Source organism: Bradyrhizobium sp. URHD0069, assembly GCF_000701345.1.
Lineage (GTDB): Bacteria > Pseudomonadota > Alphaproteobacteria > Rhizobiales > Xanthobacteraceae > Bradyrhizobium.
Genome location: NZ_JNIJ01000005.1, coordinates 113,585 through 171,255 on the forward strand (window position 1 = coordinate 113,585; position 57,671 = coordinate 171,255).

49 protein-coding genes, 1 other RNA gene and 3 pseudogenes (2 of these 53 running past the window's edge) are annotated in these 57,671 nt (G+C 62.6%); 30 read left to right on the forward strand and 23 right to left on the reverse strand.

Features of this window, described 5'->3' with window-relative positions; genetic code table 11:
* On the forward strand, positions 1–1,169 hold the 3' portion of the coding sequence (locus tag N554_RS0100570) for a methyl-accepting chemotaxis protein (RefSeq protein WP_029581680.1). Its footprint begins 520 nt before the window's first position; only the last 1,169 of its 1,689 coding nucleotides appear in the window; the start codon falls outside the window, past its left edge; its stop codon occupies positions 1,167–1,169.
* Positions 1,170–1,205: 36 nt separating this feature from the next.
* On the opposite strand, the gene N554_RS0100575 is transcribed toward N554_RS0100570, so the two are convergent.
* The 3 genes from N554_RS0100575 to cysD all read right to left on the reverse strand — a co-directional run bounded on the left by N554_RS0100575 (position 1,206) and on the right by cysD (position 6,289).
* On the reverse strand, positions 1,206–3,371 hold the full coding sequence (locus tag N554_RS0100575) for a malate synthase G (RefSeq protein ID WP_029581681.1): 2,166 nt from the start codon (positions 3,369–3,371) through the stop codon (positions 1,206–1,208).
* Positions 3,372–3,552: 181 nt separating this feature from the next.
* Positions 3,553–5,469 carry an adenylyl-sulfate kinase gene (gene cysC / locus N554_RS0100580; protein ID WP_029581682.1) on the reverse strand — a complete coding sequence of 639 codons (1,917 nt, stop codon included), beginning with the start codon at positions 5,467–5,469 and terminating at the stop codon, positions 3,553–3,555.
* 25 nt (positions 5,470–5,494) lie between these two features.
* Positions 5,495–6,289: a sulfate adenylyltransferase subunit CysD gene (cysD, locus tag N554_RS0100585; RefSeq protein WP_029581683.1), complete on the reverse strand. Its 795-nt coding sequence runs from the start codon at positions 6,287–6,289 to the stop codon at positions 5,495–5,497.
* Between the two features lie 253 nt (positions 6,290–6,542).
* Here cysD and cysG point away from each other — a divergent pair, with 253 nt between their 5' ends.
* The 12 genes from cysG (at position 6,543) to N554_RS0100645 (ending at position 18,091) form a co-directional block, all read left to right on the forward strand.
* Complete coding sequence (gene cysG / locus N554_RS0100590; RefSeq protein WP_029581684.1) at positions 6,543–7,979, forward strand: siroheme synthase CysG; 1,437 nt, start codon at positions 6,543–6,545, stop codon at positions 7,977–7,979.
* Positions 7,976–8,293, forward strand: coding sequence for a DUF2849 domain-containing protein (locus tag N554_RS0100595; RefSeq protein WP_029581685.1), 318 nt, complete (start codon positions 7,976–7,978; stop codon positions 8,291–8,293). Before cysG ends, N554_RS0100595 begins: the two co-directional genes overlap by 4 nt.
* 12 nt (positions 8,294–8,305) lie before the next feature.
* Complete coding sequence (locus N554_RS0100600; RefSeq protein WP_029581686.1) at positions 8,306–9,970, forward strand: nitrite/sulfite reductase; 1,665 nt, start codon at positions 8,306–8,308, stop codon at positions 9,968–9,970.
* Positions 9,948–10,463: a DUF934 domain-containing protein gene (locus N554_RS0100605; RefSeq protein ID WP_029581687.1), complete on the forward strand. Its 516-nt coding sequence runs from the start codon at positions 9,948–9,950 to the stop codon at positions 10,461–10,463. Before N554_RS0100600 ends, N554_RS0100605 begins: the two co-directional genes overlap by 23 nt.
* Entirely contained in the window at positions 10,460–11,200 is a 741-nt protein-coding gene (locus N554_RS0100610) for a phosphoadenylyl-sulfate reductase (RefSeq protein ID WP_029581688.1), read from the forward strand. Before N554_RS0100605 ends, N554_RS0100610 begins: the two co-directional genes overlap by 4 nt.
* Before the next feature lie 126 nt (positions 11,201–11,326).
* Complete coding sequence (locus N554_RS0100615; RefSeq protein WP_197033384.1) at positions 11,327–12,328, forward strand: sulfate ABC transporter substrate-binding protein; 1,002 nt, start codon at positions 11,327–11,329, stop codon at positions 12,326–12,328.
* Between the two features lie 60 nt (positions 12,329–12,388).
* Positions 12,389–13,195, forward strand: coding sequence for a sulfate ABC transporter permease subunit CysT (cysT, locus tag N554_RS0100620; protein ID WP_081851055.1), 807 nt, complete (start codon positions 12,389–12,391; stop codon positions 13,193–13,195).
* 177 nt (positions 13,196–13,372) lie between these two features.
* Positions 13,373–14,242 (forward strand): sulfate ABC transporter permease subunit CysW, encoded by an 870-nt coding sequence (gene cysW, locus N554_RS0100625; RefSeq protein WP_029581691.1) that lies wholly within the window; start codon positions 13,373–13,375, stop codon positions 14,240–14,242.
* An 8-nt stretch (positions 14,243–14,250) separates the two neighbouring features.
* Complete coding sequence (locus tag N554_RS0100630) at positions 14,251–15,297, forward strand: sulfate/molybdate ABC transporter ATP-binding protein (RefSeq protein WP_029581692.1); 1,047 nt, start codon at positions 14,251–14,253, stop codon at positions 15,295–15,297.
* A 224-nt stretch (positions 15,298–15,521) separates the two neighbouring features.
* Entirely contained in the window at positions 15,522–16,025 is a 504-nt protein-coding gene (locus N554_RS0100635; RefSeq protein WP_029581693.1) for a CAP domain-containing protein, read from the forward strand.
* Between the two features lie 91 nt (positions 16,026–16,116).
* Entirely contained in the window at positions 16,117–17,301 is a 1,185-nt protein-coding gene (locus N554_RS0100640) for a DUF3734 domain-containing protein (protein ID WP_029581694.1), read from the forward strand.
* A gap of 1 nt (position 17,302) precedes the next feature.
* Complete coding sequence (locus N554_RS0100645) at positions 17,303–18,091, forward strand: 3-hydroxybutyrate dehydrogenase (RefSeq protein WP_029581695.1); 789 nt, start codon at positions 17,303–17,305, stop codon at positions 18,089–18,091.
* 85 nt (positions 18,092–18,176) lie between these two features.
* Here N554_RS0100645 and N554_RS0100650 read toward each other — a convergent pair whose 3' ends face one another.
* The gene (locus N554_RS0100650; protein ID WP_029581696.1) at positions 18,177–19,565 is read right to left on the reverse strand and encodes a lipopolysaccharide biosynthesis protein; all 1,389 of its coding nucleotides are present in this window, start codon (positions 19,563–19,565) and stop codon (positions 18,177–18,179) included.
* A 179-nt stretch (positions 19,566–19,744) separates the two neighbouring features.
* A complete protein-coding gene (locus N554_RS0100655; protein WP_029581697.1) occupies positions 19,745–20,584 on the reverse strand; it encodes a protein-disulfide reductase DsbD domain-containing protein in 840 nt (279 codons plus the stop codon).
* Between the two features lie 136 nt (positions 20,585–20,720).
* On the opposite strand from N554_RS0100655, the gene N554_RS0100660 reads away from it, so the two are divergent.
* Positions 20,721–21,368 (forward strand): YqgE/AlgH family protein, encoded by a 648-nt coding sequence (locus N554_RS0100660; protein WP_029581698.1) that lies wholly within the window; start codon positions 20,721–20,723, stop codon positions 21,366–21,368.
* A 55-nt stretch (positions 21,369–21,423) separates the two neighbouring features.
* Here N554_RS0100660 and N554_RS0100665 read toward each other — a convergent pair whose 3' ends face one another.
* Positions 21,424–22,311 (reverse strand): TauD/TfdA dioxygenase family protein, encoded by an 888-nt coding sequence (locus N554_RS0100665; RefSeq protein WP_029581699.1) that lies wholly within the window; start codon positions 22,309–22,311, stop codon positions 21,424–21,426.
* Positions 22,312–22,397: 86 nt separating this feature from the next.
* Between N554_RS0100665 and N554_RS37755 the strand changes: the two are divergent.
* Together N554_RS37755 and N554_RS0100675 are read left to right on the forward strand one after the other, a co-directional pair.
* Positions 22,398–22,558: pseudogene (locus N554_RS37755) on the forward strand (SDR family oxidoreductase); the annotation flags it as partial.
* A gap of 122 nt (positions 22,559–22,680) precedes the next feature.
* A complete protein-coding gene (locus N554_RS0100675; protein ID WP_029581701.1) occupies positions 22,681–23,049 on the forward strand; it encodes a CsbD family protein in 369 nt (122 codons plus the stop codon).
* Between the two features lie 120 nt (positions 23,050–23,169).
* Here N554_RS0100675 and N554_RS0100680 read toward each other — a convergent pair whose 3' ends face one another.
* A complete protein-coding gene (locus N554_RS0100680; RefSeq protein WP_029581702.1) occupies positions 23,170–24,822 on the reverse strand; it encodes an SGNH/GDSL hydrolase family protein in 1,653 nt (550 codons plus the stop codon).
* Between the two features lie 158 nt (positions 24,823–24,980).
* A pseudogene (locus tag N554_RS35210) lies at positions 24,981–26,407 on the reverse strand (lytic murein transglycosylase).
* A 206-nt stretch (positions 26,408–26,613) separates the two neighbouring features.
* Here N554_RS35210 and N554_RS0100690 point away from each other — a divergent pair.
* Complete coding sequence (locus N554_RS0100690) at positions 26,614–27,498, forward strand: UTP--glucose-1-phosphate uridylyltransferase (protein ID WP_029581703.1); 885 nt, start codon at positions 26,614–26,616, stop codon at positions 27,496–27,498.
* Complete coding sequence (locus N554_RS0100695; RefSeq protein ID WP_029581704.1) at positions 27,495–27,779, forward strand: DUF7662 domain-containing protein; 285 nt, start codon at positions 27,495–27,497, stop codon at positions 27,777–27,779. The genes N554_RS0100690 and N554_RS0100695 overlap by 4 nt, the downstream gene beginning before the upstream one ends.
* Positions 27,780–27,920: 141 nt before the next feature.
* Here the strand turns inward: N554_RS0100695 and N554_RS0100700 are convergent, their stop codons facing one another.
* Positions 27,921–30,797: an EAL domain-containing protein gene (locus tag N554_RS0100700; RefSeq protein ID WP_029581705.1), complete on the reverse strand. Its 2,877-nt coding sequence runs from the start codon at positions 30,795–30,797 to the stop codon at positions 27,921–27,923.
* A 120-nt stretch (positions 30,798–30,917) separates the two neighbouring features.
* Positions 30,918–31,916 (reverse strand): NAD(P)H-quinone oxidoreductase, encoded by a 999-nt coding sequence (locus tag N554_RS0100705; protein ID WP_029581706.1) that lies wholly within the window; start codon positions 31,914–31,916, stop codon positions 30,918–30,920.
* 102 nt (positions 31,917–32,018) lie between these two features.
* Here N554_RS0100705 and N554_RS0100710 point away from each other — a divergent pair, with 102 nt between their 5' ends.
* Positions 32,019–32,210 carry a DUF1192 domain-containing protein gene (locus tag N554_RS0100710; protein WP_029581707.1) on the forward strand — a complete coding sequence of 64 codons (192 nt, stop codon included), beginning with the start codon at positions 32,019–32,021 and terminating at the stop codon, positions 32,208–32,210.
* Between the two features lie 533 nt (positions 32,211–32,743).
* Positions 32,744–33,253, forward strand: a complete 510-nt coding sequence (locus N554_RS0100715) for a protease adaptor protein RcdA (RefSeq protein ID WP_029581708.1) — start codon at positions 32,744–32,746, stop codon at positions 33,251–33,253.
* 203 nt (positions 33,254–33,456) lie between these two features.
* Here the strand turns inward: N554_RS0100715 and rpmE are convergent, their stop codons facing one another.
* On the reverse strand, positions 33,457–33,684 hold the full coding sequence (gene rpmE / locus N554_RS0100720; protein ID WP_029581709.1) for a 50S ribosomal protein L31: 228 nt from the start codon (positions 33,682–33,684) through the stop codon (positions 33,457–33,459).
* A 199-nt stretch (positions 33,685–33,883) separates the two neighbouring features.
* Between rpmE and N554_RS0100725 the strand changes: the two genes are divergently transcribed.
* Positions 33,884–35,743: an ABC transporter ATP-binding protein/permease gene (locus tag N554_RS0100725; RefSeq protein WP_029581710.1), complete on the forward strand. Its 1,860-nt coding sequence runs from the start codon at positions 33,884–33,886 to the stop codon at positions 35,741–35,743.
* 170 nt (positions 35,744–35,913) lie between these two features.
* On the opposite strand, the gene N554_RS0100730 is transcribed toward N554_RS0100725, so the two are convergent.
* From N554_RS0100730 to N554_RS0100740, 3 genes are all read right to left on the reverse strand, one after another.
* Positions 35,914–36,363, reverse strand: a complete 450-nt coding sequence (locus N554_RS0100730; RefSeq protein ID WP_029581711.1) for a GNAT family N-acetyltransferase — start codon at positions 36,361–36,363, stop codon at positions 35,914–35,916.
* A 133-nt stretch (positions 36,364–36,496) separates the two neighbouring features.
* The gene (locus tag N554_RS0100735) at positions 36,497–37,525 is read right to left on the reverse strand and encodes a peptidoglycan -binding protein (protein WP_029581712.1); all 1,029 of its coding nucleotides are present in this window, start codon (positions 37,523–37,525) and stop codon (positions 36,497–36,499) included.
* A 52-nt stretch (positions 37,526–37,577) separates the two neighbouring features.
* Positions 37,578–38,576 carry a flagellar motor protein MotA gene (locus N554_RS0100740; protein WP_029581713.1) on the reverse strand — a complete coding sequence of 333 codons (999 nt, stop codon included), beginning with the start codon at positions 38,574–38,576 and terminating at the stop codon, positions 37,578–37,580.
* A 189-nt stretch (positions 38,577–38,765) separates the two neighbouring features.
* Between N554_RS0100740 and N554_RS42830 the strand changes: the two are divergent.
* The 4 genes and pseudogenes from N554_RS42830 to N554_RS0100765 form a co-directional block, all read left to right on the forward strand.
* Positions 38,766–39,062: pseudogene (locus tag N554_RS42830) on the forward strand (DUF1295 domain-containing protein); the annotation flags it as partial.
* A complete protein-coding gene (locus tag N554_RS42835) occupies positions 39,059–39,301 on the forward strand; it encodes an SAM-dependent methyltransferase (RefSeq protein ID WP_051677222.1) in 243 nt (80 codons plus the stop codon). The pseudogene N554_RS42830 and the gene N554_RS42835, both read left to right, overlap by 4 nt.
* A 594-nt stretch (positions 39,302–39,895) precedes the next feature.
* Positions 39,896–41,104, forward strand: a complete 1,209-nt coding sequence (locus tag N554_RS0100760) for an efflux RND transporter periplasmic adaptor subunit (protein WP_029581716.1) — start codon at positions 39,896–39,898, stop codon at positions 41,102–41,104.
* A 6-nt stretch (positions 41,105–41,110) separates the two neighbouring features.
* On the forward strand, positions 41,111–44,266 hold the full coding sequence (locus N554_RS0100765; RefSeq protein WP_029581717.1) for a multidrug efflux RND transporter permease subunit: 3,156 nt from the start codon (positions 41,111–41,113) through the stop codon (positions 44,264–44,266).
* A gap of 171 nt (positions 44,267–44,437) precedes the next feature.
* Here the strand turns inward: N554_RS0100765 and N554_RS0100770 are convergent, their stop codons facing one another.
* The 8 genes from N554_RS0100770 to tkt all read right to left on the reverse strand — a co-directional run bounded on the left by N554_RS0100770 (position 44,438) and on the right by tkt (position 53,999).
* Positions 44,438–45,232 (reverse strand): inositol monophosphatase family protein, encoded by a 795-nt coding sequence (locus N554_RS0100770; RefSeq protein WP_029581718.1) that lies wholly within the window; start codon positions 45,230–45,232, stop codon positions 44,438–44,440.
* A gap of 136 nt (positions 45,233–45,368) precedes the next feature.
* Positions 45,369–46,451: a tetratricopeptide repeat protein gene (locus N554_RS0100775; protein ID WP_029581719.1), complete on the reverse strand. Its 1,083-nt coding sequence runs from the start codon at positions 46,449–46,451 to the stop codon at positions 45,369–45,371.
* 7 nt (positions 46,452–46,458) lie between these two features.
* A complete protein-coding gene (locus tag N554_RS0100780) occupies positions 46,459–47,139 on the reverse strand; it encodes a thiamine phosphate synthase (protein ID WP_029581720.1) in 681 nt (226 codons plus the stop codon).
* 1 nt (position 47,140) lies between these two features.
* Positions 47,141–48,196, reverse strand: coding sequence for a class I fructose-bisphosphate aldolase (locus N554_RS0100785; protein WP_029581721.1), 1,056 nt, complete (start codon positions 48,194–48,196; stop codon positions 47,141–47,143).
* Positions 48,197–48,408: 212 nt separating this feature from the next.
* A complete protein-coding gene (gene fba, locus N554_RS0100790) occupies positions 48,409–49,476 on the reverse strand; it encodes a class II fructose-bisphosphate aldolase (protein ID WP_029581722.1) in 1,068 nt (355 codons plus the stop codon).
* A gap of 55 nt (positions 49,477–49,531) precedes the next feature.
* Positions 49,532–50,728 (reverse strand): phosphoglycerate kinase, encoded by a 1,197-nt coding sequence (gene pgk, locus N554_RS0100795; RefSeq protein WP_029581723.1) that lies wholly within the window; start codon positions 50,726–50,728, stop codon positions 49,532–49,534.
* Positions 50,729–50,858: 130 nt separating this feature from the next.
* Positions 50,859–51,866, reverse strand: coding sequence for a type I glyceraldehyde-3-phosphate dehydrogenase (gene gap, locus N554_RS0100800; protein WP_029581724.1), 1,008 nt, complete (start codon positions 51,864–51,866; stop codon positions 50,859–50,861).
* Positions 51,867–52,013: 147 nt separating this feature from the next.
* Complete coding sequence (tkt, locus tag N554_RS0100810) at positions 52,014–53,999, reverse strand: transketolase (RefSeq protein WP_029581725.1); 1,986 nt, start codon at positions 53,997–53,999, stop codon at positions 52,014–52,016.
* A gap of 284 nt (positions 54,000–54,283) precedes the next feature.
* Between tkt and N554_RS0100815 the strand changes: the two genes are divergently transcribed.
* The 5 genes from N554_RS0100815 (at position 54,284) to N554_RS0100830 (ending at position 56,804) form a co-directional block, all read left to right on the forward strand.
* Positions 54,284–54,604 (forward strand): DUF4164 domain-containing protein, encoded by a 321-nt coding sequence (locus N554_RS0100815; RefSeq protein WP_029581726.1) that lies wholly within the window; start codon positions 54,284–54,286, stop codon positions 54,602–54,604.
* Positions 54,601–54,984, forward strand: coding sequence for a cell division protein ZapA (locus tag N554_RS0100820; RefSeq protein ID WP_029581727.1), 384 nt, complete (start codon positions 54,601–54,603; stop codon positions 54,982–54,984). The genes N554_RS0100815 and N554_RS0100820 overlap by 4 nt, the downstream gene beginning before the upstream one ends.
* A gap of 54 nt (positions 54,985–55,038) precedes the next feature.
* A non-coding RNA gene (gene ssrS / locus N554_RS37760) (6S RNA) lies at positions 55,039–55,199 on the forward strand.
* Between the two features lie 190 nt (positions 55,200–55,389).
* A complete protein-coding gene (locus N554_RS0100825; RefSeq protein ID WP_029581728.1) occupies positions 55,390–55,977 on the forward strand; it encodes a 5-formyltetrahydrofolate cyclo-ligase in 588 nt (195 codons plus the stop codon).
* A 2-nt stretch (positions 55,978–55,979) separates the two neighbouring features.
* Positions 55,980–56,804: a TIGR00282 family metallophosphoesterase gene (locus N554_RS0100830; protein WP_029581729.1), complete on the forward strand. Its 825-nt coding sequence runs from the start codon at positions 55,980–55,982 to the stop codon at positions 56,802–56,804.
* 43 nt (positions 56,805–56,847) lie between these two features.
* Here the strand turns inward: N554_RS0100830 and N554_RS0100835 are convergent, their stop codons facing one another.
* On the reverse strand, positions 56,848–57,671 hold the final stretch of the coding sequence (locus N554_RS0100835; RefSeq protein ID WP_029581730.1) for a methyl-accepting chemotaxis protein. Its footprint extends 937 nt past the window's final position; only the last 824 of its 1,761 coding nucleotides appear in the window; the start codon falls outside the window, past its right edge — the gene reads right to left on this strand; its stop codon occupies positions 56,848–56,850.

Genomic DNA, 57,671 nt, shown 5'->3' on the forward strand with positions numbered 1-57,671 from the left:
ATGCAGCAATTGAAGCCGGCGCTACCCAACGCGTAAGTACCTTCACGATCGTCCTGTGGGGCATCTCAGGCCTGGTTTTCCTGATCATTGGCGGCGGACTCTTCGGCGTCGGTTTGGGCGTGATTCAGCCGATGACCCGGATGACGGGCGTGATGGCGCGGCTAGCCGGTGGGAGAATGGACATCGAGATACCGTCCTTGAATCGGGCGGACGAAGTCGGCGCCATTGCCAGGGCCGTGCAGGTTTTCAGGGAAAATGCCTTGCGCGTTCAGGCGATGGAATCCGAGCAGGCAGGCCTGAAGCAAAAGGCTGAGGAGGATCGCAAGGCTGCGATGGGCTGCGTCGCCGATGGCTTCGAGCAAGCGATCGGAAAGATCGTTGAGGCTGTGTCGTCAGCATCCTCCGAAATCGAGCTCGCCGCGGCTAGCCTGACCAGGACGGCGGAAACAAATCATAGACTCACGGCCGCCGCCACATCCGCATCGGATCGCTCATCGGCGAGTGCGCACTCGGCCGCCGCCGCATCGGAGGAAATGGCTTGTTCGGTCACCGAAATCGGACGACAGGTGCAGCAATCGGAAAACATTAGCCACGCTGCCGTGCGTCAGGCGCAACAGACCAATGAGCGGATAGCCGAGCTATCGCAATCCGCCGGTCGCATCGGTGAAGTCGTGAAGCTGATTGCTGCTGTGGCCGAGCAAACCAACCTCCTTGCGCTGAATGCGACAATCGAGGCGGCGCGCGCCGGTGAGGCAGGCCGGGGCTTTGCGGTCGTCGCATCGGAGGTCAAGGAGCTTGCTGCCCAAACGGCCAAGGCCACCGAGGAGATTGGAGCGCAGATCACGCAGATGCAATCTGCCACGCAGCACTCAGTGTCCGCCATCAAATCAATCGGCGCGACGATCGGGCAGATCTCCGAGATTTCCACCGCCATCGCCGCGGCTGTCGAAGAGCAGAGTGCCGCGACACAGGAAATTGCCCGCAACGTCCAACAAGCCGCGCAGGGCACAACCGAGGTTGGCGGCTGCCTTGCAGACGTTAGTCTCGGGTCGGCAAACACCCAGGCGGCGGCGGAACAGGTCCACGGTTTCGCCCTCTCGCTGTCGCAGGAAGGCAGTTCGCTCAAACTCGAGGTGGAGAAGTTCCTGGCAACGGTGCGTGCGGCCTGACGCCGGTCGCGTCGACCTGGAAACTGATTGGGCCGATCAGATGTGGTTCGCCTTGGCTTCCCGGCGCCGCGCCGTCAGGATGAATTCGGTGTAGCCGTCCGGCTGCTCGCGTCCTTCGAAAATCAGGTCGCACGCCGCCTTGAACGCGACGCCGTCGAAACCGGGCGCCATCGGCCGGTACAGCGGATCGCCTTTGTTCTGGCCGTCCACCACCACCGCCATTCTCTTCAGTGATTCCATCACCTGCTCTCTGGTGACGACGCCCTGATGCAGCCAGTTCGCCAGATGCTGGCTTGAGATACGCAGGGTGGCGCGGTCTTCCATCAGGCCGACGTCATGGATGTCAGGCACCTTGGAGCAGCCGACCCCCTGATCGATCCAGCGCACGACATAACCGAGGATGCCCTGGCAATTGTTGTCGATTTCCTGCTTCACGTCGTCGGGTGCCCAGTTCGACTGCGATACCGGTATGGTGAGGATGTCCGAAAGTTTGGCGCGCGGGCCGCCCTTGGCCAGTTCCTGCTGGCGCGCCTGTACGTTGACCTGGTGATAATGCAGCGCGTGCAGCGTCGCGGCGGTCGGCGAAGGCACCCAGGCGGTGGTGGCGCCGGCCTGTGGGTGAGCGATCTTCTGCGCCAGCATGTCCGCCATCTTGTCGGGCGCGGCCCACATGCCCTTGCCGATCTGGGCGTGACCGGGCAGGCCGCAGATGAGGCCGACATCCACGTTCCAGTCTTCATAGGCCTTGATCCAGGGCTGGGACTTCATGTCGTTCTTGCGGATCATGGGACCCGCTTCCATCGAGGTATGAATCTCGTCGCCGGTACGGTCGAGGAAGCCGGTGTTGATGAACATGATGCGCTTCAAGGCGTTCTGGATGCAGGCCTTGAGGTTGACCGTGGTACGGCGTTCCTCGTCCATGATGCCGACCTTCATGGTGTTCTCGGGCAGCGAAAATATTTTCTCGACCCGGTCGAATAGTTCGCAGGTCAGCGCCACTTCGTCGGGGCCATGCATCTTCGGCTTCACGATGTAAACCGAGCCGGTGCGGCTGTTGCGTGTTTTCGAAAACCCTTTGAGATCGTGGATCGCGAGCAGGCCGGCGACGGCGGCATCGAGGATGCCTTCCGGAATTTCAGCGCCGGCGGAGTCGAGCACCGCATCGGTGAACATGTGATGGCCGACATTGCGCATCAGCAAGAGACTGCGGCCATGCAGCTTTAGCTCTTTTCCGTCCGGCGCCTTGTAGACGCGATCGGGGTTGAGCGCGCGCGTGAGCGTCTTGCCGCCTTTTTCAAAATCGGCGGAAAGCGTTCCGTTCATCAGACCCAGCGTGTTGCGGTAGATCAGCACCTTGTCTTCGGCATCGACCGCGGCGACGCTGTCTTCCATGTCGAGGATGGTGCTGACCGCCGATTCCAGAATCATATCGGCAACGCCGGCCGGATCGTCCTTGCCGATCATGTGGCCGCGATCGATCTTGATCTCGATGTGCATGCCGTTGTTGATCAGCAAGATCGCGGAAGGTGCAGCCGGATCGCCCTGGTAGCCGGCGAACTGATCGGTGGATTTCAGCGCGGTGGCGTTGCCGCTCTTCAGGTTGACGGCAAGCTGGCCGGCGATGACGCTATAGGCGGTCACGTCGGTGTGACTTCCGGTCGCCAGCGGCACCGCGGAATCGAGAAAGGCTTTTGCCTTGGCGATGACCTTGGCGCCTCTCGCCTTGTTGAAGCCCTTGCCGCTCTCGCCGGCCGCGTGCGGTATCGCATCGGTGCCGTAGAACGCATCGTAAAGGCTGCCCCAGCGCGCGTTGGCGGCGTTCAGCGCGTAGCGCGCATTGGTGAGCGGCACGACCAGCTGCGGTCCGCAAATCTTGCCGATTTCCTCATCGACGTTCGCCGTCTCCACCTTTTGGGTGGGCGGCTCCGGCAGCAAATAGCCGATCTCCCTGAGAAACGCCGTGTACGCATTCACGTCGAACGGCTTGCCCTTGTTGGCGCGATGCCAGCCGTCGATTTTCGCCTGCAAGGCGTCGCGCACCGCGAGCAGCTCCCGGTTTTTCGGAGCAAGGTCGCGGACAATGGCAGACAGCCCCGTCCAGAACGCGTCGGGGGAAATTCCGGTTTTGGGCGTCGCTTCCTTGGCGATGAAATCGAACAAAACAGGGGCGATCTTCAGTCCGTGGGCATCGATACGGTTCATGATGGGATTTCTCGCGACAAACGGCGGCTAGCGCGCTGTTTTCAGGGGGACAAACGGTAAAAGCGCCCTACGAAGGGTCACTATTTCAGGGCCCTTTTAGCGCCAAAGCCGGGGCTGTGAGAAGGCCTTTGGCGGGTCTGGATTGCCCGTAACCAGGGCTGCCGAAAACCTTTGACAGGGTTCAGATATTGGCGGCGAGGTCGACGATCTGGTCGAACAGAATCCCCGTCCGCACCAGCATCCGCTCGATCTCGTCGGTCGCGTCAGTGACCGAGCGCGTCGAGGTATCGATCGTCAACTCACTGTTCGTGGGCGGCTGGTAATCATTGCCGATCCCGGTGAAAGCCTGCAGCGCGCCGGCGCGCGCCTTGGCGTAATGGCCCTTGGGATCGCGGCTCTCGCAGACCTCGGCAGGCGTCGCGACATAGATTTCGCGGAACGTGGTGTCGGCGATGCGGCGTGCGGCGGCCCGATCTTCCGCCGACGGCGAGACCGCGGCGACGATTGCAATGTGCCCGTTGCGCGCGAGATGAACGGCGACTTCGGCCAGCCGGCGAATGTTCTCGGTGCGATCCTGCGCGACGAAACCGAGATCGCTGTTAAGGCCGGCGCGCAGCGTATCGCCGTCCAACAGAATCGGCGAACCGCCATTGCTGAACAGCCGGCGTTCCAGCGCGCGCGCCAGCGTCGATTTTCCGGAGCCCGGCAGTCCCGTCAGCCAGAGCACCGCGCCATTGTGGAGATAACGTGCGGAGTGCTCGTCCGGGCGCAGTGCGGATTCCACCGGTACGATGTCGACGGGAATAGCGCGTTGTCCGGCATCGACCGACAGCACCAAACCGCCGCCGGCAATGCGGCCCGCGACTTCGATCACCAGGCGTCCGGTGCGCGGATTGTCGGTGTAGGGATCGGCGGCGAGTGGATGCGCCAGCGAGATGTCGATCTCGCCCACGTGATTGCGCGCGATGGACTTGTTCTCCACGCTCGAGAGCTCGCCGGGATCGACCGCCTTTTCAATTGCGACCACGGTGGCACGGGTTTCCCGCGTGCCGAGCCGGACCAGGATAGAGGCCTCGGTCGCCAACGGCTTATCGTGCAGCCAGAAAATGCGCGCGCGAATTCGGCGCGTGTCGCGCGGGCTGGTTCCGACATGGGCGATGACATCGCCGCGTTCGATGAACAGTTCGCGGTCAAGCGTAATCCCGACCGATCGCCCGGCGCCCTGACGTTCCCCGACCGGCGTCACCGGCCAACCCTCGACGCTGCGGATCTTCGCGATCTTGCCCGCGGGCATGATGACGATCTCGTCTCCGGCGGCAAGACTGCCGGACTCGATCCGTCCCGCTACAATGCGGTGGTCGTCAAATTTGTAGATCGCCTGCACCGGCAGCCGCAGCGCAAGCGCTTCCGGCGGCCGCGCGGGTTCAAGCGCGTCGAGCGCCTCGACCACGGTGGGACCGCCATACCATCGGATGTTCGCCGTGTGCTCGGCAACGCCGTCGCCGTCGCGCGCCGAAATCGGGATCACCGCCGAGGGCGTGACGCCAAGGCCGATCAGATGCGCGGAAATCTCCTCACTGATCGCGCTAAATCGCGCCGCGCTGAAATCGACCCGGTCCATCTTGTTGACGACAACGGCAACCTGTCTGACGCCAAGAAGATGCAGCAGATAACCGTGGCGCCGCGTCTGGTCGCGCACGCCTTCCAGCGCATCGATGATCAGAAGCGCCCCGTCGGCCTGTGAGGCGCCGGTGATCATGTTGCGCAAAAATTCAGCATGGCCGGGCGCGTCGATCAACACCACGTCGCGCGATCCGGTGCGGAAGCGAATCTGCGTCGTGTCGATGGTGATGCCCTGGTCCCGCTCGGTCTGCAGCGCGTCCAGGAGAAACGACCATTCGAACGGCATGCCGCGTCGGGCGCTGACCGCTTTGAGCATTTCGAGCTTGCCCTCGGGCAAACTGCCGGTTTCATGCAGCAGACGCCCGACCAGTGTGGACTTGCCGTGATCGACATGGCCGACGATGACGATGCGAACCTGCGGGCGTGTGGTGCCGTTGGGCGTCGCTGATACCGCGGTGGGGACGAACATGTTCATCTGATCACTCAACCTCGATCTCGGGTCAGAGATAGCCGGCGACGCGCAGCCGCTCGAAGGCGTCTTCGGTCTCGTGATCCAGCGCGCGGCCGGAGCGTTCCGGCACTTTGGTGCCGTCGAGCTCGATCAGGATTTCCTCGATGCTGGAGGCGGTCGAAGCGACGGGATTGGTGATGTCCTGATCGCCCAGCGAGCGATAGCGCTTGCCGTCCTTCGCCAGGTAAAGCGGAATGATCGGAATGTTTTCGCGCTTGGTGTAGGCCCAGATATCGGCTTCGGTCCAATGCAGGATCGGGTGAATGCGCAAATGCGCGCCCGGTGGCGGCGAGGCGTTGAACTGGTCCCAGAATTCCGGCGGCTGATCGCGCACGTCCCATCCGCCCTCCAGGCCGCGCGGCGAGAACACCCGCTCCTTGGCGCGGGTGGCTTCTTCGTCGCGGCGGATGCCGGCGATCAGTCCGTCGAAGCCAAATTTCGCGAGCGCGAGCTTCAGCCCTTCGGTCTTGCGCGCCGCCGATCGCGCCGCCGGCGGCAAGGTCGGATCGATGGTCTCGAGCGGCGGGCAGGGCTCTACCTTCAGATCGAGCTCCCATTCCCCGCCGTAGCGATCGCGAAATGCGTACATCTCCGGAAATTTCTTGCCGGTATCGACGTGCAATGCGGGGAACGGCACGCGGCCGAAAAAGGCCTTGCGCGCCAGCCAGATCATCACGTTGGAATCTTTGCCGAGCGACCATAGCAGCGCGAGCTTCTTCAACCGCGCAAACGCTTCCCTGAAAATGTAGATGCTCTGCGCTTCGAGCGCGTCGAGGTGATCCATTGTGGGTTGATGGGCCCGCGCCTCGGCCGAAAATTGTGGGGCTGCGGGTCTCTCAGCGGGGTCCGCCCAAGCCAAGCGGTCTTTCGCGGAATCGTTCTCGAAAAGATGCATCTCTAGCTCTTGGCCTTTGAAGGCGAAAATTCTATGGTTGCGCCGCAGTAGAGAAGAAATAATTTTCTCTTTGCGGGCATTGAACGAGACATATATAGAAAATCATTCCAGTCAACCCGGTAAATGGGGAAGCGAGTATCGCATGCGATTTCTGCCGGTATTTCTCGATCTGCAAGCCGGTCCCGTGCTGCTCGTTGGCGCCGGAGAATTGGCGCGCGCGAAACTCCGCCTGCTGGCAGCCGCGGGGGCACGCATCCGCTGGTTCGCCACCGACGGCAATCATGATGTGAGCGGCATTGCCGCGGCCGACGCGGCACGCATCGAGGTGGCTGAAGGCGATCCTTTGTCCGCGGATCTCCGCGGGGTGATTGCGGTGCTGTGCGCCGGCGCTGGCGAGATCGGCACGGCGATGTCGGCGCGGGCGAAGGCGGTCGGCCTGCCCGTGAATGTGATGGACGACCTCGCGCATTCGACTTTCATTTTTCCTGCCATTGTCGATCGCGGTGACGTGGTGGTTGCCGTCGGCACCGGCGGAGCCTCGCCCGTGGTGGCGCGCCGTGTCCGCGAGCGCATCGAAGCTGCGCTGCCCGCTGGAATCGGCGATCTCGCGACCTTTATCGGCCGCTGGCGCAAGGCGATCCACCATCGCATTCCGGAGTTCGCGCTGCGCCGCCGTTTCTGGGAACGCGTGGTCGATGGCCCGATCGGTGCGCTGGTTCTCGAGGGGCGCAAGGACGAGGCGGAAGCGGCGCTGAAGGATATCTCTGATCCCTCGGCTTTCGCCGGCGCGCAGCCGTCAGGTCGGGCCGAGGGCAGGGTGACGCTGGTCGGCGCCGGTCCGGGCGACCCGGACTTGCTGACGATCAAGGCGCTGCGGGCGCTGCAGGATGCCGACGTTGTTTTTTACGATGAACTGGTCTCCTTAGAAATTCTCGATCGTGCGCGCCGCGATGCGTCGCGCGTGCCGGTCGGCCGCCGCGTCGGAAAGCCCGGCATCGGCCAGGACGCGATCAACAGATTGATGATCGAGGCGGCGAGATCAGGCCAGCGCGCGGTGCGCCTCAAGGGCGGCGATCCCTTTGTGTTCGGCCGCGGCGGCGAGGAAGTTGAAGCTTTGCGAAAAGCCGGCGTCGCCTATTCGATCGTGCCGGGAATTACCGCGGGCGTTGCCGCCGCCGCACAGTTCGAAGTGCCGCTCACCCTGCGGCACGAGGCGCTGCGCGTCACCTTCCTCACCGCCCACAAGGCCAAAGATGCCGAAACCGTCGACTGGTCGACGCTGACGGACGACAAGATGACGGTGGTCGTGTATATGGGCATGACTGCGGCGCCGTCGGTGCGCGACGGCCTGTTGGCGGCGGGACGCTCGCCGCAAACGCCGGTCGGCGTGTTCGCGCGGGTGACGCGGCCGGATGCGCAAGCTTCTGTCGGAACGCTCGATGATTTGCCGGCGCTGATCGAAAAGATCGATAACGGTCCCGCCATTCTCATTATCGGCGACGTGGTCGCGCATTCTGCGCCATGGCGTCAATCGAACCTCGCCCAACTTGTCTCCTATTTTCAGGTAGCTGCCGAATGACCTCTCCCCTCGAACAGAAAAAAATCAAGATTACCGGCCCGTCGGTGGTGACCGGCAACCGTACCTGGGACGGTGTCGTGATCTACCGCACCTCTGCCCGGGGCTGGTCGGCCGCTTTGTCGGATGCCGCGATCGTCCGCACCTCCGATGAGGCGCGGTCGTTGCTCGCCGAATCGGTCGCCGACGATGTCGGCGCCATCGGCGCCTACATCGCGCCGGTCGAAATCAAGGACACCGGCGAGATCAAGCCCGGCAATCTTCGTGAACATATCCGAGCGGCAGGCGTCACCATCGATCTTCCGGTTTCGGCGTAAGGCAAGTCCATCATGTACGCATATGACGAACTCGACCGCACGCTCATCAACGAGCGGGTTTCAGAATTTCGCGATCAGGTGAAGCGCCGGCTGTCCGGCGAACTCACCGAGGACGAATTCAAGATGCTGCGGCTGCAGAATGGCGTCTATCTGCAACTGCACGCCTATATGCTCCGCGTCGCGATCCCCTACGGGACGCTATCGTCGAAGCAATTGCGGCGGCTGGCGCATGTCGCGCGCCGCTATGATCGCGGCTACGGACATTTTACCACGCGGCAAAATATCCAGTTCAACTGGATCAAGCTCGCCGAATTGCCGGATGCGCTGGCCGATCTCGCCGAGGTCGGCATTCATGCCATGCAGACGTCCGGCAATAACACACGCAACGTCACGTCGGACCAATGGGCCGGTGTGGCGCCCGGCGAGATCGAGGATCCGCGTATCTGGTCCGAGCTGTTGCGGCAATACACGACGCTGCACCCGGAATTCTCCTTCCTGCCGCGCAAGTTCAAATTCGCCATTACCGCGTCCGCGCACGATCGCGCGGCGATCAAGATTCACGACATCGGGTTACGGCTTCACAGGAATGCAGACGGCGAAACCGGATTCGAGGTGCTGGTCGGCGGCGGGCTCGGCCGCACGCCCTTCATCGGCAAGACGATAAAACCGTTCGTGCACGGCCACGATCTGCTGAGCTATGTCGAGGCCATCCTGCGCGTCTACAACCAATACGGCCGCCGTGACAACATCTACAAGGCGCGCATCAAGATCCTGGTGCATGAGCTCGGCATAGAGAAATTCGCAAAGGAAGTCGAAGAAGAATGGCTGCAGATGCGTGGCAGCGCGCTGGCGATCGATGATTCCGTCATCGAGGACATCCGTTCGCGCTTCGCCTATCCGGCTTACGAAAAGCTGCCGCACATGCCGGACGAATTGAAGAAGGCGGCGCACGATCCGCATTTCGAGGCCTGGCGCAAGAATTCGGTCGCGCTTCACAAGGTGTCGGGCTATGCGATCGTGACCCTGTCGCTGAAGCCGGTCGGCGGGCCGCCCGGCGATGCCACCGCCAACCAGATGGACGGGCTGGCCGATCTTGCCGACAAATATTCCTTCGGCGAAATCCGCGTCGGGCATGAGCAGAATCTCGCGCTGCCCCACGTCGCCAGGCGCGACCTGCCGGCGCTGTGGCGGTCGCTCGACAAGCTCGGCCTCGCGACGCCGAACGTCAACCTGGTCTCCGACATCATCGCCTGCCCGGGGCTGGACTATTGCTCGCTTGCCAACGCGCGCTCGATCCCGATCGCGCAGGAGTTGACGCGGCGCTTTGCCAACCACGACACCGCCAATCTGATCGGGCGGCTGCACATCAATATTTCCGGCTGCATCAACGCCTGCGGCCATCATCACGTCGGCCACATCGGCATTCTCGGCGTCGAAAAGAACGGCGAGGAGTTTTATCAGATCACGATCGGCGGCCGCGCCGACGAAAACGCCGCGGTCGGCACGTTGATCGGACCCGCCGTGCCTTACGGTGAAGTCGCCGACGTGGTCGAGGATATCGTCGAAGCCTACCTCGCGCTGCGCGCCCGTCCCGATGAGCTTTTCGTCGATACGGTCAAGCGGCTTGGCGTCGAACCATTCAGGGAGCGCGTTTATGCCACTCGTCAAGAACGGTAAAATCACCGCGGATGCGTTCGTCTGCGTCGCGGACGATGCGCCAATTCCGGCCGACGGCGCGATCCTGATTTCCGCCGCGCGATTTCTCGATGATCCGGAGGCTCTGTCGCGCCGCGGTGGACCAACCGGCGTCATCTGGCCGAACAACCGCGACGTCGATGATCTCGTGCCCTATCTCGATCGCCTCGCCGTGGTGGCTCTGGTGTTTCCGACCTTCCGCGACGGCCGCGCCTACAGCCAGGCGCGGCTGTTGCGCGAACGCTATGCTTATCGTGGCGAAATGCGCGCCACCGGCCAGGTGCTGCGCGACCAGTTCGTCTTCATGCTTCGCGCCGGGTTCGATGCATTCGAGGTGAAAAAGGCAAGTGACGCGGAGGCGTTTGCCTCTACGTCGAAGCGTTACTCGGTGTTTTATCAGCCAACCGGCGATGGCCGCATCACCGCGCTTCACCGGCGGATGCAACTGCGCCATTCCGAAAGTGCCAGCCAATGAACGGTGTTGCACACCAGGTGTCGCCGGAGCGCACGGCGCGCCCGCCCGATCCGCCTTCGGCCGAGCAACTCGATCATGCGCTTCGCAACCAGTCGCCGGCCGAGGTGATCGCAACCGCCTTGCGGACCGTCGGCCGTGAGCGTCTGGCTCTGGTCTCATCGTTCGGCACCGAATCGGCGGCCCTGCTCAAGGTAATGGCCGATGTCGATCCGGCCATCCCGGTGATCTTTCTCGACACCGGATGGCTGTTCGAGGAGACGCTTGCCTATCGTGACACCCTGATCGCGACGCTCGGCCTGCGCGACGTTCGTTCGATCAAGCCGCTGGAAGAGACGCTGTCGCGCGAGGATCCCGATCGGGAATTGTGGTTCTCCGATCCCGACGCCTGCTGCCGCATTCGCAAGGTCGAACCGCTCAAGCGCGCCTTGGCGCCGTTCAGCGCATGGATCAACGGGCGCAAGCGTTTTCAGGGCGGTCTCCGTGCCGAGATTGCTGTCGTTGAGGATGACGGCCTCAGGCTGAAATTCAATCCATTCGCAAACGCGTCGCGCGAAGAGATCGAGGCGATCTACACGCTGGCCAATTTGCCGCCGCATCCGCTCGCGGCATCGGGCTATCTCTCGGTCGGCTGCATGCCGTGCACCAGCCGAACCTCGGCGGCCGAAGATGCACGCGCGGGCCGCTGGCGCGGTAGAGCCAAGACGGAATGCGGCATCCATACGGCCAAGACTTCGTAGGATCAAGACTTCGTAGGATAACGACGCTGCAGCGCCGCGAACAATGGAACGGAGTTCCGTTGACTTGAGGCCGCTTGTTCCCGAGTTATAGCCGTCTGCGTTTGATGACGATCGCCATCAAGCCGAATGGAGATTGAGATGGTTCGCCGTATTCTGCCGATCCTCGCCGGACTGCTCTGGGCGAGTTCTGCGTTTGCCGCCGACGTGACGCTGCTCAACGTATCCTACGATCCGACGCGCGAGCTGTATGCGGATTTCAACAAGGCCTTCGCCGCCGCCTATCAAAAGGAAACCGGCAAGAGCGTCGAGATCAAGCAGTCGCACGGCGGCTCCGGCTCGCAGGCGCGCGCGGTTATCGACGGCCTGCAGGCCGATGTCGTCACGCTCGCGCTCGCCTACGATATCGACGCCATCGCCGGCAAGGGTTTGATCCCCCCCGACTGGCAGAAGCGCCTGCCGCTGAATGCCTCGCCCTACACCTCCACCATCGTGTTTCTGGTGCGCAAGGGTAATCCCAAGGGCATCAAGGATTGGGACGATTTGATTAAATCGGGCGTCAGCGTCATCACGCCTAATCCGAAAACATCCGGAGGCGCGCGCTGGAATTATCTCGCCGCGTGGGGCTATGCGCTGAAGAAGTACGGCTCCGCCGACAAGGCGAAGCAATTCGTCGGCGACCTCTACAGGAACGTGCCGGTGCTGGACACGGGTGCGCGCGGCTCGACCGTCACCTTCGTGGAGCGTGCCGTGGGCGACGTGCTGCTGGCCTGGGAAAACGAGGCATTCCTTGCCCAGCGCCAATTCGGCAAGGACAAATTCGAGATCGTGTCGCCGCCGCTCTCCATTCTCGCCGAACCCCCGCTGTCCGTGGTCGATAAGGTTGCCGACAAGAAAGGCACTCGCGCGGTTGCCGAGGCCTATCTCAAATACTGGTATACCAAGGAAGGTCAGGAAATTGCCGCACGCAATTCCTATCGTCCGCGCGATCCTGAGATCGCCAGGGAATACCAGGCGTCATTCGCGAAGGTCGAACTGTTCACGATTGACGACGTTTTCGGCGGCTGGACCAAGGCGCAGAAGGAACACTTCGCCGAAGGCGGCGTTTTCGACCAGATCTATAAGAACTGATCTGGCCGAGGGGCGGTAGCAGGGGGCATTGTGAGCGCAGCGGGGGGACGACGCAGCACGTTGCCGGGGTTTGGTCTCACCATGGGACTAACCCTGACATGGCTCTCCATTATCATCCTGATCCCGCTCGCGGGTCTGTTCCTGAGGACCTTCGAACTAAGCCTCGATCAGTTCTGGGGCATCGTCACCAGCCGCCGCACCCTTAATGCGCTGAAGATTTCCTTCGGCCTGGCCTTTGCCGCTGCCGTCGTCAATCTGGTGATGGGACTGATCGTTGTCTGGGCGCTGGTGCGATACCGCTTTCCGGGACGTCGCATCTTTGATGCCATCGTCGACGTTCCATTCGCGTTGCCGACCGCCGTCGCCGGGGTCGCGCTGACCTCGCTGTTCGCGCAAACGGGCTGGCTCGGTGCGCCGCTCGCCGAACTCGGCATCAAGGTGGCGTTCACGCCGATCGGAATTTTTATTGCGATGATTTTCATCGGTATTCCGTTCGTGGTCCGAACCGTTCAGCCGGTGCTGATCGATCTCGACGCCGAGATCGAGGAAGCCGCCGCCAGTCTCGGGGCCAACCGCTGGCATACCGTCTCCAAGGTGATCCTGCCGAGCTTGATCCCGGCGCTGCTGACGGGATTTGCGTTGGCCTTCGCGCGCGCCGTCGGCGAGTACGGTTCAGTGATCTTCATTGCCGGCAATTTGCCGAATGTCTCTGAGATCGCGCCGCTGCTGATCGTGATCCGGCTCTCGGAATTCCGCTATGCGGATGCCACCGCCATCGCCGTCGTGATGCTGGTGGCGGCATTCCTGATCATTTTTGCGGTCAATCGAATCCAGCGCTGGGCGCAAACCCGCATTCCCGCGCACTAGAGATCGACCCATGAACTTGGAAATGCCGCGGCAACGAGCCTGCTTCACATCTCCCATTGGGAGAGGTCGGATCGCTTTAGCGATCCGGGTGAGGGGTTACGGACTAGCCATAGACCGTACCCCCTCACCCCATGGAAGTGGGTGCGCACTGCCGCAGCTGACAAGTTCGGGACGCAGATGAGCGAGCTTCAATCCTACCTGAGTTCAGCACGGGACGATCTGCGTACCGAGCCCAGACCTGTCCGTATCGTCATCATCGCGATTGCGGTGATCTTCCTGGTCGTCTTTGTCGTGCTGCCGCTTGTCGTGGTGTTTGCGCAGGCCTTTTCCAAAGGAATCGGCGCCTATCTCTCCGCGCTGTCCGACCCGGAAGCGTGGTCTGCAATAAGGTTGACGCTGTTGGTCGCAGCGATTTCCGTCAGTCTCAATCTGGTATTCGGTGTGATTGCGGCCTGGGCGATCGCCAAATTCGAGTTTCGCGGCAAGACTTTCCTGATCTCCCTGATCGATCTGCCGTTCTCGGTCAGCCCGGTGATCTCGGGCCTTGTCTTCGTGCTGCTGTTCGGCGGGCAGGGCTATTGGGGGCCTTGGCTGCAGGCCCATAACATCCAGGTGCTGTTCGCGGTGCCGGGCATTGCGCTCGCCACCATCTTCGTGACGTTTCCGTTCGTCGCGCGCGCTCTGATCCCGCTGATGCAGGAACAGGGCACGCTGGAGGAGGAGGCCGCGATCTCGCTCGGCGCGTCAGGCTTGCAGACGTTTTTCCGCGTCACCTTGCCGAATATCAAATGGGGTGTGCTATACGGCGTGCTGTTGTGTAACGCGCGCGCGATGGGCGAATTCGGCGCGGTCTCTGTGGTCTCGGGGCATATCCGCGGCGAGACCAACACCATGCCGCTGTTGGTTGAAATCCTCTATAATGAATACCAGTTCGTTTCGTCGTTCGCGATTGCCTCCTTGTTGGCGATGCTGGCGCTGATCACGCTGGTGGCGAAAACCATTCTCGAACAACATCTGGACGAAGGACAACAGCCGCGTGGCGATTGAAGTCAAACATGATTGAAGTCAAGAACATTGTGAAGAAATTCGGCGCGTTTGCCGCGCTCGACGGCGTCGATCTGAAAGTCGCCGACGGCGAGCTGCTGGCGCTGCTCGGGCCGTCGGGCTCGGGCAAGACCACGCTGCTGCGCATCATCGCGGGGTTGGACTGGCCGGATACCGGCGAGGTTTCGTTCGACGGCGAAAATGCACTGGCCCACGCCGCCAGCGAGCGCCACGTCGGATTCGTGTTTCAGCACTATGCGCTGTTCCGCCACATGACCGTGTTCGAAAACGTCGCGTTCGGCCTGCGGGTGCAGCCGCGCGCGGTTCGCAAGGACGAGGCCGGCATCCGTGCGCGCGTCAAGGAATTGCTGGATCTGGTGCAGCTCGACTGGCTTTCCAATCGTTATCCGAGCCAGTTGTCCGGCGGCCAGCGCCAGCGCATTGCGCTCGCACGCGCGCTGGCGATCGAGCCGCGCATTCTGTTGCTCGATGAACCCTTCGGTGCGCTTGACGCCAAGGTGCGCAAGGAGCTGCGGCAATGGCTGCGCTCGCTGCATCACGAGATCCACGTGACGTCGATCTTCGTCACCCACGATCAGGAAGAGGCGCTCGAGGTCGCCAACCGGGTGGTGGTGATGGACAAGGGCCGCATCGAGCAGATCGGCACGCCCGGCGAGGTCTATGACAACCCGGCCACCGCGTTCGTGCATGGCTTCATCGGCGAATCGATCGTGCTGCCGGTCGAGGTTTACGACGGCTGCGTGCGGCTCGGCGGCAAGCAGCTGAATATTTTGGCGGACGGCGTTTCCCCGGGGCTCTCGAAATTGTTCGTCCGCCGCCACGATATGCAGGTCGGCCCGGCCGGCAGCGGTTCGCTGGACGGCGCGGTGCGGCATGTGAGGACATTCGGGCCGATCCAGCGTGCCGAAGTCGCCTTGTCGGCGGGCGACGGCGAGACGGTGATCGAGATCGACGCGCCGCGGGATCGCGAGCTTCAGACCGGCGATATCGTCGGATTGCAGCCCCGCCGCTACCGGATTTTCGCCGCGCAGGAGTAGCTTCCCTGCCGTGGAAGCCGTACCAATATGGCTGTGATACCCGCGAACAGAGGGTATCTAGTAGTCGCCGCCGTCCGAAATCTTCCACCTCACGGAAAACTGCGTCACCCGCCTCCGGGGGCGACGACCTCGCAGTTCGGGGCGCCTGGAAAGTCACTGCCGTTCACCATTCAGCCACGGTTGGTATGCAACAACCCGAGCTCAATTTGGGGGAACTTCGAATCATGCGCGCCGCGGTCGCGATTGTCGGGCTTTTGGTACTGGGCGGCTGCGCGGCCGATGTTGCCACCATCGACCAGCCAACCATGTATCTCAGCATGGCCAATGCCGGAGCCAGGCTCGACTCCCAGGCCGCGGCTTCGATGATCTCGCTCTACCGGCAGAACAACGGTCTTGGCGGCGTAGCGGTCGATTCCGAACTCACCAAGCTTGCGGAATCGCAGTCGCAGGCGATGGCGAGCCAGAACAAGCTCGACCACGACGTCAAGGCGCCGCTGCCGAAACGCCTGAACGCGGCGGGATATCCCGCAACGCTGGCGGTCGAGAATGTCTCGGCCGGATATCACACGCTGGCGGAAGCGTTTTCGGGCTGGCGTGACTCGCCCCCGCACCGGGCCAATATGCTGAAAAATGGTGTCACAAAATTGGGCATCGCGGCGACTTATGCTCCAAACACCAAGTACAAGGTGTTCTGGACGCTCATTCTTGCTTCATCGGAACCACGATAACTGCCGCGTGATCTTGTTCCCTGCTTCAATGATTGACGCCATCGCGAACTGTCGCCACGCTGCACTCGTTCATTGGTATTGATCGACGGTCATGGCGGATATTTCCCATCCTTTGCCCGCAAGGACGCCTGCCAAGGCGCAGCGCGTGCTCGTTCTGCAGGGCGGCGGCGCGCTTGGCTCCTATCAGGCCGGCGCCTATCAGGCGCTGTGTGACCACGATTTCGAGCCGGAATGGATTGCCGGCATCTCGATCGGCGCCATCAATGCCGCGATTATCGCCGGCAATCCGCGCGAAAAGCGCGTGAATCGTCTCAACGAATTCTGGGAGATGGTCTCTTCCCCGGTGCCCTGGAATCCCATCACAAAGAGCGACCGCGGGCGTTCCCTTTTCAACGAGACCAGTGCCGCGTTGATCGCCACGTTCGGCGTCCCCGGCTTTTTCACGCCGCGTTTTCCCCCGGCGCCGCTTTGGCCGCCGGGCAGCCCGCAGTCGCAAAGCTACTACGACACCACGCCGCTCCGCGCGACGCTGGAGCGTCTGGTCGACTTCGACCGGATCAACGACTTGACGACACGGCTCAGCGTCGGTGCGGTGAGCGTGACCACCGGCAAGTTCAAGTATTTCGATAATTTCGAGTTCAAGAAGCTGGGCAAGAAATTTGGACCCGAACATATCATGGCGTCCGGCGCGCTGCCGCCGGGCTTCCCATCCATCATGATTGAAGGCGAACATTTCTGGGATGGCGGCATCGCTTCCAACACGCCGCTCGATTATGTCCTGGATGCCGAACTCAGGAACGATCTCCTGATTTTCCAGGTCGATCTGTTCAGCGCGCGCGGCCTTCTGCCGGTTTCGTTGCTTGAAGCCGCCGAGCGCGAGAAAGACATTCGCTTTTCCAGCCGCACCCGCATGAACACCGACAAGAACCGGAAGATCCACAACACCCGCAAGGCGCTGCGCGAGCTGATGGGCAAGCTGCCCGATGATCTCAGGAACGACCCGTCGGTCGCGATTCTGTGTGAAGCCGCCAAGGAAAACACCGTCACGGTGGTGCACCTGATCTACCGCAGCAAGAACTACGAATCATCTTCCAAGGATTACGATTTTTCACGCATCGGCATGATCGAGCACTGGGGCGCGGGCGAGCGCGACGTTCGTCTGTCGATGCGCCACAAGGAATGGCTGGAGCGGCCGCAATCCGGCGAAACCATGGTGACTTACGATCTTACGGGGGACGACGCCAAAATCCTCGACGGCAAACAGGAGAATAAATGAAATGGGTACATTGACAGGCAAGACTGCTGTGGTGACCGGTTCGACCAGCGGCATCGGACTGGCGTATGCGCGCGCCTTCGCAGGCGCCGGCGCCAATATCGTTCTCAACGGCATGGGCGCGCCCGCCGACATCGAGAAGGAGCGGGCCGGCATCGAGTCCAACTTCAAGGTCAAGGCGGTTCATTCGCCCGCCGACATGACCAAGCCTGCCGAAATCGCCGCCATGGTGGCACTGGGGGAAAAGACGTTCGGCTCGGTCGATATTCTCGTCAATAATGCCGGCATTCAGTTCGTATCGCCGATCGAGGAGTTTCCGATCGACAAATGGGACGCCATCATCGCGATCAATCTGTCGTCGGCGTTTCATAGCATCCGCGCTGCAGTGCCCGGCATGAAGAAGCGCGGCTGGGGCCGCATCATCAACACGGCCTCGGCGCATTCACTGGTGGCCTCGCCGTTCAAATCGGCCTACGTGTCGGCCAAGCACGGCATCGCCGGCCTCACCAAGACAGCGGCGCTGGAGCTTGCGACCTTCAAGATCACCTGCAACTGCATCAGCCCCGGTTATGTCTGGACGCCGCTGGTCGAGAAGCAGATTCCCGACACCATGAAGGCGCGCAATTTGACCAAGGAGCAGGTCATCAAGGACGTGCTCCTGGAAGCGCAGCCGACCAAGGAGTTCGTCACCTCCGAGCAGGTCGCCGCGCTGGCGCTGTTTCTCTGCGGCGACGACGCGGCACAGATCACCGGCGCCAATCTCTCGATCGACGGCGGTTGGACCGCGGAGTAGGGCTAAGCCCTCATGGTGAGGAGGCGCGCTTGCGCCGTCTCGAACCATGGCCGGATGAATCTCATCCTTCGAGACGCGGCGCTCCTCAAGATGAGGGGGAGCTCGCGCGCTTGCCGAACGCCAGCACGTGCAAACCAAGCCGCTTCCGCACGATCCAGAACAGCAGCACGGTTTCGAACACGAGCGAGATCGAGGTCGCGGCGGCGGCACCGTGGCCGCCGAAGCGCGGGATCAGCACGACGCAGAGCACCACGTTCATGACAAAGGCCAACGCATAGGCCAGCGCGCAGATATGCTGGTGGCCGAGCATGTTGAGGAGCCGCTCGACCGGGCCGATCGCGGAGCGCACCACGAGGCCAATGGCCGCGACAAACATGATGTCGTAGCCGACGACGAATTGCGGCCCGAACAGCCACAAGAGCGGCTTGCCCAACGCCAGCAGCAGGATGGTTGCGGCGAGCGACGGCCAGAACGTCCATTTGATCGCATGCGCGACATAGGCCGACAGTCGTGCGTTGTCGCCGAGAGCGTGATACTCGGCGAAACGATGCGCCGTCGTCGCCGACATCGCGTAATGAATGAAGGATACCAGCGCCAGCGTCTTCACCACGGCGAAATAGACGCCGACTTCTTCGGAGGAGCGAAACTGCTGCAGCACCAGCACGTCGGTGTAGGACAACAGGAGATAGAAACCTTCGACCATCAGGATCGGCAGCGAAATCGCGAGCCATCCGCGGAAATCGTAAGCCTTGGGGCCCGCCTCGACGTGGCCGGCAAGCCGGCGGTTCAGCACCACCATCTGCCCGATCATGGCGATCCACACCGCGGCGGCGCTGGCGAGCATCGCAGCGGTGGCGCCGAGATTGAAGCCGAGCGCGAAGGCGCCGGCGGTGATGCCGATGATCAGCGACTGGCGAGCGATGAATTGCGGGATCAATCCGAGCCGCATCCAGTCGTGCGAGCGCGCGATGCCGTCCTGTGTGTTGGCGACCACGAACGCCGGCAGCGTGATGCAGCCGATGTAGAGCGGCAGAACAGTGCTTGCGTCGATCCACGGCGACAACAGTCGTACCACGCCCGCCAGCAGCAGCGAGACAACGGCAGACACGGCAAAAGTCATCCAGCGGCTGCCGGAGAAAAAGCCACGCAGCAACGCATCTTCGCCACGGGTGCGATATTCGGGTATGATTTTTTGCGCGGACGCCGAGATGCCGAAATCCATCATGCTGCCGAGCAGCAAAACCCAGGTCCAGACATAGACGTAGACGCCGTAATCCGAGCCGCCCATCCAGCGCGCGAGCAGGATCTGCGAAAGATAGGCCAGTGCCGCGCTGAAGACGCGGACCATGAAGACCGTGCCGGCGAGCCGTTTGGTCACCGACGCTTCGCTGGAACCGCCGAGGAGCCCACCCAGCATCGATCGCAGCCGCGCGGTCGCGCCGGTCGGCATTACTGTTGGGGATTGTGTGTCCATCACGGCCACAGTGGGAACCTTAAGCACCGCATGGATGCGGCGTTGATCGGGCCTATCAACGATTCGTTAAGATTCGGTCTCTTGGCGTCATCCCGGCGACCGCCGCGACCCATAGTTACCGTTGTTGCAGAAGGTGTTTGCGAGCGCGAAAAGCCACCGTTCGCCGGGACGATGGGGCGCTAGTTCAAATTGACATTGAATTCGTAGGGGCGCTCGCTGCCGACAAGCGTCAATTTGAGCGCCGCACCTTCGGGGTTCACACCGGGAGGTACGCCATCAAGCTGAAAGGCGAAGCGCTTGACCCCGGGCGGACTGTGTTCGAGCAGTTTCGGAACCGGCAGCGCCCAGTCCGGCGTGGGTCCTTCGACAAACAGGTTGACCTTCCTGGCGTCGGGGACGGCCACATCGACCAGCACCGTGGATTTGCCCTCGCGCTTGACGTCAAGGATGGTCACCGGGTTGGGGTCGCCGACATTGGCCGGCTTGGGCACCGTGTCCAGCGCTGCGAACAGCGCGCTGTCCTCGGTACTCGCCACGCTGGCGATGGCGAGTTCAGCATTGGCTTCAACGGGAATGCACAGTTTCTCACAGACCGCATAATGGATATCGACGCGAAGCGTCACCGGCTTGTCGGCATTTTTCGCGACGATCCGCAGCGGCAGCACGACCTGATGTTGATAACCTAGCGAGTGGCCGCCGGCGCCGTCGTCAAATTTCATCGGGGCCGGCCACAGAACGGTCACGGCCTCGATATTTTCCGATTTGGAGAAGTCGAAGCGCGGCGGCACGCCGGAATCGCCGGGCGTCCGCCAGTAGGTTTTCCATCCCGGCTCCAACTGGAAGGCGATACCGCCCAGCAGCACCGCGCCGCTGCGCGAACCCGCCAGCAGCCGCACCGCGGAATGTGCATCCCGTTGCCAGGGCGAGGCATCCTGGGCGTGAGCCTCGATCTCCAGCGACGACGCCAGCACAATTGCGGCAAAGCCGAGCGCGGCGCGCATGGGAACCATGACCATCATGAGACGTCTTTACAGGCAAGCGAGGGTGCAAACCATTGAATTGCTTGTGATGCAATTCTGGATGCGGCGAGATGCTTGATTGACAGAACCGGTACCCGATATCAGGATGCGCATCAACACTTAGAGGCCTTTGCGGATGGATCCTGAAGGCAAAACACCAAGGACTGTTCGCCGCGAAGGCGACGAACCTGGCGATAGCTCGTCCGATCGCGGTTATCTCGACGGTCAGCTGCTGATCGCGATGCCGGTCATGGGCGATCCGCGCTTCGAGCGCTCGGTGATCTATCTCTGCGCGCATTCTTCCGAAGGCGCCATGGGCATCATCGTTAATCGCCCTGCCGGCAGCATCGACTTTCCCGAATTGCTGGTGCAGCTCGACATCATCAAGAAGGCCGACCAGATAAAGCTGCCGGAAAACGCCGAGACCATGAAGGTGCTGAAGGGCGGCCCGGTCGAGACCGGCCGCGGCTTCGTGCTGCATTCGAGCGATTTCTTTATCAAGGATGCGACTCTGAAGATCGATGACGGAATTTGCCTGACCGCCACCGTCGATATTCTTAAGGCGATCGCGAAAGGCGCCGGGCCGAAGCATGCGATCCTGGCGCTGGGCTATGCCGGCTGGGCGCCGGGACAATTGGAAACCGAAATCCAGGACAACGGCTGGCTGCATTGCGACGCCGATCCGGACCTGATCTTCGGCGACGTCGAGGAAAAGTACCTGCGGGCGCTGCGCAAGATCGGAATCGATCCCGGCATGCTCTCGAACGAAGCCGGGCACGCGTAGTTAGCCCTGAAACAAATTGCCAATCGTCCCCGCGAACTTAGGGGCGACTGGATGCCTACTCCGCCGCCTGCTGTGCAACGGTCGGCGCGGTGCCGGCGACCGTGGCGCGGCGCATGTCGCGCGGCTGCGACTGGTCGTAGCGCCGCACGCGGTGCATGGTCTGGCGATTGTCCCACATCACGAGATCATGCACGGTCCATTTGTGAACGCGGACGAATTCTGGCTTCGTGGCGTGCTCGGTAAGATCGCGCAGCAACAGCCGCGCCTCCGGCATGCTCATGCCGACGATGGCGCCGGCATGCGACGACAGATACAGCGATTTGCGGCGGTGCACCGGATGCGTGCGCACCAACCGCTGCAGCACCGGCTTGAACATCTCTTTTTCTTCCTCGGTGTAGTCGAGAAAGCCGAGCGAGCCGCGCGAGTACATCAGCGAATGCTCGCAGATCAAATCCTCGATTTCGGCCTTGGTCTCGTCATCGAGCGCGTCATACGCTGCGCGCATGTCGGCGAATTCGGTGTTGCCGCCCTTGGGGTTCACTACGCGCGCCGACAGCAGGGAAAATTTCGCCGGAATGGGGCGGAACGAACTGTCGGAATGCCACAGGCAATTGCCGAGATTGAACAAATGAGGGCGGCTGTCGCGCGGCAGCGGCTTGCCGTCCTTGCCGAGGTTGGAGACGTCGTTGAGGCCGGTATTAAGCCGAGAATCCTGCGGCTTGACTATATTGCCGCCATGCGGATTTTCGCGTTCGCCAAAATTCAGCGCGAACGCCATCTGCTGTTCGTCAGTGATGTCCTGATCGCGGAACAACAGCACGGCGTATTTATCCATGCCGGCTTCGATGTCGGCGGCCTCCTGTGGGGTCAGCGGCTTTCGCAAATCGACGCCGGACACCTCGCCGAAAAAATGCGGGTGAAGCTGCCGGATCAAGACGGTCATGGCGTTTCCCCTGATCGAGACGAGCGGTTGCTCCGCTCTGTGGGTAAAAAACTACTTCCGGGCGTCGCGATGTCAACGTTGCAGCGACGGCAGATCCGAAGCGGCTCGAAGGCGCAATCGAGCGGATACCGCTGAAACGGCCGGGAACTTCGGCCGCATGGCGGGCGCGGCGCTGTTTCTGGCGTCACCGCTGGCCTCCTGCATCGTCGGCCAAACCATGGTGGTCGACGGCGGACTGATTCTTTAAGCGCCGGAACTGTAATGGGCCTGATCGGTTAGCTCCCCCGAGAATCATCTCAGGGCGCGTATTTCCGCGAAAGGGAAACCGGTTTTGCGAACAGATACGCGCCGAACAACAAGGAGATCGCGATGGACAAGGATCGGATAGCTGGCTCGGCAAAGGATTTCGCCGGTAAAGTCGAGGGCACTGTCGGCGATGCGGTGGGTGACGCGAAGACTCAGGCTTCGGGTCGCGCCCGTGAGGCCGAAGGCGCGGTGCAGAATCTGTACGGCCAAGCCAAAGATGCCGCGCGCGAAGCTACTGATACCGCCGCCGGCTACGCCAAGGACGTCTATGAGTCGAGCGGCGACACGTTCCGCGACGGCTCCCAAGCCGTAGCGAAAAGGGTGCAGGAAAATCCGCTCGGTGCGCTGCTGGTCGCGGGCGGCATCGGCTTCGCGCTGGCCATGATGATGACGCGCCCGCCGCGCCGCCCACCGCAGCGCTGGCGGTATTAGGGGTAAAGAGCACCGCTCGTCATCCTGGGGAGCAGCCACTTGGCCGCGCTCGAAGGATACGACAGATGCGGCCTCATGGAGAGACGCGCCACGACGCGCTCCGCTCCATGAGGTCTCGGTTCAGCGCCCGAAAAAGCCCGAAAACCACGCCGACGGTCCGACATTGCCCGGCGGGCGCGGAACATCCGGCCCGCGCGGTGGGGCCAGTTGGCGCGGCGCGTTGCCAAATCCGAAAAACTCCCGCGGCGACGGCGAGGCCGACTGAATCGGACGAAGCTTCTTCGGCTTCGGCGGTGCCGCCGGTGGGCCCAGAGCGCCAACCGTTTCATCCGGTGAGACGGAAGCCACCGGCGTTTCGCCCTTGGCCTGTTCGCGGCCGACTTCGCGGCGCGGCCAGACAAAATCGTCGGCGCGGCCGGCGGGCGGCGCAAGCGGCTCGCCCTTGACCAGCGTGCGCGCCGCAAGTGCATCGACCGCCGCCGGACGCGAACCGGCGCCGCCGAGTAATTGATCGGTGCCGACAGAGGAGGCCACCAGCGGCAGGATCGGCCCGGCCAGCGGGCGCGGCGCCGGCTGACCCGGCAGCGCATTGGCGTCCGGCGTTGCCGGTTCGCTCGGCAGCTCGATCGGGGCCGACCGCCCCGCCAAGAGCCGTGTGATCTCGCGCTCGACATAGTGCGCGAGCTTGCGTGCGCCGGCTCTCGTGAAATACACGCCATCCTGGGAGCGCAGCCGGCGGATCTGGCCCTCGAAGTCCGGGCCCTGCTGCAGGAAGCGGCCGGCTTCGTCGACAAATCCGTCCCAGACATCGACATAGGTGATGCCGGCCTTGCCGGCGGCGTCGCGATATAGCGAATCCAGGAACAACGTGTCCGCCGTCGCCTTGGTCCCGCGCACGGCGGGAAGCCCGACCCACAGCACCGGCACACCCTTGGATTTCAACACGCCGATCATCTCTTCGATTTTCTTGGTGTAGAGCTCGACCCAGCGTTCCTCGCGAAACTCATAAAGGCCGTTCGGTGAGCGCGCGCTTTTCTCCGGCGCTATCACCGGCGGCGCATCGCCGTTGTCGGCGGCATCGTCCGGCGACAATTCGGCATCGGCCGCCTTGTCCTCGGGCTTTCCGGCGGCGTTGGTTGCGCCGTCCGGCTTCGCGCCGGATTTCGTGTCGGAAGGCTTGGCATCCGGTTTGGCCTTGGCGTCCTTCTTGTCGGCTGCCGGCTCGCGCATTGCGACGCGGTCGTTGAGGCCGAGCATCACGACGATGGCGTCCGCCTTCTCGGTCGCGAGAATGCCCCGGGCCGCAGCGGCCCAGTCGGCCGGCTCGCCCTTGGGCTGATATTTGATGAGGCCCGAAACGGTCTTGTGCTTGCGGATCACGCCCATGTCCGGCTGTTCGGCGTAGGCGTCCTCGAGACCATAGGCGAGCCAGTCCGCCATCCCGTCGCCGAGCACCAGCACGTTGCGCTCCGGCACGGTGTCCCGCTTCTCGGGCGGCGGCGCCTTGGAAAAATTCTCCACCCGCTTCGGCGCCTGCTGCTGGTATGGCGCGAAGAAATCGCCGCCGAACCAGCCACCGCCGCCGCCGCGTGGTAGCGGCGCCGGCGGCCGTGGCGGTCCGCCGAAATTTCCGAAATTTCCGAAATTGCCAAAATTGAAAAACTGCGCGGAAGCCGGCCCGACGATCCCCAGCAACAGCGCGACCGCAACGGCCAGCACGATCAGCGGGCCGCTTTCAGTGAACACCCGGAAAAAGGATTTTGGTTTCGACATGCGCTCGGTCGCAGTTGATCGTCTGGTGATCACTATAATAGCGGAATCGGGCCGCAAGCGGGCATACTTTCCCTCATAAGGGAGCATCAGCCGCCGCCGTCAAGGGCGCCGCGCAAATGTCATCAACAAGGTTACTTTCGGGGACCGGAAGGTTGGTTTTACCGCCTCCGGAGCCGCTCCAGCACGTCGGAGGAGGCAAATCCGTCCGCAGGGGCCCCGATCGAGGCCTGGAAGCCGCGCAGGGCCTCCCGCGTCAGACCGCCGAACTGGCCGTCCGGAACGCCGCGATAGAAGCCGCGCTGCGCCAGAAGCTGCTGCAGTTCCAGCCGCTCGGCGCGTGACAACTCCCGTTCCTGCCGCGGCCAGGGCTGCACGAACGGCGCGCCGCCGCGCAAGCGGTCGGCGAAATGGCCGATCGCCAGCGCATAGGCTTCCGCCGGGTTGTATTTCATGATTACCCGGAAATTCTGCAGCATCAGGAAGCCCGGGCCCTCGGCGCCGGCGGGCGCCAGCAGATAGGCTTTGTCGGTGGGGTGCGGGAACGGCTGCCCGCCGGCGCGCTTGAGCCCGAGATGCTCCCACTGCGCAATCGTCATCGCCTTGGCGCGGTCCGCCAGCATGTAGTTGAAGCCGGCAGGCAACACGACCTCATAGCCCCAGGTCTGGCCGGTCTGCCAGCCGTCCCTTTTCAGGTTGTTGGCGGTGGAGGCGATCAGGTCGGCAGGGCTATCGACCACGTCGCGGCGGCCGTCGCCGTCGGCATCCACCGCGTAGCGCTTGAATGCAGTCGGCATGAATTGTGTCGGCCCGAAAGCGCCGGCCCAGGAGCCGCGCATCTGTTCGGGGCGCAAATCGCCGCGATGCAGGATTTCCAGCGCCGAGAGGAATTCATCCCTGAAATATTTCTGGCGGCGGCCGACGCAGGCGAGCGTCGCGGTGGATTGCAGCACGCTGCGATCGCCGATCTGGGTGGAGTAGTTCGACTCGATGCCCCAGATCGCGGCGAGCGCGTAGCGGTCGACGCCATAGGTTTTTTCCACCGCCTCGAACTGCGGCCTGTATTTGGCGAGGATCTCGCGGCCTTTTGCCAGGCGATTGTCGTTCACCAGGACGTCGAGATAATCCCAGATCGACTTGGTGAATTCCGGCTGCGAGTCCATCAAATCCATGATGCGCAGATCGGGCGTAAGGTCTGCGGTGAAGCGCTGGAAGCTTGCTTGCGAAATGTTGCGCGCGCGGCGTCCGGCCACATCGAAGCAACGCAATGGTCGAAACTCGCCGCCGCCTCGCGGATCGCGCTTGCGGTCATCAGCGGATGGCCGGAGGCGCCGTCCTCGCCGCTCCAGGGCGGTGGCGCGCTGCTCGCAGCCGGCGCGCCCGGGGCCTGCGCCGAGGTGCCGGGCCGCTGACCTGATGGAGCGCTCTGGCCGCCCTTCGAAAGCGAGCCGCTGAAGATGTTGTCGAGGAAGCCCAAGGGGCCGCCCCCGCTCGACTGCGCGCGCGCCTCGCCGCACAGGAACAGCGCTGCGGCAAGGATAACGACACCGGTTCGCCTGTTTGCCAATAGTCCTGCCCGTCGCATCATGTTCCCACCGCACTCCGGAATATCCCGCTTTCAGGAGGTGTCGTCACCATTTCAATTGGTTTAACAAAGGTGAGATTTGTTGCCGATTCTTGGCATTTCTTAAAGCGAGGGGACCGCCCTCCACACATCCGCCTTTGTTCCCGGCTGCAAAGCGGCTACCACCGTGCGAACCAACGCACCTCTCTTGGAAGCACCCCGACAGCCACATGAAAATCCGCAAAGCCGTCTTCCCGGTCGCCGGTCTCGGCACCCGCGTCCTGCCCGCCACCAAGGCGATGCCGAAGGAAATGCTGACCATCGTCGACAAGCCGCTGATCCAGTATGTGGTCGACGAGGCCAAAGAGGCCGGCATCGAGCATTTCATCTTCGTCACCGGCCGCAACAAGGGCGTCATCGAGGACCATTTCGACCGGATGTTCGAACTTGACGCCACGCTCGCCGCGCGCGGCAAGAAGGCCGAGATGGAGATTTTGGCGCGCGACCAGCCTGAAGCGGGCGCCATGAGTTTTACACGGCAGCAGGCGCCGCACGGCCTCGGCCACGCCGTGTGGTGCGCGCGCGACATTGTGGGCAATGAGCCGTTCGCGGTGGTGCTGCCGGACGAGCTGGTGCTGAACACGCCGGGTTGCCTCGCACAGATGATCGAGGCCGCCAGCCAGCTCGGCGACAAATCCAACCTGATCGCGGTGGAAGAAGTGCCCGCGCATCTTACGCATCAGTACGGCATCTGCGGCGTCGGCAAACGCCACCGCCACGGCAACATGTTCGAGATTGACGGCATGGTGGAAAAGCCGCCCAAGGGCACTGCGCCGTCCAATCTGTCGATCACCGGGCGTTACATCCTGCAGCCGGAAATCTTCAAAATACTGGAAACGCAGGAGCGCGGCGCCGGCGGCGAGATTCAGCTGACCGACGCCATGATCGGCCTTTCAAAAACCCAAAGCTTCTACGGCGTGGAGTTCGAGGGTGAGCGGCACGATTGCGGCTCCAAGGCCGGCTTCCTCCGCGCCAACATCGCCTACGCCATGGCGCGCGACGATTTGCGCGACGGCTTGCGCGCGGAGATGAAGAAGTATCTGGACCTTCCGTGAACGATTACGACGCGCTGCGCGATTATCTGAAGAAGCAGACGCTTTCTGAGTTCGTGCTGACCTTCGAGCAGATCGAGGAGATCATCGACGCGGCGCTGCCGCGCGCGTCGCATCGCGCGTCGTGGTGGGAGACGCTGCGCAGCCCGCAGGAAAAGATGCCGCAGCGCGAAGCCTGCCTGGCCGGCGGCTACATCGCCACACGGCTCACGGATGGGAAGAGCGTGCGGTTCAAGCGGATGCCCCAACACACTCGTCGTCCCCGCGAAAGCGGGGAGCCATAACGACCATCGCTTGTTGTCGCATCAGATAGCGGCCAGAGCTTTTGCAATAAAAAAGCCTGTGGTTATGGGGCCGGCTCGCGCGGAGCCTGTCATCGGGCCGGCCGAAGGCCGGACCCGTTGGCTTGGCCGGGACGACGACTATTAACTCGCCGCCTCGAGCCGCTCTTCGGTGAGTAACCGCATCGCGGCTTCGGCGTCCATCGGCTCGCCGAAGGCAAAGCCCTGGGCGTATTCGCACCCCAACTGATAGAGCTCCACCGCATCGGAATCGGTCTCGGCGCCCTCGGCGACCACGTCCATCCCGAGGTCGTGGGCGAGTGCGATGATCGATTTCAGGATCACCGGCCGGGTGCCGCGGCTGGTGGTGCGCACAAAGGACTGATCGATCTTGATGGTGTCGAACGGGAAGCGCTGCAGATAGGCCAGCGACGAATGGCCGGTGCCGAAATCGTCCAGCGACAACCCGGTGCCGAGTTCGCGGATGCGGGTGAGCATCTGCGCCGCGTGCTCCGGATTTTCCATGACGAGCGATTCCGTCAGTTCAAGCTTCAGCGTGCCGCGCGCCACCGAGGAGCGCGACAATACCGTGCGGATGTCGTGAATTAGATCGTGCCGCAGCAATTGCCGCGAGGAGACATTGACGCTGGCGAAAATCGGCTCGCGCGAGCGCATCGCGCGCTGCCAGATAGCGAGCTGCTTGGCAGTCTGGTCCAAAACGAACATGCCGAGATCGACGATCAGGCCGATCTCTTCGGCAATAGTGATGAATTCCACCGGCGACATCCGACCGAGCTTCGGATGATCCCAGCGCGCCAGGGCCTCGAAGCCGGCGATCGAGCGATCCTCCAGCCGCACGATCGGCTGATACAGGATGGTGATTTCTCCACGCTCGATGGCGCGGCGCAGTTCGGATTCCAGCGTCAGCCGGTCGGTCTTGCGCGCGCGCATCGCCGGTTTGTAGACGTCGATGCGGTCGCCGCCGATGCGCTTCGAATGATACATCGCAAGCTCGGCGTCCTTGATGATCTCTTCGGACAGTTGCGTCTGCGGATCGCTGAGCGCCAGCCCGATCGAGGCGGTGAGGAAAATCTCGCGGTCATTGAAGGCGATCGGGGCGCGGATGGTCTTGCGGATGGTTTCGGCAAAGGCGGTGATGCGCGCCGGATCCTGCTCCGACATCAGGATCAGGCCGAACTGGTCGCCGGCGAGCCGCGCCAGCGTATCCTGCGGTTTGAGAATGCGGGTCAGCCGCCGCGCCAGCGTCAAGAGGATCGAGTCGCCGACCGCGATGCCGACGGAATCGTTGACCTGCTTGAAACGATCGAGATCGATCACCATCAACGTCGGCCGCAGGTTCGGCATGGTTTTTGCGAAATTGGCTACCGCGCCGAGCCGGTCGATGAACAATTTGCGGTTCGGCAAACCGGTGAGATTGTCATGCACGGAATCGTGCAGCATGCGTTCTTCGGCGTTCTTGATCTCGGTCACGTCGGTCAGCGTGCCCACCACGCGCGAGACCTCGCCGTCGGAGCCGACCACCGGGCGGGCTTTGAGCGCAAACCACATGAAGTGGCCGTCGGGCGTGCGCAGCCGGAAATCCTGCACCAGCCGGCCGCGGCGCTGGTCGAGCACGCTGTCGAGGGCTGCGCGGAAACGGTCCTGATCGAGCGGATGCAGCACCTCGAGCCATTTCGCGGCAGGACCTTCCAGCGTGCCGCGTTTCAAGCCGAGGAGGCTTTCGGTCTCGGGGCTGGTGAACACTTTGTCGGCGGAGACGTCCCAGTCCCAGATCAGGTCGCCCGAGCCGGTCAGCGCCAGCGCCCGGCGCTCGACGTCGGAGACCATGCCGGTGGTCGCGCCGCCGCCGGCAAAGGCATGCTGCATCACCGTAAAGCCGATCAGCATCACGATCAGCACGAGGCCGCCGAGCAGCGCCGGGCCGACGATGTCGTTGGTGACGCTGCCGGCCACCGTCATGCCGGACGCGATCACCCAGACCACCAGCAGGAACCAGGTCGGGATCAAGAGCACCGCGCGGTCGAAGCCGTGGGTTGAGAGATAGACGATCAGCGCGAACCCTGCGAACGCGATCAAGACCAGCGAGATCCGCGCGATGCCCGAGGCCACCGCCGGATCGAACAACGCAAGCGCGACGAGAGAACCAAGGAAGGCCAGCCAACCCACGGTGATGTGGGCATAGCGCACATGCCAGCGGCTGAGATTGAGATAGGCAAACAAAAACACCAAGAGCGTCGCGGCCAGGATCGCTTCGCCCGCCGCGCGCCATATCCGCTCGGCGTTATTCGACATGTCGAGCACCTTGCCCCAGAAGCCGAAATCGACGCCGATATAGACCAGCACCGCCCATGCCAGCGCAGCGGCGGCGGGGAACATGATGCTGCCCTTGACCACGAACAGGATGGTCAGCACCAGCGCCAGCAATCCGGAAATGCCGATCACGATGCCCTGGTACAGCGTGAACGAGTTGACCTTGTCTTTGTAGGCTTCGGGCTCCCACAGATAGAGCTGCGGCAGCTTGTCGGTGCGCAATTCCGCGACAAAGGTGATGACGGCGCCGGGATCGAGCGTGATGCGGAAGATGTCCGCGGTCGCGCTTTCCTGGCGGTCGGGACGGTCGCCGGTCGACGGCGTGATGGTCGCGATCCGCGACAGCCCAAGATCGGGCCACAACAGCCCCGACGACACGATGCGATAGTGAGGCGCGACGATCAGGCGGTCGAGCTGGTCGTCGGTGTTGTTGGCGAGCGCGAACACCACCCAGTTCTGTCCGCCTTCGCGGGCGCGCACTTCGATGCGGCGAACGATGCCATCAGTGCCCGGCGCGGTGGAGACCTGAATGCGATCCGTCTCGCTGCGCTGATGGTCGAGCACCGCGGTCAGATCGATTGCGGGCGCGTCACTGCGGACGCTGACGGCGTCGATAGCGCGCGCCGGCTGGGCGGCGGCAAGAATCATGAAGCCCAGCGCGAGGGACGCGAGGCACCTGATCGGACGCAATGTCAATACTCCGCAGTCAACGGCGCCTTGCGGGCGAAGCGAGCCGCCCGACCTGTTGCGATAAATGACATGAAAGCGAGGGAAATCAAAGGGTTTCCGGCCGTGTTGGGGGCGCGAGTGTTAAACCGCCAACACAATTTTGCCAATATGTTCGCTGGTCTCCATGCGCCGATGCGCGTCGGCCGCCTTTTCCAGCGGGAATGTGCTGTCCATCAAGGGTTTCACCCGTCCTTCGCGCAACAGCGGCATCACCTTGGCTTCGATCGCGGCGACCATCGCGGCCTTTTCCATATTGCTGCGGGGGCGCAGCGTGGAGCCGGTGTGGTGCAGCCGTTTCACCATCAGCTTGGAAAAATTAACGTTTGCCTTGGGTCCGCCGAGAAACGCGATCTGGACTACGCGGCCCTCGATTGCGGCGGCATCGTAGTTGCGTTCGATGTAGTCGCCGCCGACCATGTCGAGAATGACATTGGCGCCCGCGCCATCGGTCGCCGTCTTCACTTCAGCGACGAAATCTTCGGTCTTGTAGTTGATGGCGCGGTCGGCGCCGAGCTTGAGACAGGCGTCGGCCTTGTCTTTCGAGCCGACGGTGACGATCACTTTGGAACCGAAGGCCTTCCCGAGCTGGATCGCCATGGTGCCGATGCCGGACGAGCCGCCGTGGATCAAGAGCGTCTCGCCAGACTTCAGCGCGCCGCGCTCGAACACGTTGTGCCACACCGTCATCAGCGTTTCCGGGATCGCGCCGGCCTCCAGCATCGACAGCGCCGATGGCACTGCCATCGCCTGGGCGTCCTGCGCGATGCAATATTGCGCATAGCCGCCGCCGGCCACCAGCGACATCACCTGGTCGCCGAGCTTGTGGCGGCTGCTGCCTTCGCCGAGTGCGACGACCTCGCCCGCGATTTCAAGCCCGGGCAAGTCGCTGGCGCCGGGCGGCGGTGGATAAGAGCCGGATCGCTGCGCGACGTCCGGACGGTTGACGCCTGCGGCTGCGACCTTGACCAGGATTTCGCCTCGTGCGGGCACCGGCACCGCGCGAGTTTCAGGCACGAGCACCTCCGGTCCCCCGGGCTTGCTGATGCCGATAACGGTCATTTGCGCGGGCAGCTTTTCCATGATGTTTCCTTGCGAAAAGCGGATAAATTTAGAGACATTGATTAGCCAGCTGCGCTTCGGCTGGCAACCGCTTCACCGATCCCAGACTACGGAGGAGAACGCATGGCCATCGAGGATGACGACAAACCGAGGAAGAAAGTCAGCCACGAGATCGGGCAGGACCTGTCACTATTGTCGGTCGAGGAACTTGCCGAGCGCGTCGCGCTGATGACATCGGAAATCGAGCGGCTGCAGGTGGCGATGACCAAGAAGCGGGCGTCGAAGGACGCGGCTAGTAGTTTTTTCAAATCGTAGAGAGTGGCCGCAATTCCCCACCACGTCGTCCCGGACAAGTGAGCGTTGGCGAGGGTGATCCGGGACCCATACGCCGTGACGTTTCGGTGGGGCAATGCGTTGGACACCTTCTTTCATCATAGCCGCCGCGGCGTATGGGTCCCCGCCTTCGCGGGGACGACCTGTTGCGAGGGCTCGCGCAGCATCATCCGCAACTCGGCCAATGGCCGACATGGCAAACGAAGGCTGAATAAAATCGTTCGTTTACGATCCATTAAGCTTTCTCGCCTATGACTTGGATTGTCCTCGTTTGGACACCGAGTGGCTCCTGTCCACTCTGTTTGACGCCTCCCTGTTATCAACTTTAAAGCCGCCGGAAACGGCGGCTCTTTTTTTGGGGCGTTTTTCGGTTCCATCATCGCACCAGCTGGAAACCATAATAAGTCTTTGCGGCTGGACTCTCGGCTGCGGGCGCGCAATGATTTGTTCATCATAAGCCCGGCGCTTTTTGAGCCGGCAGCGTAAATAGTAAATAGTGGTGTGAGGCGTTAACCATGGACCGTTCGCAAAGCGAAGCCGCTCTCGTGCAATTCAGCGAACGGCTGACCAACTCCGCGGCGTTCAGCACCCTGTTCCGGGAAGGCATGGATCTGGTCGAGGAGACCGCCGCCTATCTCGACGGCGCCGGCCGCGCCGAGGCCAAGGCGCTCGATCGCGCCGTCAGCCTCACCTATGCCACCGAAAGCATGCGGCTGACCACGCGTCTGATGCAATTGGCGTCGTGGCTGTTGCTGCACCGGGCGGTGAAGGAAGGCGAGATGACGCTGATCCAGGCCAATCGCGAAAAGACCAAGGTCAAGCTGAGCGCGGCGGACCCCGGCCCGGATGACATGGTCGGAAAGCTCCCGCAGCAATTGCAGGACCTGATCACCCGCTCGATGAACCTGCAGTCCAAGGTCCGCCGCCTCGATACCAGCATCCACACCAAGGTGACGGAATACGCGGCGATCGGCAATCCGCTGGTGCCGCAGCTCAACCGCCTCAAGGAGGCGTTCGAGCACTGATCAGCCCTCAGCGCGAGGAGCGACTTGTTCGCCGTAGCTCAACGAGCCAAGGCGGAAGCCACGAACAGATCCAGCTTTCTCCTGCCCTCGGGATTGCTTCGCTTGCGCTCGCCGTGAGGGAGCATGACTGCGCGCCAACGAAAAACGCCCCCGCGCGGGCAGGGGCGTCTTGTATGTTCCCCGAACGAGAGGCTTAGACGGCCTCAATCTTTCTTGAGGAAGCCAGAGAACTTCTTCTGGAACCGCGACACGCGGCCGCCGCGATCGAGCAGTTGCTGGGCGCCGCCGATCCACGCCGGGTGCGATTTGGAGTCGATATCGAGGTTCAGCTTGTCGCCTTCCTTGCCCCAGGTCGAACGCGTCTGGTATTCGGTGCCATCGGTCATGACGACCGTAATCATATGATAATTCGGGTGAATTTCGGCTTTCATGGCATATCCTTGGGCGCGCCGGCGCCTGTCTTTAAGATGGCTGTGGGGCGGATTTGGGCCGCTCTATAACCCCTTAAGACCCCTAAAACAAGCCAAGTATGTTCCCGGGCAGGCATCTTCTGCAGGCATCTTCTAAGGATTTGCCAGCGCGGGTAGCGGCGCCTATTTGGGGGTGGCAGAAGCGATTGGTCCAGATCTCATGAGCGCAGTGGAACGGCTTGAAGACCGGCATGGCGAAACGCCGCCCCACCGCGATGTGGCGCCCGCCGTGGCATCCTCCATCGAAGCGGAATTAACGGAGGTGCCGGCCAAGGGCCGCGCGCGGCTTCGTCCCCTGCTGGCGCTGGCGCCCTATGTGGCGCGTTACCGCGGACGCGCGGTTCTTGCTTTCATTTCGTTGACGATCGCCGCGATCACGACGCTGCTGGTACCGGTCGCGGTGCGGCGGATGATCGACTTCGGTTTGACGCCCGAAGGCATCGCCATGATCAACAGCTATTTCAGCGTGATGATCGCGGTGGTCGCGGTGCTCGCCGCTGCCAGCGCGGCGCGGTTCTATCTGGTGATGACCATCGGCGAGCGCATCGTCGCGGACTTGCGGCGGGACGTGTTTGGCCATCTGCTGTCGCTATCGCCTGCATTCTTCGATTCCTCGCGCAGCGGCGAACTGATCTCGCGCCTCACGGCCGATACCACCCAGATCAAATCCGCCGTCGGCGCCTCGGTCTCGATCGCGCTGCGCAACCTGATGCTGTTCGCCGGCGCCACCGTGATGATGGTGATCACCAGTCCGCGGCTTTCGGGATTTGTCCTTCTGGCAATTCCACTGATTGTGTTGCCGCTGGTGGCGTTCGGCCGCTGGGTGCGGCGGTTGTCGCGCAACGCCCAGGACACGCTGGCGGAAGCGACCGCGTACGCTTCCGAACTGGTCGGCGCTATCAGGACCGTGCAGGCCTATACCAGCGAGCCGCTGGCGAAAGCGCGCTTCGGCGGCGAAGTCGAGCAGGCCTATGAGGCGGCGCGCAGTTCAACCCGCGCGCGCGCGGTTCTTACCGCGATCATCATCTTCATCGTTTTTACCAGTGTCGTGGCGATCCTCTGGGTCGGCTCGCATGACGTGCTGACCGGCTCCATCAGCCCGGGCCGGCTTGGCCAGTTCGTGCTGTACACAGCGTTCGCCGCGGCGGGCTTGGGCCAGCTCAGCGAGGTCTGGGGCGAGGTCTCGGCCGCCTCCGGCGCGGCCGAACGGTTGTTCGAAATCCTCCGCGTCAAACCGGCGATATCGGCCCCGGCATCGCCGCGCGCGTTGCCTGTACCAGCGCGCGGCGATGTCAGTTTCGAAAACGTCAGTTTCGCCTATCCGACCCGGCCGGATGCTTTTGCGGTCGATCGCGTTTCGCTGTCGGTGCGCGCAGGCGAGAAAGTTGCGATCGTCGGGCCGTCAGGCGCCGGCAAGAGCACGCTGTTTCACCTGCTGCTGCGGTTTTACGATCCCACCACCGGTACGATCTCGTTTGATGGCGTGCCGATCAGGTCGGCCGATCCGCGCGACGTACGTGCGCACATCGCGCTGGTACCGCAGGATTCCGTGGTATTCGCCGCCAGCGCGCGCGATAACATCCGCTTCGGCCGGCCCGACGCCGACGATGCCGAGGTCGAGCGCGCTGCGGAGCTTGCTCACGCCACCGAATTCATCCGCCGCTTGCCGGGAGGATTCGAGGCGCAGCTCGGCGAGCGCGGCGTCACGCTGTCGGGCGGCCAGCGCCAGCGCATCGCCATTGCGCGTGCGATCCTGCGCGATGCGCCGCTGCTGCTGCTCGACGAGGCGACATCATCGCTCGATGCCGAATCCGAAACGCTGGTGCAGACCGCGCTGGAGGAATTGATGCGCCACCGCACCACGCTGGTGATCGCACATCGCCTCGCCACCGTATTGTCCTGCGACCGCATCATGGTGATGGATCAGGGCCGCATCGTCGAACAAGGCACCCACGCCTCGCTGGTCGCCGCCAACGGCCTCTATGCCCGGCTGGCGCGGCTGCAGTTCGAGGGGGTGTGACTTTCGTTGGTGGGGTTTGCCGCGCCGCCTGCGCTGTCATCATCCGCGAAGGCGGATGATCCAGTACTCCGTGACGGGCGCGTTCAATCTCTGCACAGCACTCTGGAATACTGGATACTCCGCTTTCGCGGAGTATGACTGCGGAATTCGATGATGCGCCGGAAATACATTCAGCCCCTCCACTCCATCCGCAGCACCGGCCGCCCCGACGTCGGATTCACATCCTCGCCGGCATGCGCAAAACCGTTGCGCTGGTAAAAGCGGATGGCGCGGGCGTTGTCGTTGTTGACCAACAGCGTGATGCGATCCGGCGACAGGCGCTTGGCCTCATCGACCAGCGCATTGGCGAGCGTCGAACCCCAGTGATTGGGGGCGACCACCAGCTGATCCAGATAGCCTTGCGAATCGATGGTGACAAACCCAACCAGTGCGCCCGACTGTTCAGCAACAATGATCGCCGCCTTCGGCACCAGCTCCTTGCGCCAGCGCTCGCGCCACCATGTCAGGCGCGCGGCGAAATCGATCGATGGATAGGCCTGCTGCCAGGTCCGTTGCCACAGCGAGATGGCCGCGTCTTCGTCCTCGGCGCGATAGGGGCGAAGGATGAATGTCGAAGTCATCGTGTCCCGGGCGAGTGGTGCGAGGGCATCGCCCGAGCGGAACGAGACCCGGGATCCCGCGCATGAACTTTTGCCTTCAATACTGGTCCTGCATCGTCGCTCGCAAGCGCTCGCTTATCCGGGACACGGGGTCCTATCGTTCCGTCAGCTTCAGCTCGATGCGGCGGTTGCGCTTGTAGGCCTCTTCGTTGGCGGCGGTGTCGAGCGGCTGAAATTCCGCGAAGCCGGCGGCGACCAGCCGCTGCGCCGGGACGCCGAGCGAGATCAGATATTGCACCACCGAGATCGCGCGCGCCGACGACAGTTCCCAGTTCGATTTGAAAAACGGGCTGTTGATAGGTCGCACGTCGGTATGGCCGTCGACCCGCAGCACCCAGGCGATTTCGCTCGGAATCTGTTTGTCCAGATCGATCAGCGCGGTCGCCAACTTGTCGAGCTCGGCGCGGCCTTCGGGCAGCAACAGCGCCTGTCCGGTGTCGAAAAACACTTCCGACTGGAAGACGAAGCGGTCGCCGACGATCCTGACGTCCGGCCGGTTGCCGAGAATGGCACGTAAGCGCCCGAAGAAATCTGAACGGTAGCGAGACAATTCCTGCACCCTTTGCGCCAGCGCGACGTTCAGCCGCTGGCCGAGATCGGCGATCCGCCCCTGCGATTCCTTGTCGCGCTTTTCCGAGGCATCCAGCGCCTCTTCGAGCGCACTAAGCTGGCGGCGCAGGGCGCTGATCTGCTGGTTCAGCACCTCGATCTGGGCAAGGGCGCGCGAAGATACCTGTTTTTCGGAATTCAGCGCCTTGTTGAGTTCGTTGGTGCGGCCGGCGGCGTCACTGCCGGCAGCGGAGAGCCCCTCATAGAGGCCCTTGACGCGGTCGCGCTCGGCTTCCGCCGACAGCAGTCCTGCCCGCATCTGCGAGAGCTGGTCATCGAGATTGAGTTTGCCGAGTTTTTCCAGCGACAGCAGGTCGTTCAGCTGCGCGATCTTGGCATTGAGCTGCTCCAGCGCCTTGTCCTTGCCGGTGACTTCCTGCGACAGGAAGAACTGCACCACCAGAAACACCGACAGCAGGAACACGATCGAGAGCACCAGCGTCGACAGCGCATCGACAAAGCCCGGCCAGTAGTTGAATCCGGTTTCGTTGCGGCGTGCACGGACGAGGGCCATAGGCTGTTCTCTTTGTTAATGCGCTTCCTCGATGCGAAACGGAAACGCCTGGTTAGCTTTTCTCGGGCTGGCGCGCGAGCCGTTCGAGCAATTTCTTGATCTCGCGGTTCTGCTCGCCCTGACCATCGGCCCATTCGCGGATCATCTGCTGCTCAGTGCGCATATGCGCGACCAGACCTTGAATGGCTTCGGCGAGATTGGCCATCGCGGACGCGGTGCCGCGGCTGGCGCCGCCTTCTTCCAGCGAGGTCCGCAACCGTTCGACGGCTGCCTGAAGCTCGCCGCCCGTGCCGGCGCCGATCTCGCCGGAATACTCGCGCACCGTGGTGGCGAGCCAGTCCTCGAGGTCGGTATAGAACCGGTTCTGCGCCTGGCTCGATTGCAGGTCGAGAAAGCCGAGAATCAGCGAACCGGCGAGGCCGAACAGCGACGACGAAAACGAAATGCCCATGCCGCTGAGCGGCGCGGCCAGACCTTCCTTCAGCGTATCGAACAACGAGCCGGCGTCGCCGCCGACCCTCAGCCCATCGATCACCTTGCCGACCGAGCCGACCGTTTCGATCAGGCCCCAGAAGGTCCCAAGCAGCCCGAGGAACACCAGCAGGCCTGTCATGTAGCGTGAAATGTCGCGGGCCTCATCGAGCCGTGTGCCGATGGAATCCAGGAGATGCCGCATGGTTTGCTGCGAGATCGTCATCTTCCCGCTGCGCTCGCCGCCAAGGATCGCCGCCATTGGTGCCAGCAGCGTCGGGTGGCGGTCGATGGCGAGGCCGGGATCGGCGATGCGGAAGTTGTTGACCCAGGCGACTTCCGGATAGAGCCGGATCACTTGGCGAAACGACAGGATGATGCCGATCAAGAGCACTGCGCCGATTAGCGCATTCAGGCCGGGATTGGCGAAGAAGGCAACGATGAGCTGCTTGTAGAGCACCACCATCACCAGCGCGCACAGCACCAGGAACACCAGCATCCGCACCAGGAAAATCCGTGGAGAGGACAGTTTGTTCAGTTCGATCTCCATCGCGGAGCGGGAAGAGGGGCCTGAAGGCATTGCCGATGTCATCCGTTGCGAGGAGGTACGTTCGGCCACCAATATGGCACAGCGGTGCCGGGAAAAAAGCCCAGTTGCAGGCCGAAAGGGAACTTCTGAGCCAAACCGGACGTGGATGTCATGCGTATTCAACCAATCTTTGACGCCTGAGCCGGTCACCGGATATTGGCATGATTCGCTTTGCATCTCGAAGCGCTGGCCGACGCGCAGCTCAAGCATTTCCGAAGCGTTCCGCCGGCTGGGGCCGGGTCTGCGACGTCGGGCCGTGGCGCTGGTCGCGCGATCCGAACTATTTCTTCGAATGATTCGGCTGGCTCGCCTACCCCTCCGCCGCTCGATGAGCAGATGCTGCGCTCGCGGGGCGAGCGCTATCGCGAGTATCAGCCACGCACCAGCATGTTCTTTCCGCTGCTGTCGCAAAACGGCGGTTTAGAAATCGCATACGCCGCGCGAACATCGAGGGTGATGCCGCCGCCTGCGGATTGAAAAATCTTCGCGTCGTCACGGCGGACCTGAACGTGTTCGGTCCGGAGCGGCAGTTCGACCGCATCGTGCCGGTTGAAATGTTCGAGCACGTCATCAACTGGCGCGAATTGATGATGCGGATCAGGTCATGGCTCGCAGCCGACGGTCGGCTCTTCATGCACGTCTTTACCCCATCGTTCGGGCGCGTACTTGTTCGATGGCGTCGACGGATCGCGCAGCATTTCTTCACCGGCGGGTGATGCCGAGCCATCATCTGATCCGGCAGTATGCTGATTTATTGGAGGTCGAGAAGGAATGGCGTTGAAGCGGCACGCGTTATCAGCGCACCGCGCTCGAGGGGATTGGCAATTTCGATTCCAACCGCCACGAGATCAAAAGCATTCTCCGCAATGTCGGCAACGACACCGCGTTGTGGATGCGACGCCGGCGCTAATTCTTTCTCGCGACCGCGGGTTGTTAGGTTATGCCGACCGCAGCGACCGATTCGATGCATATGCTGCCCAATCTTTCGGCCGGCTGCTGCTTCGCCGCGCATCGCAAAGGCGGGTTCCTAATCAGATTTCTTATGCTTCCTGATCAGATTTCTTATGACTTTCTTATAGTGCCGATCAACCTGCAATCACGATCGAGTGAATCCAAGGAAGCTCTATTATTTCAATTGCTTGCGCGAGTGTGACATTGAGCCGCCTTTAAATAATATTGCGACGCAACCAATGTGTTTATGTTGTCGGTCAAACAAGAGCGTTGAGTTTGGACTAACCAACCGGGCCGCACTTCTGCGCGCCTGGTGGCCCGCTCATCAACGCGTTCAAAAAACTGGGATCCAAACTTCAATGAACAGAGTTCTCGTGCGGGTGGCTTGCGCTGCATTCTTGATGGCTGGCCTCGCGCCGATCCTCGCCGGTTGCGACGATCCAAGCTTAGCGATGTCGACAACGAAGTCTGAGCCCGAAGTTGGCATCGTTACGGTGAGACCGCAGTCCCGCGCCGTGATGCGCGAATTGCCTGGCCGCATCGCGCCCACCCGCGTTGCCGATGTCCGCCCCCGTGTATCCGGTATCGTGGTGGAACGCATGTTTGACCAGGGGTCGGAGGTCAAGGCTGGCGACCCGCTCTACCGGATCGACCCGAGGCCGTTCGAGGTCGAGCTGCAGGCGAGCGAAGCCGCGTTGGCGAAAGCGATGGCGGCGTTCGATCTGGCTGCGCAGCATGCGCACCGCGTCGCGACGCTGACAAGTCAGAAAGCCATGCCTGAAGCCGAGAATGAAAAAGCCATCGGAGCGATGCGACAGGCGGAAGCTGAGATTGGCAGCCGCAAGGCCGACGTCGCGCGCGCACGGCTAAACCTGGACTACGCGACCATTCGTGCTCCGATCGGCGGCATCGTCGGCGCGGCGCTGGTCAGCGAAGGCGCGCTCGTGGTCCAGAATGAAACGACGAATCTGGCAACGATTCAGCAGCTCGATCCGATCTATGCTGACTTCACCCAGTCCGTGACCGAGATGAACAAGTTGCGGCGCGACTTCGACAATGGCGAGCTCGATCGGATCGCACCTGACGCTGCCAAGGTTCGCCTCTTGCTGGATGACGGCACCACCTATCAGTTGCCTGGAAAGTTGCTGTTCTCGGAAGCCAAAGTCGATGCCCAAACCGGGCAGGTGACGTTGCGCGGACAGTTTCCAAATCCAAAGCGCGAGTTATTGCCCGGCATGTACGTGCGGGTCCTGATCGAACAGGGCATTGACACCGACGCCATTGCCGTCCCGCAGCAGGCGATCCAGCGCGATGCCGGCGGCGGCAGTGCGGTCTTCGTGGTCAAGGACGACGGTCGCATCGCCGCGCAACCCGTCCGCATCGGTGCGGCGCAGGACGGAATATGGCTGGTGAGCGACGGATTGAAGGAAGGCGACCGCGTGGTCGTCGACGGATTTCAAAAATTCGTTCCCGGCGACAAGGTCAAGCCGCAAGCGTGGGCCGACGCGAATGCGTCGGTTGCTGGTGCATTGCCGGATGACCCGCAGCCGATTCAACCCGTCCGGTAGACGGGCATGCCCAGTTTCTTCATTGACAGGCCGATCTTTGCCTGGGTCGTCGCGCTTTTCATCTGTTTGATCGGCGCGATTTCGATTCCGCTGCTCGCGGTCGCCCAGTATCCGATCATTGCGCCGCCCTCGATCTCGGTCAGCACAAGCTATCCCGGCGCATCACCGGAGAATCTCTACAACAGCGTGACGCGGCTGATCGAGGAGGAGTTGAATGGCGCCTCCGGCATCCTGAATTTCGAATCCACCAGCGACTCGCTGGGACAGGTGGAGATTGTCGCCAATTTCGTGCCGGGCACCGATACCAGCCTGGCGTCAGTCGAGGTGCAGAACCGCATCAAACGGGTTGAAGCGCGATTGCCGCGCGCCGTCATCCAGCAAGGCATTCTGATCGAGGAAGCCTCAAGCGCCGTGCTGCAGATCATCACGCTGCGCTCGACCGATGGCAGCCTCGACGAGATCGGGCTTGGCGATTTCATGATCCGCAACGTGCTCGGGGAAATCAGGCGGATTCCCGGCGTGGGGCGCGCCACGCTCTATTCCACCGAGCGTTCGCTTCGTATCTGGGTCGATCCCGCCAAGCTTGTCGGCTACGGCCTGACCGCGGATGACGTCAACAAGGCGATCAGTGCCCAGAACGCGCAAGTCGCATCGGGAAGCATCGGCGCCGAGCCGAGCACGCCGCAGCAGCGGATCTCGGCGCTCGTGCTGGTCAAGGGCCAACTCAGCTCGCCCGACGAGTTCGGGGCGGTTATCCTGCGTGCCAATCCGGACGGCTCGACCGTCCGGATGCGCGATGTCGCCCGCATCGAAATCGGCGGCTTGAGCTATCAGTTCAACACCCGGTTAAACGGCCAGCCGACCGCCGGTCTTTCGGTGCTATTGTCGCCGACCGGCAACGCGCTCGCCACGGCCAGTGCGGTCGAAGCCAAGATGAAGGAGCTGTCGCGGTTCTTTCCCGCCAATATCGCCTACGAAATTCCTTATAACATCACCCCTGTCGTGAAGGCCTCGATCGAGAAGGTGCTGACGACGCTGGTCGAAGCCGTGGTGCTGGTCTTCGTTGTGATGTTCCTGTTCCTGCAGAACATCCGCTACACCATCATTCCGACCATTGTAGTTCCGGTAGCGCTGCTCGGCACCTGTGCGACGCTGCTGCTCGCGGGTTACTCGGTCAACATGCTGACCATGTTCGGCATGGTGCTGGCGGTCGGTATTCTGGTGGACGATGCCATCGTCGTGGTGGAGAACGTCGAGCGCATCATGGCGGAGGAGGGGCTGCCGCCCAAGGAAGCCACGCGCAAGGCGATGTCGCAGATCACAGGCGCCATCATCGGCATCACCCTCGTCTTGATCGCGGTGTTTGTGCCGATGGCGTTCTTCCCGGGATCGGTAGGCGTCATCTACCGGCAATTCTCGGTCACCATGGTCGCCGCGATCGCCTTTTCGGCGCTGCTGGCGATGTCGCTGACGCCTGCCCTATGCGCGACGCTGCTGAAGCCGGTAACGGCCGGCCATGCCCATGCCCGCAAGGGCGTATTCGGCTGGTTCAATCGTGGTCTCGATACCGTCAGGGATCGCTATGCAGGCATTGTCGGACGATCCTTGAAGCGTACCGGACGGCTGATGCTGATCTATGCTGCGCTGCTGATCGGACTGAGCTGGGCGTTCATCCGCTTGCCCGGCGGTTTTCTGCCGGTGGACGATCAGGGCTTTGTCACCACCGACGTACAGACGCCTTCCGACTCATCGTATGAGCGCACCGAGACGGTTGTCGAGGCAGTTGAAAAATATCTGGCGCAGCGCGCGGGCGTCGACACCGTGACGTTTCTCACCGGCTACAGCTTTTCCGGCCAGGGCATGAACACCGCGCAGGCCTTCATCACGCTGAAGGACTGGGCTGAGCGTCCGCAGAAGGACTCCGCCGCAGCCATCGTCGCTGATATCAATAAGGATCTGTCGTCGATCCGCGACGCCAAGATTTCCGCGCTGCAGCCGCCGCCGATCGACAATCTCGGCAATTCCTCAGGCTTCAGTTTCCGCCTGCAGGATCGCGGACAAAAGGGCTATCCGGCGCTGGTGAGCGCCTCCGATCAGCTGATCGCGGAGGCCAATGCGAGTCCTGTTTTGCAAAAGGTCTACGTCGAAGGGCTGCCGCCGGCGCCACAGGTCAATGTCATGATCGACCGCGAGAAGGCGGGCGCGTTCGGCGTCACTTTCGAGGATATCAACAATACGATCTCCACCAATCTCGGCTCGAATTACATCAACGACTTTCCGAACCGCGGCCGGATGCAGCGGGTGATCGTACAGGCTGATCAGGACAGCCGCATGAATACCGACGATATCCTGAACTACAATGTGAAGAACAGACACGGCCAGCTGGTGCCATTTTCCTCCTTTGCCTCGATCGAATGGTCGAGGGGACCGACGCAGATCGCCGGATTTAACTACTATCCTGCCGTGCGCATCAGCGGCGAGGCCAAGCCGGGGTACACCTCTGGCGATGCGATTGCCGAGATGGAGCGGCTCGCGAACCGGCTGCCGCGCGGCTTCGGCTACGAATGGACCGGGCAGTCGCTGCAGGAAAAACTATCGGGCTCGCAGGCGCCGTTCCTGCTCGGCCTGTCGGCGCTGGTGGTGTTTCTCTGCCTCGCCGCGCTCTATGAAAGCTGGACGATCCCGCTGGCGGTGTTGATGACGGTGCCGCTCGGCATCTGCGGTGCGGTGCTGGCGGCGACGCTGCGCGGTTTGCCGAACGATGTCTACTTCACCGTCGGCCTGATCACCATTATCGGGCTTGCCGCCAAGGACGCCATTCTCATCATCGAATTCGCCAAGGATCTGCGGGCACAAGGCAAGCCGCTGATCGAGGCGACGTTGGAAGCCTGTACTTTGCGCTTCCGCCCCATCCTGATGACGGGTCTTGCCTTTGTCTGCGGCGTGCTGCCGATGGTGATCGCGACCGGCGCCGGCGGAGCGAGCCAGCAGGCGATCGGCACCAGCGTGATGGGCGGGATGATCGCGGTGGTCATTCTGGCGCTGCTGATGGTGCCGGTGTTTTTTGTCGCCGTGCAGCGTTTTTTCGCGGGGGATCGCGAGACGGTGAAAGATGTTTCAACGGCACAGCCGCATGGACCGCCGGAACCGCTGAAGCCATAGGAACGCTGCAGAATCTCGGCCGTCATGCCCGCGAACGCGGGCATCCGGTAATCCGTCACGCTGGAGTTGAACGTCGGCGGTGCGGCGCACTGGATCATCCGCTTTTGCGGATGATGACAGCCAAACTTGGGGCGCGCGCGGACCCTGAAAAAATCGGCCGAAGGTTGTCGCCTACTTCGCCAGCGGCTTTAGAATCTTCACAAGTTCGGCGTGAACGAATTCGTTGCCGCAGATCACGTTGCTGCTCTTGAGCGGCTCGTCGTCGCCCTCGATGCCGCTGACAATGCCCCCGGCTTCGCGCACGAGAATCTGTCCGGCTGCCAGGTCCCACGGCTGCAGGTCGCGTTCCCAATAGCCGTCGAGACGGCCCGCCGCGACGAAAGCCATATCGAGGCTGGCCGCGCCAAATCGGCGCAGGCCCGCCACCCGGTTCTGAATTTCGCTCATTTCGACGCGCGACAATTCGAGGTCGCCGCGTCCGATATGCGGCAGTCCGCAGGCGATCACGCATTCGTCGAGCTTGCGCCGGCCGGCGACGCGCAGCCGCTGATCGTTGAGGAAGGCGCCCTTGCCGCGCTCGGCGATATAGAGTTCTTCGTTGGCCGGATTGTAGATCACCCCGGCGATGATGGTGCTCTCGCGCTGCAGACCGATCGAGATCGCGAATTGCGGAATGCCGTGCAGGAAATTCGTGGTGCCGTCGAGCGGGTCGACGATCCAGGTATGGGTCTTGTCGTCGCCCACGCGGCTGCCGCCTTCCTCGCCGATGAAGCCGTAACCCGGCCGCGCCTTGCTGAGGTCGCTGTAGAGCATCTCCTCGGCGCGCCTGTCGGCCATGGTGACGAAATTGGCAGGTCCCTTCAGCGACACCTGAAGGTTCTCGATCTCGCCGAGATCGCGCTTGAGGCTGCGACCGGCGCGGCGCGCGGCCTTGACCATGACGTTGATAAGGGCTGAATGCAGCATGATCTCGGCTCAAGGCGACCTGAGCGTCAGGTCAGGACAGGGATTGATGGGATTCTCTGGTCATTTGGACGCGATCGGACGCCTCTGACCGCGCTTCCCTGTGGGTGCCCTGCGGTTGTGGTGCCGTCAAGGCGGATCATTTGGTGCCGAGCCATTGGCGCGCGGCGGCCTCGGCCTTGGCGCGGTCCTCCGGGCTTAGACCCGCGAGCGCCTCGTCGAGCATAAGGTCACCCTTGCCGGCGGTTTTCGCGACAATATGCCATTTGAGGCCCTCGATCTTGTCCATTGGCGCACCTTGTCCGCCCACCAGGACGCGCGCGAGACGGTTCTGGGCGATCGGACTGTTTTGTTTGGCCGCCTTACGCAACAAGGCCACGGCGGCGGGCTGGTTTTTCGGCGTGCCGGTGCCGTTATAAAGGGCAATGGCGTATTCGACCTCGGCGTCGACGTTGTCGGCGAGCGATGCCGCCTGGAGTAGCCGCACTGCCTTTTCGATGTCTTTGTCGACGCCGGTGCCCTCCTTGTAGAAGGTCGCGAGCGCGTACTGCGCCTCGGGATTGCCGGCGTCGGCGGCAAGGCGAAGCAGTTCCGCCGCGCGCTTGAGGTCCTGGGGCAGCGTCTGGCCGTCCAGATAGAGCAGCGCAAGATTGTACGCCGCTTTCGGGTTGCCGAGTTTGGCCGAGGACGCCAGTAATTTCACGGCTTCCTCGCGGTTGACGGAGCTGCCCCGCCCACTGAGCCGAAGCATGGCCAGCGCGAACATGGCCTCGCGGTCGCCGCGATCGGCCGCGCGCTTGTACCAGTCGGCAGCCTTGGCATAGTCGCGCCTGACGCCCAGTGCATTGGCATAGAGTTCGCCGAGCATCGTCATCGCTTTGGGATCGCCGTTGTCCTGCGCGCGCTTGGTCGCGAGCTCGAACGCGGTTTTGTAAAGACCGCGCTGATAGGCACCGAACACCAGGTCGACATTGGGATCGTCGGGCACGGGCGCAGGGTTCACCGTTGCGGCCGGCGCAGCGGGAGCCGCGGGTTTCACCGGCGCGCCGGGAGCTGTGGGCTTCTTGGCTGCCGCCGCTGGTTTTGCTGTCGGCTTCGCCGCGGGTTTGCTGGCTGGCGGCGGCTTTTCAGCCTCCGGAGGCGCCAGCGAGATCTGTGCCGTCGCGCCTGCCGTCAACATCAGAAAGCTGAGGAGGATCGATGTGGGACGCAGGATGGTCATTCCAGCGCTATCTCTGTTCGGCTTTGGCTCTTCCGGGCATGGCGGCATAGCCTTGCCTGATCGCCTGCTCCACGTCCATTAGCGCTGCCGCCGCCCCGCGCTTGTCATTCCAGACGAAATCGCCGACCAGCAGGAAATCCGCGCCGGCTGCGGCAAATTCACCGGCCTCTTCGCGCGAGGCCGCAAAGCCGACGCATGGCGGCTCAAACAGTTCGGCCCACCATTGCAGGCGTTCGGCGATGGCCCCGGCCGATGGCCGCTGGCCCGTCGCATCGGGCTCGCCGAACAGCACGTAGTCCGCACCGGCTTCGCCCGCGGCCATCGAATCGTGCCGCGTCGTCAACCCGCCGACGCCGGCGATACGGTCGGGCTTTAGCGTGGGCAGCGCTTCCCCCATGGCTTCGATGCCGGTCAGGTGCGCGCCGTCGGCGCCGGCGCGGGCGACCAGTTCGACATGGCCATCGAGCAGGAGCGCCGCGCCGCTGTCCTGGATCGCAGGCGCCAGCGCCTTGATACGCGAGATCATGGTGCGCTGGTCGGTCGGCTTAAGCCGCACCAGCACCGCGGCGACATCGGCCTGGGCGAGGAGACCGGGGAGGCTTGCCAGCAACGACGACGGGTCGTCCACCACCGGGGTCGCGAGATAGAGGCGCGGCACGGGGCGGGGCGGAACGGGTTTAGTGGCCAATCTATGCCGCCTTCTTTTCCAGATCGGCCTTCCATTCGCCCTTGGTTGCGAGCGAATTCATTCGCGCGCGGTGGATAAACGCCCGCTGGCCCGCGGCGACGTTCTCGGCCTTTCCCGACCACGCCTTCTGCGGCGCCGCCTGCAGCGCACGGCCGTAGGAGAAGGTGAGACGCCACGGCAGGCCGCCGATGCGGTTCATGGCGTCAAGATGCGCGGTGGCCTGCTCGTCGGATTGCCCACCGGACAGGAAGGCAATGCCGGGCACCGCGGCAGGCACGCAGCTCTTCAACAGCCGAATGGTTTTCTCCGCGACCTCTTCAACCGAGGCTTGCTTCGCACTTTTCTTCCCAGCGATAGCCATGTTTGGTTTCAGGATCATGCCTTCCAGTGCGACGCGCTGAATCCGCAATTCCTGAAAAGTGTTGTTGAGAACGTGCTGGGTCACTTCATAACAGCGCTCGATATCGTGATCGCCATCCATCAGGACTTCGGGCTCGACGATCGGGACAATCTGCGCGGCTTGGCATAGGGCCGCGTAACGCGCCAGCGCGTGGGCATTGACGTGGATCGCGGTCATGGTCGGGATATCCCGGCCGACAGTGCCGCCGCCGGCAGTGCCGCGGCCGATATCGATCACCGCGCGCCATTTTGCGAACCGCGCGCCGCGTTCGTAATACTTCTTCAGACGCTCGGCGAGCTTGTCGAGCCCGACGGTGACCAATTCACCCGGACAGTTCGGCAGGGCTTGCGTACCCTCGTCGACCTTGATGCCGGGGATCGCCCCTGCCTGTTCGATGAGCTTCACCAGCGGCGTGCCGTCCTTGGCATTTTGCCAGATGGTCTCATCGTAGAGAATGACGCCGGAAATGTACTTGGCCATCGCTTCACCGGAGCGGAACAGCATTTCGCGGTAGTCGCGGCGGGATTGTTCGGTCGATTCGACGCTGATGGCGTCGAAGCGCTTCTTGATGGTGCCGGTGGATTCGTCGGCGGCCAGTATGCCTTTGCCGGCCGTCACCATGGCCAGAGCAACTTTGTTAAGATCGGTGAGATTCATCGGTGCCTCCTCCAGAGCACTAGGGCTGCTCCGTTTCGACAGAATCGAGACGGGGCCCTAGATTCTTGATTTGACGCGTTTTCCTGATGCGAACCGGTCTCCGCTTCGCTTGAAAACGCTCCAGGTCCTTGCAAGTCAAAATAGACGGTTCTCGGGCAATTCCCAAGGGATCGTGTGCGGCCGAGCGGAGGCTGCCGGGCCGCCCAGGAGTGTCATGCGACTTTCGGATCGAGCTCGCCCTTGACATAGCGCTTCGCCATCTCGGCAGTGGTCAGCACCTTCTTGATCTTGCTCGCCTGCCCCGCGGTATTGAATTCCTGCAGCCGTTGTTTGCACAGCTTGGTCATCGCATCCATCGCGGGTTTAAGATACTTGCGCGGATCGAATTCTTCCGGATGATCGTTCAGCACCTTTCGGATCTGTCCGGTCATCGCCATCCGGTTGTCGGTGTCGATGTTGATCTTGCGCACGCCATTCTTGATGCCGCGCTGGATCTCGGAAACCGGCACGCCCCAGGTCGGCTTCATCTTGCCGCCATTGGCGTTGATGATGTCCTGCAGGTCCTGCGGCACCGAGGACGAACCATGCATCACCAGATGCATGTTCGGCAGCTTGCGGTGAATTTCCTCGATCACCTTCATGGCCAAAATGTCGCCGTCCGGCTTGCGGGTGAATTTGTAGGCGCCGTGCGAGGTGCCCATCGCGATCGCCAGCGCGTCGACCTTGGTCTCCTTGACGAACTTCACCGCCTCGTCGGGATTGGTCAGCAATTGGTCGTGGGAGAGCTTGCCCTCCGCGCCGTGGCCGTCCTCCTTGTCGCCCATGCCGGTCTCGAGCGAACCCAGCACGCCGAGTTCGCCCTCCACCGAAATGCCGCCGAGATGGGCCATGTCGGTGACGGTTTTGGTGACGGCGACATTGTAGTCCCAGTCGCCCGGCGTCTTGCCGTCGGCCTTCAGCGAGCCGTCCATCATGACTGAGGTGAAGCCGGCCTGGATCGCGGTCATGCAGGTGGCGGGTTCGTTGCCGTGATCGAGATGCACGCAGACCGGAATCTGCGGATGAATTTCGGTGACCGCGTCCATCATGTGCTTGAGCATCACGTCGTTGGCGTAAGAGCGCGCGCCGCGCGAGGCCTGGATGATGACCGGCGCATCGAGGCTGGAGGCCGCGTCCATGATGGCCAGCGCCTGCTCCATATTGTTGATGTTGAAGGCCGGTACGCCGTAGTTGTGTTCCGCCGCGTGGTCGAGCAATTGACGCAACGTGATGCGAGCCATCTGTCCTGTTCTCCGCGTTGGGGCTTCGATGCCCGATCCGGCGCTGATCTTTGATCTAGCGTATCTTCAAAACCTCGACACCCGGCAGCGGTTTCCCTTCCATCCATTCAAGAAACGCGCCGCCCGCGGTCGAAACATAGGAAAAATCGCCGGCCACGCCGGCCTGATTCAGCGCCGCCACCGTGTCGCCGCCGCCGGCGACCGAGATCAGCTTCTTCGCCTTGGTCCGCTCGGCGGCGTGCCTTGCCGCCACCATGGTGCCGCGGTCGAACGGCGTCATCTCGAACGCGCCGAGCGGGCCGTTCCAGACCAGCGTCGCGGCATCGTCGATCGCCGCATGGATCCGCGCGGTCGACTGCGGGCCGACATCGAGGATCATGCCGTCGGGGGGAATCGCATCGAGGCCGTAGGCATGGCACGGCGAATTGGCCACGAAATGAAACGCGACCACGGCGTCGACGGGGAGGATGATGGCGCAATTCGCAGCGCTAGCCTTGCCGATAATCCGCAGCGCGGTTGCCGCCAGATCTTTCTCCGCCAGCGACTTGCCGATGGCGATGCCTTGCGCGTGCAGGAAAGTGTTGGCCATGCCGCCGCCGATCACCAGCGCATCGACCTTGCTGACCAGGTTTTCCAACAGGTCGATCTTGGTGGAAACCTTGGCGCCGCCGACAATGGCGATCACCGGCTTGGCCGGCGCTTCCAGCGCCTTGCCGAGGGCGTCGAGTTCGGCCTGCATGGTACGCCCGGCATAGGCCGGCAGCTTGTGGCCGAGACCCTCGGTGGAAGCGTGCGCCCGGTGCGCAGCCGAGAACGCGTCGTTGACCCAGATATCGCCGAGCTTTGCCAATTCGCTCACGAACGCCGGATCGTTCTTTTCTTCTTCCTTATGGAAACGGGTATTTTCCAGACAAAGGACGTCGCCGTCCTTCATCGCGCCAATCGCCTTTGCCGCGACGCCGCCGACGCAATCGTCCGCGAACGCTACCGGTTTCTTGATGACGTGCGCCAATGCGGCGGCGACGGGCGTTAGCGACTCCTTGGGGTCGCGTCCCTTGGGCCGGCCGAAATGCGCCAGCAGGATCACCTTGCCGCCCTTGCCGGATATCTCGGTGATGGTTGGGGCGATGCGTTCGAGCCGGGTAGCGTCGGTGACGCGGCCATCTTCCATGGGCACGTTGAGATCGACGCGCAGCAGCACGCGCTTGCCCTTTACATCGACGTCATCGAGGGTGCGGAATGATTTGGACATTGACGGTCTCACGCGGCTCACCCTTCGAGACGCCTCGCTGCGCTCGGCTCCTCAGGATGAGGCTTTTCCCTGACGGTGAGGAGCGCGACTCTCAGCGCGCTTCTCGAACCATGAGGTTACAAAATTAAAATTAGAGGAGCTTCCCCATCGCCACGGCGGTATCCGCCATCCGGTTGGAGAAACCCCATTCATTGTCGTACCACGACATCACGCGCACCAGCGTGCCGTTCTGCACTTTGGTCTGATCCATGTGGAACGTCGAGGAATGCGGATCGTGGTTGAAGTCGATCGAGACGTTGGGCGCGGTGGTGTAGCCGAGGATGCCCTTGAGCTGCTGCTCCGAAGCGCGCTTCATCGCCTCGTTGATTTCTTCCTTGGTGGTTTTTCGCGAAGCTACGATCTTGAGATCGACCACCGAGACGTTCGGCGTCGGCACGCGGATCGCGACGCCGTCGAGCTTGCCCTGCAATTCCGGCAGCACCAGTCCGATCGCCTTGGCCGCACCGGTCGAGGTCGGAATCATCGACATCGCCGCGGCGCGGCCGCGATAGAGGTCCTTGTGCAAGGTATCGAGCGTCGGCTGATCGCCGGTATAGGCGTGGATCGTCGTCATAAAACCGGTCTCGATGCCGACCGTGTCGTTCAAGACTTTCGCAATCGGCGCCAGACAGTTGGTGGTGCAGGAGCCGTTGGAAACGACCGTGTGATCCTTGGTTAATTTGTCGTGGTTGACGCCGTAGACGATGGTCGCATCGGCGTTGTCGGCGGGCGCGGATACCAGCACGCGCTTGGCGCCGGCGGTCAGATGCGCGGCCGCCTTGTCCCTTGCGGTGAAGATGCCGGTGCATTCCAGCGCGATATCGACGCCGAGGTCTTTCCACGGAAGCCTGGAAGGATCGCGTTCGGCGGAGACCTTGATCTTGCCGTTGCCGAGGCTGATCGAGTCGCCGTCGACCGTCACAATCCCGGGGAAGCGGCCGTGGACTGAATCGAAGCGCAGCAAATGGGCATTGCTCTCGACCGGGCCGAGGTCGTTGATGCCGACCACCTCGATATCGCTGCGGCCCGACTCGGCGATAGCCCGGAGCACATTGCGGCCAATGCGGCCAAATCCGTTGATTGCGACCCGGACTGCCATTTCGTGTCTCTCCTCTAATAGCTGATGCCATCCCCGCCGGCGACGCTGTCGTCCCGCGGAAATGCTTGCTGCGGATCGCCCGGTTCGGCCGGGCGAGAACGGATCATATGACGGTTAGGTAGCGCTTTTTTGGGGCAATCTCAACCGTCAGCCCAACCGCTTCAGCGCCGCTTTAACCGCTGCCTCCGCGGTAATTCCAAAGTGTTTGAAAAGGTCCTTGGCGGGCGCACTGGCGCCGAAACTGTGCATGCCGATAAATTCGCCCTCCGGTCCGATAACCGCATCCCAGCCGAACCGGACCGCGGCTTCGATCGCGATTTTGATCGGCGCCGTGCCGACGATCGCATTGCGCCGCTCCGCCGGTTGCGCCAGCAGCAATTCGAGCGAGGGCACCGACACCACCCGCGTCGCGATGCCGCGGCCGGCAAGTTCCTTCTGCGCAGCGACGGCGATTTCGATCTCCGAGCCCGACGCATACAGCGAAACCTTGGCCTCGCCTTTCGCGGCTACCAATTCATAGGCGCCGTGACTGCACAGATTATCCGCGTTGGCGACGGTGCGGACCGGCGTCAGGTTTTGGCGCGACAGCGCCAGCACCGTCGGACCGGTGGTGTTTTCGAGCGCCAGTTGCCAGCATTCGGCGGTCTCCACCGCGTCCGCCGGGCGGAATACCCGCATATTCGGCATCGCGCGGAGTGCCGCGAGGTGCTCCACCGGCTGATGCGTGGGGCCGTCTTCGCCAAGCCCGATCGAATCGTGGGTCATGATGTAGACCACCGGCACGTGGGACAGCGCGGCGATCCGCATCGAGGGCCGCGCATAATCGGTAAAACACAGGAAGGTGCCGCCCGCCGGTGCAAAGCCGCCATGCGTGGAAATGCCATTCATCGCCGCTGCCATACCCATCTCGCGAATGCCGTAATGGATGTAGCGGCCGCTGAAATCGCCCGGCTCTATTTCCTTCAAACCCTTGGTGCGCGTGTTGTTGGATGGCGTGAGATCGGCCGAGCCGAGCAGCAATTCCGGCATCTCGGGGACCAGCACATCGAGCGCCATCTCGCTTGCCTTGCGGGTGGCGACCGTCGGCGGATCGGCGACGAGCTTGTCCTTGAGCTTGCGGATGGCGTCGGCGAGACCTTTCGGGCGCTTGCGATCGATCACGCGCCGCACGAATTCATTGCGTAACGCGTCGGGCTTGGCGTCGAAGCGGCTACGCCAGTCGGCATGCGCGCTGGCACCTTGTTTGCCGACGTTGCGCCATGCCTGCAGCACGTCATCGGGGACCTCGAACGGCCCATAATTCCATCCCAACGCCTTCTTTGCACCCGCGAGTTCTTCGGCGCCGAGCGGTTCGCCGTGAGCCTTCGACGTACCCGCTTTGGTCGGCGCGCCGAACCCGATGGTGGTCTTGCACGCGATCATTGAGGGACGGTCGGAGGCCTGCGCCTGCTTGATCGCCGCGGCGATGGCTTTCTGATCATGTCCGTCGATCTGCACCGCGTTCCAGCCATGGGCCTTGAAGCGGGCCACCTGGTCGACATTGTCGGTCAACGAGATCGGGCCGTCGATGGTGATGCCGTTGTCGTCGTAGAGGAAGATCAGCTTCGATAGCTTCAGGTGTCCCGCGAGCGCGAGCGCTTCGTGGCTGACGCCTTCCATCAGGTCGCCGTCGGAACACAGCACATAGGTGTAGTGATCGACGATATCCTCGCCGAATTCGGCCGCGAGCAGCCGCTCGGCCAATGCCGTACCGACCGACGAGGCGACGCCCTGACCCAGCGGGCCGGTCGTGGTCTCGATACCCGAGGTGAGAAAATTCTCGGGATGTCCGGGGGTTTTGGAGCCGAGCTGGCGGAAATGCTTGATCTGCTCGAGCGTCATGTCTGTATTGCCGGTGAGATACAGCAGTGCATACAGCAGCATCGAGCCGTGCCCGGCCGACAGAATGAAGCGATCACGATCCGGCCATCGTGGGTCGGCGGCGTCGAATTTCAAAAATTGCGTGAACAGCACGGTGGCCATGTCGGCGGCGCCCATCGGCAGGCCGGGATGGCCGGATTTCGCCTTCTCGACGGCATCCATCGCCAGCCCACGGATCGCATTGGCCATACGGGAGTGATCAACGCGCGTCATGATGAAAATCCGCCTGAAATGAGATGCTTGGTGGCGATCCGCCCGGTGGGCGTTGCCTCGGTACACGCCTAGTGGCAACGGGAAGTCAGGGCTGGATAGCATCTGTATTCCCGGAGTCCAAGGCAGTGTAACGCCCGGCAGGGCCGAAAAGTTGCTTTGCGGTGCATAGCTTCATAGCGGCGTTGCGCTCGCCTCGCTTGCCACGTAAATTTCATCGCCTAAACGCTTGCCGAACCGCGGATTTTGCCGTGCGGCAGGCTCACGGAAGGTGCGCGCTGTCTGTCATGAGCGATCGTCCCGCCAACAGTTCCGGCAATGCCGAGTCGGCTTCAGTCGATCTCGACGCCGCAACACGGCGGCTGATGGCGGCGCTCGACGCATTGGAAAGCGCGGTCGAACGGCGGCACGAAGCCGACCGTGACGAGAATGAGCTGGCGATCCGGATTCAGGCGCTCGGCGCAGATCGATCGCGGCTCGCCGACGAACTCGACGGATCTCTCGTGAAATCGCGCCGACTGGAACGCGCCAATCGCGAAATCGCCGAACGGCTGGATGCGGCGATCGGCACCATCCGCTCCGTACTTGATGCCGGAGACAGTTCATGAACCACATCAACGTTACCATCAACGGCCGGCAATATCGGATGGCCTGCGAGGAGGGGCAGGAAGCTCGGCTGTTAAAGCTTGCCGAGAACCTCGAATCGCGGATCCAGAATCTGCGCGGCAAATTCGGCGAGATCGGTGATGCACGCCTGACCGTGATGGCGGCGCTGACGGTGTGCGACGAATTGCTCGACGCCAGTAATCGCATCCGCGTCCTTGAAGAGGAACTCGATGCATTGCGCGACGTCCGCACGGCGGCGGCGGATCGCGCCAGGGCGACGCAGACCGCAGTCGCCAATGCACTCAACTCCGCCGCCGAACGCATCGAGAAGACCACCCAGGTGCTCAATCGCACCGTCGGCGGCGGTGTGGCGATTGGTTGACCATCGCCCGCGTTAACGCTGGCGGTTTGACGCCATCGTGGTTACATTGACTGCGCGAAGCTGTGTCGCGCGTCAGGAGCCATATATCCCCGGGGCCTTATCGATCCTTCAGGGAACTGTCCCTGGCCGGGTCCGTGGATCCGGTCATATGGTGCCCACCTACTTTCGTAGGGAACTCCGGGATCGAGTGCTCCAACGGCCATTGCGGCTTCGCACTTTTGTTTCTGCCGAGTTTTCATTGGTGTCCGTCCCTCCGGCCCAGCCGTCATACTCCGCCACCGGGTCTCGCCTTTCGGCGAGCCCGATGACAGGCTCCAGCGAGTATCCAGTATGCCGCGGCTTCGCTGTCATCATCCGGTAGCGGGTGATGAGCGCGAAGCGGATGACAGCGGAAAATAACATCGCATGTCCGTTATCCCTGCGAGTTCGTCGAAAGCTGATTTGCGCACCGCCGCGCTGACGGCGCGCGATGCGTTGAGCGGCGAGCACCGCGAGTGTGCGGCGCAGGCCATCGCGGCGCGCGGACTGCCGATTGAAATCAAGCCCGCCACCGTTGTCGCCGGCTATTCGCCGATCCGCAGCGAGATCGATCCGGCTCCATTGATGCGCAAGCTCGCAGCGCAGGGCGCGCGGCTGGCGTTGCCCGTCATCACAGCGCGCGGTCAGTCGCTCAGATTTCGCGTGTGGTCACCTGACGACAGACTGCTGCGCGGACCGCTCGGCATCCTCGAGCCGTCGCCCGCGGCCGCCGAAATCATTCCTGAGATTGTGCTGGTGCCGCTGGCGGCATTCGACCGCTTGGGCCACCGTATCGGCTACGGTGCCGGACACTACGACCGCACCCTTGGGCAATTGCGCAAATCAAGGGACATCACGGCTATCGGTCTCGCCTTCGCCGTGCAGGAAGTCAAAACTGTGCCGGCTTTGATACACGACGTGGCGCTGGATTATGTGCTAACGGAAGCACAAATGCTCGATTTCCGGAGTTCATAGCTTTGCGCATTCTTTTCGTCGGTGACGTGGTCGGCAGGGCCGGGCGCGCCGCCATTTCAGAGTATTTGCCCGGTATGATCCGCGACTGGGCGCTCGATCTCGTCATCGTCAATGGCGAAAACGCTGCCGGCGGCTTCGGCATCACCGAGGCGATCTATCAGGAATTCATCGATGCCGGCGCCGATGCCATCACGCTCGGCAACCATGCATGGGATCAGCGCGAGGCGCTGGTATTCATCGAGCGCGCGCCGCGGCTCGTTCGCCCGGCAAATTTTCCGAAGGGCACGCCCGGTCGCGGTACGGCGTTGATCGACACCAAGAACGGCATGCGCGCGCTGGTCATCAATGCCATCGGTCGCGTCTTCATGACACCGTTCGACGATCCATTCGCCGTCATCAACGGCGAACTCGAAGCCTGTCCGCTGCGTACCGCTGCCGACGCCATCGTGGTCGATTTCCATTGCGAGGCCTCCAGCGAAAAGCAGGGTATCGGCTTTTTCTGCGACGGCCGCGCCAGTCTCGTTGTCGGCACGCATACCCATGTGCCGACCGCTGATCATCAGATCCTCGCCAATGGCACCGCCTACATGACCGACGCCGGCATGACCGGCGATTATGACTCTATCATCGGCATGCAGAAGGAAGAGCCGCTGCGGCGTTTCACGTCGGGCATTCCTTCCGCGCGGTTCGAACCGGCCCTTGGCGCCGCCACCCTGAGCGGCGTTGCGGTCGAGACCGATGATGCAACCGGGCTGGCGCTGCGGATCGCGCCGGTGCGCACCGGCGGCCGGCTGGAGCCGACGCTGCCGGGGTTTTGGACGAGCTAGCAGCGGTTCGCCGTTGCGGCGGGTGCGCGGGCCGGCTGTGGAGCTACAGCTTGTACGCCGTGCGGAATCCGCCCCAGTGCCGGCCATTGACGCGGATCGGCACGTCGATCTCGCGCATCATGATGGTTTTGCCGTTGCCCATATCGCGGGCGTAGCTCTGGATCAGATAGGAGCGCAAATTGCGGCCGGCGGCGAGGCCGGCTGTGTCATTGAAGATGCGGCGGTTGCGGCTGTTGGCGGTATTCCAGACGACATCGCCGGGCCGTTGCGGATGCGAGTAGATCTTGTTGTGCACCGGCAGGTAGCCGTTGCGGTCGATCATGACGCAGAACACCATACGCGGGTCCTTGGTGAGGAAGGCTTCCTGGAACGGAGGCAGCGCGCGATCCGCCCAGTCCAGAATCCGGGTGCGGTACTGAACCGGGTTGGTGCCCGCGATCTCGACGAAATCGGTGTCGAACATGTCGTCGATGGAGATGGCGCCGCTCGCTACCGCATTTTCGAAAATTTTGGTCAGCGCGGTGCCGGCTTCCATCGCGCGGGTGACGAATTCGGTGTTCTCGTCGTGGATCGACCACAGCTTGTCTTCGATTTTTTCGCTTAATGCGGCATCCGGCGCGTAGAACCGTGCTTGCGCGCCTGTCTTGGAATGCTCGCTGACGCGAATCCTGCAGGCGCCGACGCTCTCGAGCATGGCGTCGAGGCTTTCGTTCAACGGCAGCCTTTCGGCATCCGGTCCGCAGATCAGGACGCCTTCCATGGAAATCTCGTAGACCGGGGCCGTGATCAGGCCGCGTGCGGTCTGAATTTCGATTTTGAGATGGCACGGCAGCCGTTCACGCTTGCGCTGGTGTTCGCGCTCTTCCT

Bases quoted from the DNA above. Each gene is read 5' to 3' on its own strand.
- N554_RS0100575 (WP_029581681.1), bottom strand. From the start codon at position 3,371: ATGAACCGTATCGATGCCCACGGACTGAAGATCGCCCCTGTTTTGTTC.
- cysC (WP_029581682.1), bottom strand. From the start codon at position 5,469: ATGAACATGTTCGTCCCCACCGCGGTATCAGCGACGCCCAACGGCACC.
- cysD (WP_029581683.1), bottom strand. From the start codon at position 6,289: ATGGATCACCTCGACGCGCTCGAAGCGCAGAGCATCTACATTTTCAGG.
- cysG (WP_029581684.1), top strand. From the start codon at position 6,543: ATGCGATTTCTGCCGGTATTTCTCGATCTGCAAGCCGGTCCCGTGCTG.
- N554_RS0100595 (WP_029581685.1), top strand. From the start codon at position 7,976: ATGACCTCTCCCCTCGAACAGAAAAAAATCAAGATTACCGGCCCGTCG.
- N554_RS0100600 (WP_029581686.1), top strand. From the start codon at position 8,306: ATGTACGCATATGACGAACTCGACCGCACGCTCATCAACGAGCGGGTT.
- N554_RS0100605 (WP_029581687.1), top strand. From the start codon at position 9,948: ATGCCACTCGTCAAGAACGGTAAAATCACCGCGGATGCGTTCGTCTGC.
- N554_RS0100610 (WP_029581688.1), top strand. From the start codon at position 10,460: ATGAACGGTGTTGCACACCAGGTGTCGCCGGAGCGCACGGCGCGCCCG.
- N554_RS0100615 (WP_197033384.1), top strand. From the start codon at position 11,327: ATGGAGATTGAGATGGTTCGCCGTATTCTGCCGATCCTCGCCGGACTG.
- cysW (WP_029581691.1), top strand. From the start codon at position 13,373: ATGAGCGAGCTTCAATCCTACCTGAGTTCAGCACGGGACGATCTGCGT.
- N554_RS0100630 (WP_029581692.1), top strand. From the start codon at position 14,251: ATGATTGAAGTCAAGAACATTGTGAAGAAATTCGGCGCGTTTGCCGCG.
- N554_RS0100635 (WP_029581693.1), top strand. From the start codon at position 15,522: ATGCGCGCCGCGGTCGCGATTGTCGGGCTTTTGGTACTGGGCGGCTGC.
- N554_RS0100640 (WP_029581694.1), top strand. From the start codon at position 16,117: ATGGCGGATATTTCCCATCCTTTGCCCGCAAGGACGCCTGCCAAGGCG.
- N554_RS0100645 (WP_029581695.1), top strand. From the start codon at position 17,303: ATGGGTACATTGACAGGCAAGACTGCTGTGGTGACCGGTTCGACCAGC.
- N554_RS0100650 (WP_029581696.1), bottom strand. From the start codon at position 19,565: ATGGACACACAATCCCCAACAGTAATGCCGACCGGCGCGACCGCGCGG.
- N554_RS0100655 (WP_029581697.1), bottom strand. From the start codon at position 20,584: ATGATGGTCATGGTTCCCATGCGCGCCGCGCTCGGCTTTGCCGCAATT.
- N554_RS0100660 (WP_029581698.1), top strand. From the start codon at position 20,721: ATGGATCCTGAAGGCAAAACACCAAGGACTGTTCGCCGCGAAGGCGAC.
- N554_RS0100665 (WP_029581699.1), bottom strand. From the start codon at position 22,311: ATGACCGTCTTGATCCGGCAGCTTCACCCGCATTTTTTCGGCGAGGTG.
- N554_RS0100675 (WP_029581701.1), top strand. From the start codon at position 22,681: ATGGACAAGGATCGGATAGCTGGCTCGGCAAAGGATTTCGCCGGTAAA.
- N554_RS0100680 (WP_029581702.1), bottom strand. From the start codon at position 24,822: ATGTCGAAACCAAAATCCTTTTTCCGGGTGTTCACTGAAAGCGGCCCG.
- N554_RS0100690 (WP_029581703.1), top strand. From the start codon at position 26,614: ATGAAAATCCGCAAAGCCGTCTTCCCGGTCGCCGGTCTCGGCACCCGC.
- N554_RS0100705 (WP_029581706.1), bottom strand. From the start codon at position 31,916: ATGGAAAAGCTGCCCGCGCAAATGACCGTTATCGGCATCAGCAAGCCC.
- N554_RS0100710 (WP_029581707.1), top strand. From the start codon at position 32,019: ATGGCCATCGAGGATGACGACAAACCGAGGAAGAAAGTCAGCCACGAG.
- N554_RS0100715 (WP_029581708.1), top strand. From the start codon at position 32,744: ATGGACCGTTCGCAAAGCGAAGCCGCTCTCGTGCAATTCAGCGAACGG.
- rpmE (WP_029581709.1), bottom strand. From the start codon at position 33,684: ATGAAAGCCGAAATTCACCCGAATTATCATATGATTACGGTCGTCATG.
- N554_RS0100725 (WP_029581710.1), top strand. From the start codon at position 33,884: ATGAGCGCAGTGGAACGGCTTGAAGACCGGCATGGCGAAACGCCGCCC.
- N554_RS0100730 (WP_029581711.1), bottom strand. From the start codon at position 36,363: ATGACTTCGACATTCATCCTTCGCCCCTATCGCGCCGAGGACGAAGAC.
- N554_RS0100735 (WP_029581712.1), bottom strand. From the start codon at position 37,525: ATGGCCCTCGTCCGTGCACGCCGCAACGAAACCGGATTCAACTACTGG.
- N554_RS0100740 (WP_029581713.1), bottom strand. From the start codon at position 38,576: ATGCCTTCAGGCCCCTCTTCCCGCTCCGCGATGGAGATCGAACTGAAC.
- N554_RS0100760 (WP_029581716.1), top strand. From the start codon at position 39,896: ATGAACAGAGTTCTCGTGCGGGTGGCTTGCGCTGCATTCTTGATGGCT.
- N554_RS0100765 (WP_029581717.1), top strand. From the start codon at position 41,111: ATGCCCAGTTTCTTCATTGACAGGCCGATCTTTGCCTGGGTCGTCGCG.
- N554_RS0100770 (WP_029581718.1), bottom strand. From the start codon at position 45,232: ATGCTGCATTCAGCCCTTATCAACGTCATGGTCAAGGCCGCGCGCCGC.
- N554_RS0100775 (WP_029581719.1), bottom strand. From the start codon at position 46,451: ATGACCATCCTGCGTCCCACATCGATCCTCCTCAGCTTTCTGATGTTG.
- N554_RS0100785 (WP_029581721.1), bottom strand. From the start codon at position 48,196: ATGAATCTCACCGATCTTAACAAAGTTGCTCTGGCCATGGTGACGGCC.
- fba (WP_029581722.1), bottom strand. From the start codon at position 49,476: ATGGCTCGCATCACGTTGCGTCAATTGCTCGACCACGCGGCGGAACAC.
- pgk (WP_029581723.1), bottom strand. From the start codon at position 50,728: ATGTCCAAATCATTCCGCACCCTCGATGACGTCGATGTAAAGGGCAAG.
- gap (WP_029581724.1), bottom strand. From the start codon at position 51,866: ATGGCAGTCCGGGTCGCAATCAACGGATTTGGCCGCATTGGCCGCAAT.
- tkt (WP_029581725.1), bottom strand. From the start codon at position 53,999: ATGACGCGCGTTGATCACTCCCGTATGGCCAATGCGATCCGTGGGCTG.
- N554_RS0100815 (WP_029581726.1), top strand. From the start codon at position 54,284: ATGAGCGATCGTCCCGCCAACAGTTCCGGCAATGCCGAGTCGGCTTCA.
- N554_RS0100820 (WP_029581727.1), top strand. From the start codon at position 54,601: ATGAACCACATCAACGTTACCATCAACGGCCGGCAATATCGGATGGCC.
- N554_RS0100825 (WP_029581728.1), top strand. From the start codon at position 55,390: ATGTCCGTTATCCCTGCGAGTTCGTCGAAAGCTGATTTGCGCACCGCC.